The 53,317-nt window shown below is 56.2% G+C and carries 61 protein-coding genes, 1 tRNA gene, 1 other RNA gene and 2 pseudogenes (2 of these 65 running past the window's edge); 29 read left to right on the forward strand and 36 right to left on the reverse strand.

Going from position 1 to position 53,317, the window contains the following annotated elements; translation table 11 throughout:
• A protein-coding gene (locus SynMVIR181_RS01095; protein ID WP_186589695.1) for an NAD(P)H dehydrogenase subunit NdhS crosses the window boundary here: on the forward strand, positions 1 to 174 show its 3' portion. It extends 9 nt beyond the left edge of the window; 174 of the gene's 183 nt are visible here — the last part of the coding sequence; its start codon lies beyond the left edge, outside the window; it ends in the stop codon at positions 172 to 174.
• A gap of 4 nt (positions 175 to 178) precedes the next feature.
• The gene (locus tag SynMVIR181_RS01100; RefSeq protein ID WP_186589696.1) at positions 179 to 988 is read left to right on the forward strand and encodes an ion transporter; all 810 of its coding nucleotides are present in this window, start codon (positions 179 to 181) and stop codon (positions 986 to 988) included.
• A gap of 132 nt (positions 989 to 1,120) precedes the next feature.
• On the opposite strand, the gene SynMVIR181_RS01105 is transcribed toward SynMVIR181_RS01100, so the two are convergent.
• The 3 genes from SynMVIR181_RS01105 to rnpB form a co-directional block, all read right to left on the reverse strand.
• On the reverse strand, positions 1,121 to 1,294 hold the full coding sequence (locus SynMVIR181_RS01105) for a hypothetical protein (protein WP_186589697.1): 174 nt from the start codon (positions 1,292 to 1,294) through the stop codon (positions 1,121 to 1,123).
• Between the two features lie 9 nt (positions 1,295 to 1,303).
• Complete coding sequence (rnc, locus tag SynMVIR181_RS01110) at positions 1,304 to 2,068, reverse strand: ribonuclease III (RefSeq protein WP_186589698.1); 765 nt, start codon at positions 2,066 to 2,068, stop codon at positions 1,304 to 1,306.
• 79 nt (positions 2,069 to 2,147) lie between these two features.
• An RNA gene (gene rnpB / locus SynMVIR181_RS01115) (RNase P RNA component class A) lies at positions 2,148 to 2,540 on the reverse strand.
• Positions 2,541 to 2,561: 21 nt separating this feature from the next.
• On the opposite strand from rnpB, the gene SynMVIR181_RS01120 reads away from it, so the two are divergent.
• A tRNA-Arg gene (locus tag SynMVIR181_RS01120) sits at positions 2,562 to 2,635 on the forward strand.
• Positions 2,636 to 2,743: 108 nt separating this feature from the next.
• On the opposite strand, the gene SynMVIR181_RS01125 is transcribed toward SynMVIR181_RS01120, so the two are convergent.
• From SynMVIR181_RS01125 to SynMVIR181_RS01160, 8 genes are all read right to left on the reverse strand, one after another.
• Complete coding sequence (locus SynMVIR181_RS01125) at positions 2,744 to 3,217, reverse strand: GNAT family N-acetyltransferase (protein ID WP_186590425.1); 474 nt, start codon at positions 3,215 to 3,217, stop codon at positions 2,744 to 2,746.
• On the reverse strand, positions 3,214 to 3,372 hold the full coding sequence (locus SynMVIR181_RS01130) for a hypothetical protein (protein WP_255444351.1): 159 nt from the start codon (positions 3,370 to 3,372) through the stop codon (positions 3,214 to 3,216). Before SynMVIR181_RS01130 ends, SynMVIR181_RS01125 begins: the two co-directional genes overlap by 4 nt.
• On the reverse strand, positions 3,362 to 3,673 hold the full coding sequence (locus tag SynMVIR181_RS01135; protein ID WP_186589699.1) for a hypothetical protein: 312 nt from the start codon (positions 3,671 to 3,673) through the stop codon (positions 3,362 to 3,364). Before SynMVIR181_RS01135 ends, SynMVIR181_RS01130 begins: the two co-directional genes overlap by 11 nt.
• An 83-nt stretch (positions 3,674 to 3,756) precedes the next feature.
• Complete coding sequence (locus tag SynMVIR181_RS01140; protein ID WP_186589700.1) at positions 3,757 to 4,077, reverse strand: hypothetical protein; 321 nt, start codon at positions 4,075 to 4,077, stop codon at positions 3,757 to 3,759.
• On the reverse strand, positions 4,064 to 4,345 hold the full coding sequence (locus SynMVIR181_RS01145) for a hypothetical protein (RefSeq protein ID WP_186589701.1): 282 nt from the start codon (positions 4,343 to 4,345) through the stop codon (positions 4,064 to 4,066). Before SynMVIR181_RS01145 ends, SynMVIR181_RS01140 begins: the two co-directional genes overlap by 14 nt.
• 28 nt (positions 4,346 to 4,373) lie before the next feature.
• Complete coding sequence (locus SynMVIR181_RS01150; protein ID WP_186589702.1) at positions 4,374 to 4,535, reverse strand: hypothetical protein; 162 nt, start codon at positions 4,533 to 4,535, stop codon at positions 4,374 to 4,376.
• A gap of 1 nt (position 4,536) precedes the next feature.
• Positions 4,537 to 4,944 (reverse strand): type II toxin-antitoxin system VapC family toxin, encoded by a 408-nt coding sequence (locus SynMVIR181_RS01155; RefSeq protein ID WP_186589703.1) that lies wholly within the window; start codon positions 4,942 to 4,944, stop codon positions 4,537 to 4,539.
• Positions 4,941 to 5,195: an antitoxin gene (locus tag SynMVIR181_RS01160; RefSeq protein WP_186589704.1), complete on the reverse strand. Its 255-nt coding sequence runs from the start codon at positions 5,193 to 5,195 to the stop codon at positions 4,941 to 4,943. Before SynMVIR181_RS01160 ends, SynMVIR181_RS01155 begins: the two co-directional genes overlap by 4 nt.
• Before the next feature lie 366 nt (positions 5,196 to 5,561).
• On the opposite strand from SynMVIR181_RS01160, the gene SynMVIR181_RS01165 reads away from it, so the two are divergent.
• A complete protein-coding gene (locus tag SynMVIR181_RS01165) occupies positions 5,562 to 5,720 on the forward strand; it encodes a DUF4172 domain-containing protein (RefSeq protein ID WP_255444353.1) in 159 nt (52 codons plus the stop codon).
• An 80-nt stretch (positions 5,721 to 5,800) separates the two neighbouring features.
• On the opposite strand, the gene mscL is transcribed toward SynMVIR181_RS01165, so the two are convergent.
• Complete coding sequence (gene mscL, locus SynMVIR181_RS01170; protein WP_186589705.1) at positions 5,801 to 6,184, reverse strand: large conductance mechanosensitive channel protein MscL; 384 nt, start codon at positions 6,182 to 6,184, stop codon at positions 5,801 to 5,803.
• Between the two features lie 147 nt (positions 6,185 to 6,331).
• Between mscL and SynMVIR181_RS01175 the strand changes: the two genes are divergently transcribed.
• Both SynMVIR181_RS01175 and SynMVIR181_RS01180 read left to right on the forward strand, forming a co-directional pair.
• Positions 6,332 to 6,685, forward strand: a complete 354-nt coding sequence (locus tag SynMVIR181_RS01175) for a hypothetical protein (protein ID WP_186589706.1) — start codon at positions 6,332 to 6,334, stop codon at positions 6,683 to 6,685.
• A 36-nt stretch (positions 6,686 to 6,721) separates the two neighbouring features.
• Positions 6,722 to 7,177, forward strand: coding sequence for a hypothetical protein (locus SynMVIR181_RS01180; RefSeq protein WP_006853778.1), 456 nt, complete (start codon positions 6,722 to 6,724; stop codon positions 7,175 to 7,177).
• 86 nt (positions 7,178 to 7,263) lie between these two features.
• Here the strand turns inward: SynMVIR181_RS01180 and SynMVIR181_RS01185 are convergent, their stop codons facing one another.
• Positions 7,264 to 9,786, reverse strand: coding sequence for a glycogen/starch/alpha-glucan phosphorylase (locus tag SynMVIR181_RS01185; RefSeq protein WP_186589707.1), 2,523 nt, complete (start codon positions 9,784 to 9,786; stop codon positions 7,264 to 7,266).
• Between the two features lie 192 nt (positions 9,787 to 9,978).
• On the opposite strand from SynMVIR181_RS01185, the gene SynMVIR181_RS01190 reads away from it, so the two are divergent.
• Positions 9,979 to 11,373 (forward strand): cation:proton antiporter, encoded by a 1,395-nt coding sequence (locus SynMVIR181_RS01190; protein WP_186590427.1) that lies wholly within the window; start codon positions 9,979 to 9,981, stop codon positions 11,371 to 11,373.
• Here the strand turns inward: SynMVIR181_RS01190 and SynMVIR181_RS01195 are convergent.
• On the reverse strand, positions 11,370 to 11,684 hold the full coding sequence (locus tag SynMVIR181_RS01195) for a hypothetical protein (protein ID WP_186589708.1): 315 nt from the start codon (positions 11,682 to 11,684) through the stop codon (positions 11,370 to 11,372). The two genes, SynMVIR181_RS01190 and SynMVIR181_RS01195, sit on opposite strands and share 4 nt — an antisense overlap.
• A 126-nt stretch (positions 11,685 to 11,810) precedes the next feature.
• Between SynMVIR181_RS01195 and SynMVIR181_RS01200 the strand changes: the two genes are divergently transcribed.
• Together SynMVIR181_RS01200 and SynMVIR181_RS01205 are read left to right on the forward strand one after the other, a co-directional pair.
• Positions 11,811 to 12,677 (forward strand): alpha/beta fold hydrolase, encoded by an 867-nt coding sequence (locus SynMVIR181_RS01200; RefSeq protein ID WP_255444483.1) that lies wholly within the window; start codon positions 11,811 to 11,813, stop codon positions 12,675 to 12,677.
• A gap of 56 nt (positions 12,678 to 12,733) precedes the next feature.
• Positions 12,734 to 13,594: a galactose mutarotase gene (locus tag SynMVIR181_RS01205; RefSeq protein ID WP_186589710.1), complete on the forward strand. Its 861-nt coding sequence runs from the start codon at positions 12,734 to 12,736 to the stop codon at positions 13,592 to 13,594.
• Here SynMVIR181_RS01205 and SynMVIR181_RS01210 read toward each other — a convergent pair.
• Entirely contained in the window at positions 13,569 to 14,786 is a 1,218-nt protein-coding gene (locus SynMVIR181_RS01210; protein WP_186589711.1) for an FAD-binding oxidoreductase, read from the reverse strand. The two genes, SynMVIR181_RS01205 and SynMVIR181_RS01210, sit on opposite strands and share 26 nt — an antisense overlap.
• A gap of 56 nt (positions 14,787 to 14,842) precedes the next feature.
• Between SynMVIR181_RS01210 and SynMVIR181_RS01215 the strand changes: the two genes are divergently transcribed.
• Positions 14,843 to 16,228 (forward strand): four-carbon acid sugar kinase family protein, encoded by a 1,386-nt coding sequence (locus SynMVIR181_RS01215; RefSeq protein ID WP_186589712.1) that lies wholly within the window; start codon positions 14,843 to 14,845, stop codon positions 16,226 to 16,228.
• On the opposite strand, the gene SynMVIR181_RS01220 is transcribed toward SynMVIR181_RS01215, so the two are convergent.
• Positions 16,225 to 17,499: a (Fe-S)-binding protein gene (locus SynMVIR181_RS01220; protein ID WP_186589713.1), complete on the reverse strand. Its 1,275-nt coding sequence runs from the start codon at positions 17,497 to 17,499 to the stop codon at positions 16,225 to 16,227. The two genes, SynMVIR181_RS01215 and SynMVIR181_RS01220, sit on opposite strands and share 4 nt — an antisense overlap.
• Positions 17,500 to 17,533: 34 nt before the next feature.
• Entirely contained in the window at positions 17,534 to 18,958 is a 1,425-nt protein-coding gene (locus SynMVIR181_RS01225) for an NADP-dependent isocitrate dehydrogenase (protein ID WP_186589714.1), read from the reverse strand.
• A gap of 97 nt (positions 18,959 to 19,055) precedes the next feature.
• On the opposite strand from SynMVIR181_RS01225, the gene SynMVIR181_RS13430 reads away from it, so the two are divergent.
• Positions 19,056 to 19,214 carry a glycosyltransferase gene (locus SynMVIR181_RS13430; RefSeq protein WP_370593859.1) on the forward strand — a complete coding sequence of 53 codons (159 nt, stop codon included), beginning with the start codon at positions 19,056 to 19,058 and terminating at the stop codon, positions 19,212 to 19,214.
• Between the two features lie 52 nt (positions 19,215 to 19,266).
• On the opposite strand, the gene SynMVIR181_RS13435 is transcribed toward SynMVIR181_RS13430, so the two are convergent.
• Positions 19,267 to 19,494, reverse strand: a complete 228-nt coding sequence (locus SynMVIR181_RS13435) for a hypothetical protein (RefSeq protein WP_370593860.1) — start codon at positions 19,492 to 19,494, stop codon at positions 19,267 to 19,269.
• A 16-nt stretch (positions 19,495 to 19,510) separates the two neighbouring features.
• Here SynMVIR181_RS13435 and SynMVIR181_RS01235 point away from each other — a divergent pair, with 16 nt between their 5' ends.
• The 4 genes from SynMVIR181_RS01235 (at position 19,511) to SynMVIR181_RS01250 (ending at position 23,734) form a co-directional block, all read left to right on the forward strand.
• Positions 19,511 to 19,972: a hypothetical protein gene (locus SynMVIR181_RS01235; protein WP_186589715.1), complete on the forward strand. Its 462-nt coding sequence runs from the start codon at positions 19,511 to 19,513 to the stop codon at positions 19,970 to 19,972.
• 73 nt (positions 19,973 to 20,045) lie between these two features.
• Positions 20,046 to 20,759 (forward strand): heme oxygenase (biliverdin-producing), encoded by a 714-nt coding sequence (locus tag SynMVIR181_RS01240; RefSeq protein ID WP_186589716.1) that lies wholly within the window; start codon positions 20,046 to 20,048, stop codon positions 20,757 to 20,759.
• 142 nt (positions 20,760 to 20,901) lie between these two features.
• Entirely contained in the window at positions 20,902 to 21,843 is a 942-nt protein-coding gene (locus SynMVIR181_RS01245) for a glycosyltransferase (RefSeq protein ID WP_255444357.1), read from the forward strand.
• Between the two features lie 67 nt (positions 21,844 to 21,910).
• A complete protein-coding gene (locus tag SynMVIR181_RS01250; RefSeq protein ID WP_255444484.1) occupies positions 21,911 to 23,734 on the forward strand; it encodes an ABC transporter ATP-binding protein in 1,824 nt (607 codons plus the stop codon).
• Positions 23,735 to 23,739: 5 nt separating this feature from the next.
• Here SynMVIR181_RS01250 and SynMVIR181_RS01255 read toward each other — a convergent pair whose 3' ends face one another.
• Both SynMVIR181_RS01255 and SynMVIR181_RS01260 read right to left on the reverse strand, forming a co-directional pair.
• Positions 23,740 to 24,639, reverse strand: a complete 900-nt coding sequence (locus SynMVIR181_RS01255; protein ID WP_186589717.1) for a glycosyltransferase — start codon at positions 24,637 to 24,639, stop codon at positions 23,740 to 23,742.
• Positions 24,636 to 25,520 carry a glycosyltransferase family 2 protein gene (locus SynMVIR181_RS01260; protein ID WP_222929423.1) on the reverse strand — a complete coding sequence of 295 codons (885 nt, stop codon included), beginning with the start codon at positions 25,518 to 25,520 and terminating at the stop codon, positions 24,636 to 24,638. The genes SynMVIR181_RS01255 and SynMVIR181_RS01260 overlap by 4 nt, the downstream gene beginning before the upstream one ends.
• A 208-nt stretch (positions 25,521 to 25,728) precedes the next feature.
• Between SynMVIR181_RS01260 and SynMVIR181_RS01265 the strand changes: the two genes are divergently transcribed.
• Entirely contained in the window at positions 25,729 to 27,060 is a 1,332-nt protein-coding gene (locus SynMVIR181_RS01265; protein WP_186589719.1) for an O-antigen ligase, read from the forward strand.
• A gap of 197 nt (positions 27,061 to 27,257) precedes the next feature.
• Here SynMVIR181_RS01265 and SynMVIR181_RS13155 read toward each other — a convergent pair whose 3' ends face one another.
• The 4 genes and pseudogenes from SynMVIR181_RS13155 to SynMVIR181_RS13440 form a co-directional block, all read right to left on the reverse strand.
• Positions 27,258 to 27,407: a DUF5989 family protein gene (locus tag SynMVIR181_RS13155; protein WP_222929431.1), complete on the reverse strand. Its 150-nt coding sequence runs from the start codon at positions 27,405 to 27,407 to the stop codon at positions 27,258 to 27,260.
• Between the two features lie 3 nt (positions 27,408 to 27,410).
• On the reverse strand, positions 27,411 to 27,803 hold the full coding sequence (locus SynMVIR181_RS01270) for an SxtJ family membrane protein (RefSeq protein WP_186589720.1): 393 nt from the start codon (positions 27,801 to 27,803) through the stop codon (positions 27,411 to 27,413).
• Between the two features lie 2 nt (positions 27,804 to 27,805).
• Positions 27,806 to 28,446 (reverse strand): annotated as a pseudogene (locus tag SynMVIR181_RS13190) (carbamoyltransferase C-terminal domain-containing protein); the annotation flags it as partial.
• 36 nt (positions 28,447 to 28,482) lie between these two features.
• Positions 28,483 to 29,229: pseudogene (locus SynMVIR181_RS13440) on the reverse strand (DUF3880 domain-containing protein); the annotation flags it as partial.
• A 187-nt stretch (positions 29,230 to 29,416) separates the two neighbouring features.
• Between SynMVIR181_RS13440 and SynMVIR181_RS01280 the strand changes: the two are divergent.
• Together SynMVIR181_RS01280 and SynMVIR181_RS01285 are read left to right on the forward strand one after the other, a co-directional pair.
• Positions 29,417 to 31,828 carry a UvrD-helicase domain-containing protein gene (locus tag SynMVIR181_RS01280; protein WP_186589721.1) on the forward strand — a complete coding sequence of 804 codons (2,412 nt, stop codon included), beginning with the start codon at positions 29,417 to 29,419 and terminating at the stop codon, positions 31,826 to 31,828.
• The gene (locus SynMVIR181_RS01285; protein WP_255444358.1) at positions 31,788 to 33,068 is read left to right on the forward strand and encodes a CCA tRNA nucleotidyltransferase; all 1,281 of its coding nucleotides are present in this window, start codon (positions 31,788 to 31,790) and stop codon (positions 33,066 to 33,068) included. The genes SynMVIR181_RS01280 and SynMVIR181_RS01285 overlap by 41 nt, the downstream gene beginning before the upstream one ends.
• On the opposite strand, the gene selD is transcribed toward SynMVIR181_RS01285, so the two are convergent.
• Together selD and galE are read right to left on the reverse strand one after the other, a co-directional pair.
• Positions 32,974 to 35,169: a selenide, water dikinase SelD gene (gene selD, locus SynMVIR181_RS01290; protein ID WP_186589722.1), complete on the reverse strand. Its 2,196-nt coding sequence runs from the start codon at positions 35,167 to 35,169 to the stop codon at positions 32,974 to 32,976. The genes SynMVIR181_RS01285 and selD overlap by 95 nt on opposite strands.
• Positions 35,160 to 36,275, reverse strand: a complete 1,116-nt coding sequence (gene galE / locus SynMVIR181_RS01295; protein WP_186589723.1) for a UDP-glucose 4-epimerase GalE — start codon at positions 36,273 to 36,275, stop codon at positions 35,160 to 35,162. Before galE ends, selD begins: the two co-directional genes overlap by 10 nt.
• A gap of 90 nt (positions 36,276 to 36,365) precedes the next feature.
• On the opposite strand from galE, the gene hisS reads away from it, so the two are divergent.
• The 3 genes from hisS to SynMVIR181_RS01310 are packed head-to-tail and all read left to right on the forward strand — an operon-like array spanning position 36,366 to position 40,177.
• On the forward strand, positions 36,366 to 37,652 hold the full coding sequence (hisS, locus tag SynMVIR181_RS01300; protein WP_186590431.1) for a histidine--tRNA ligase: 1,287 nt from the start codon (positions 36,366 to 36,368) through the stop codon (positions 37,650 to 37,652).
• Between the two features lie 36 nt (positions 37,653 to 37,688).
• Complete coding sequence (locus SynMVIR181_RS01305) at positions 37,689 to 39,128, forward strand: nucleotide sugar dehydrogenase (protein ID WP_186589724.1); 1,440 nt, start codon at positions 37,689 to 37,691, stop codon at positions 39,126 to 39,128.
• Positions 39,125 to 40,177: an NAD-dependent epimerase gene (locus SynMVIR181_RS01310; RefSeq protein WP_255444359.1), complete on the forward strand. Its 1,053-nt coding sequence runs from the start codon at positions 39,125 to 39,127 to the stop codon at positions 40,175 to 40,177. Before SynMVIR181_RS01305 ends, SynMVIR181_RS01310 begins: the two co-directional genes overlap by 4 nt.
• Here the strand turns inward: SynMVIR181_RS01310 and SynMVIR181_RS01315 are convergent.
• The 7 genes from SynMVIR181_RS01315 to SynMVIR181_RS01345 form a co-directional block, all read right to left on the reverse strand.
• Positions 40,168 to 40,620, reverse strand: a complete 453-nt coding sequence (locus SynMVIR181_RS01315) for a hypothetical protein (RefSeq protein ID WP_186589726.1) — start codon at positions 40,618 to 40,620, stop codon at positions 40,168 to 40,170. The two genes, SynMVIR181_RS01310 and SynMVIR181_RS01315, sit on opposite strands and share 10 nt — an antisense overlap.
• 210 nt (positions 40,621 to 40,830) lie before the next feature.
• Positions 40,831 to 41,031, reverse strand: a complete 201-nt coding sequence (locus tag SynMVIR181_RS01320) for a photosystem II reaction center protein J (RefSeq protein ID WP_011618220.1) — start codon at positions 41,029 to 41,031, stop codon at positions 40,831 to 40,833.
• An 11-nt stretch (positions 41,032 to 41,042) separates the two neighbouring features.
• Positions 41,043 to 41,162: a photosystem II reaction center protein L gene (locus SynMVIR181_RS01325; RefSeq protein ID WP_186517718.1), complete on the reverse strand. Its 120-nt coding sequence runs from the start codon at positions 41,160 to 41,162 to the stop codon at positions 41,043 to 41,045.
• A gap of 18 nt (positions 41,163 to 41,180) precedes the next feature.
• A complete protein-coding gene (gene psbF / locus SynMVIR181_RS01330; protein WP_006853745.1) occupies positions 41,181 to 41,318 on the reverse strand; it encodes a cytochrome b559 subunit beta in 138 nt (45 codons plus the stop codon).
• Between the two features lie 3 nt (positions 41,319 to 41,321).
• Positions 41,322 to 41,570, reverse strand: a complete 249-nt coding sequence (gene psbE / locus SynMVIR181_RS01335) for a cytochrome b559 subunit alpha (RefSeq protein ID WP_186524437.1) — start codon at positions 41,568 to 41,570, stop codon at positions 41,322 to 41,324.
• A gap of 109 nt (positions 41,571 to 41,679) precedes the next feature.
• Positions 41,680 to 42,690, reverse strand: coding sequence for a photosynthesis system II assembly factor Ycf48 (locus tag SynMVIR181_RS01340; RefSeq protein ID WP_186524438.1), 1,011 nt, complete (start codon positions 42,688 to 42,690; stop codon positions 41,680 to 41,682).
• 17 nt (positions 42,691 to 42,707) lie between these two features.
• Positions 42,708 to 43,211, reverse strand: coding sequence for a rubredoxin (locus SynMVIR181_RS01345; RefSeq protein WP_186589727.1), 504 nt, complete (start codon positions 43,209 to 43,211; stop codon positions 42,708 to 42,710).
• Positions 43,212 to 43,311: 100 nt separating this feature from the next.
• Here SynMVIR181_RS01345 and SynMVIR181_RS01350 point away from each other — a divergent pair, with 100 nt between their 5' ends.
• The 3 genes from SynMVIR181_RS01350 to SynMVIR181_RS01360 are packed head-to-tail and all read left to right on the forward strand — an operon-like array spanning position 43,312 to position 45,005.
• Positions 43,312 to 43,674, forward strand: a complete 363-nt coding sequence (locus SynMVIR181_RS01350) for an NAD(P)H-quinone oxidoreductase subunit 3 (protein WP_186589728.1) — start codon at positions 43,312 to 43,314, stop codon at positions 43,672 to 43,674.
• 3 nt (positions 43,675 to 43,677) lie between these two features.
• Positions 43,678 to 44,457: an NADH-quinone oxidoreductase subunit NuoB gene (nuoB, locus tag SynMVIR181_RS01355; protein ID WP_255444360.1), complete on the forward strand. Its 780-nt coding sequence runs from the start codon at positions 43,678 to 43,680 to the stop codon at positions 44,455 to 44,457.
• Positions 44,454 to 45,005, forward strand: coding sequence for an NAD(P)H-quinone oxidoreductase subunit J (locus tag SynMVIR181_RS01360; protein WP_186589729.1), 552 nt, complete (start codon positions 44,454 to 44,456; stop codon positions 45,003 to 45,005). The genes nuoB and SynMVIR181_RS01360 overlap by 4 nt, the downstream gene beginning before the upstream one ends.
• 1 nt (position 45,006) lies before the next feature.
• Here the strand turns inward: SynMVIR181_RS01360 and yvcK are convergent, their stop codons facing one another.
• Complete coding sequence (yvcK, locus tag SynMVIR181_RS01365; protein WP_186590433.1) at positions 45,007 to 46,362, reverse strand: gluconeogenesis factor YvcK family protein; 1,356 nt, start codon at positions 46,360 to 46,362, stop codon at positions 45,007 to 45,009.
• Positions 46,363 to 46,502: 140 nt separating this feature from the next.
• On the opposite strand from yvcK, the gene SynMVIR181_RS01370 reads away from it, so the two are divergent.
• Together SynMVIR181_RS01370 and SynMVIR181_RS01375 are read left to right on the forward strand one after the other, a co-directional pair.
• Complete coding sequence (locus SynMVIR181_RS01370) at positions 46,503 to 47,330, forward strand: ABC transporter ATP-binding protein (RefSeq protein ID WP_186589730.1); 828 nt, start codon at positions 46,503 to 46,505, stop codon at positions 47,328 to 47,330.
• A 3-nt stretch (positions 47,331 to 47,333) separates the two neighbouring features.
• Positions 47,334 to 48,227 carry an MlaD family protein gene (locus tag SynMVIR181_RS01375; RefSeq protein WP_186589731.1) on the forward strand — a complete coding sequence of 298 codons (894 nt, stop codon included), beginning with the start codon at positions 47,334 to 47,336 and terminating at the stop codon, positions 48,225 to 48,227.
• On the opposite strand, the gene SynMVIR181_RS01380 is transcribed toward SynMVIR181_RS01375, so the two are convergent.
• Positions 48,224 to 50,326, reverse strand: coding sequence for a putative cobaltochelatase (locus SynMVIR181_RS01380; RefSeq protein ID WP_186589732.1), 2,103 nt, complete (start codon positions 50,324 to 50,326; stop codon positions 48,224 to 48,226). The genes SynMVIR181_RS01375 and SynMVIR181_RS01380 overlap by 4 nt on opposite strands.
• A gap of 9 nt (positions 50,327 to 50,335) precedes the next feature.
• On the opposite strand from SynMVIR181_RS01380, the gene folK reads away from it, so the two are divergent.
• The 3 genes from folK to SynMVIR181_RS01395 all read left to right on the forward strand — a co-directional run bounded on the left by folK (position 50,336) and on the right by SynMVIR181_RS01395 (position 53,003).
• Positions 50,336 to 50,896, forward strand: coding sequence for a 2-amino-4-hydroxy-6-hydroxymethyldihydropteridine diphosphokinase (gene folK, locus SynMVIR181_RS01385; RefSeq protein ID WP_255444361.1), 561 nt, complete (start codon positions 50,336 to 50,338; stop codon positions 50,894 to 50,896).
• 62 nt (positions 50,897 to 50,958) lie between these two features.
• Complete coding sequence (locus tag SynMVIR181_RS01390; protein WP_186589733.1) at positions 50,959 to 51,519, forward strand: NUDIX hydrolase; 561 nt, start codon at positions 50,959 to 50,961, stop codon at positions 51,517 to 51,519.
• Positions 51,519 to 53,003: an FAD-binding domain-containing protein gene (locus SynMVIR181_RS01395; RefSeq protein ID WP_186589734.1), complete on the forward strand. Its 1,485-nt coding sequence runs from the start codon at positions 51,519 to 51,521 to the stop codon at positions 53,001 to 53,003. Before SynMVIR181_RS01390 ends, SynMVIR181_RS01395 begins: the two co-directional genes overlap by 1 nt.
• Here SynMVIR181_RS01395 and SynMVIR181_RS01400 read toward each other — a convergent pair.
• A protein-coding gene (locus SynMVIR181_RS01400; protein ID WP_186589735.1) for a DegT/DnrJ/EryC1/StrS aminotransferase family protein crosses the window boundary here: on the reverse strand, positions 52,982 to 53,317 show its 3' end. It continues 879 nt past the right edge of the window; 336 of the gene's 1,215 nt are visible here — the last part of the coding sequence; its start codon lies off the right edge, out of view; it ends in the stop codon at positions 52,982 to 52,984. The genes SynMVIR181_RS01395 and SynMVIR181_RS01400 overlap by 22 nt on opposite strands.

Here is a 53,317-nt window from a genome sequence, read left to right on the forward strand (position 1 = left end):
GCTGCACCGATCCTGCCTGGCGCCACGGTCACCGTGGTGGATGCCCGTTCGATCTATGCCGGCTACACCGGCTTTGTGCAGCGCATCAGTGGCGATTGCGCCGCCGTGCTGTTTGAAGGCGGCAACTGGGACAAGCTGGTGACAATGCGTCTGAGCGATCTCAGCGCCGCCTGATCTGGTGTCGTTGCGCCTGCGCTTTCGGAAGATTGTTCTTGATGCAGACACCCGGGCCGGCCGTGTCTACAACCTGATCATCTTCGGCACGATCTTGCTCAGTGTGGCTGGATTGTTGGTCCAACCCCATCCCTTGAGGCTGGCCGCGCCTGGGGAAGTGCCCAGCTGGGTCGGGCAACTCGAACATGGTTGTTTGTTGGTGTTCATCGCCGACTTTTTGCTGCATTTGTGGGTCTCGCCCTGGCCGCGCAAATACTTGTTCAGCTTTTACGGCCTGATTGATGTCTCAGCCGTTCTGTTCTTTTTCGTTCCCCAAATCAGCAGCGGCCTGATCCTTTGGATCTTCAAATTTGGGCGGGTGCTGCGCGTGTTCAAGCTGCTGCGCTTCCTCGATGAAGCTCAGTTGCTTGGCAATGCCCTAAAAGCCAGCGCCCGCCGCATCGGCGTGTTTTTGTTTTTTGTGGTGATGGCCCAAGTGGTGCTGGGCTACCTGATGGTGCTCGTGGAAAGCAGCCATCCAGAAACGCAGTTCCAGACCGTTGGCCAAGGGGTGTATTGGGCGATCGTCACGATGACCACCGTGGGTTACGGAGACATCGTTCCCCAAACCGTGCTCGGGCAATTGCTGGCTGCGGTTGTGATGCTGCTGGGCTTTGGAATCATTGCCATTCCCACAGGGATCATCACCGTGGAAACGATGCAACAGGTGCGCCGCGGTGGCCGCAGCTGCCTGAGTTGTGGAGCCTCAAGCCATCACAACAAAGCGCTGCACTGTGATCAATGCGGGGCGGTCTTGCCTCCCCTATCGGCGTGAAGCGTGATTCTCTGATCGCGAAAGGTGGGGGGTGAAACCTCCAACGTGCCAACAACTGTCGCGACTCAGCTCCCAATCTGGGATCGTCGAGAAGCCACCAGAGCATGATCTGGGTATCAAGCAGACAGCGCATCAAAGATTGAAAAGTTGGGCAACCTGCTGATCCATGGCCTCTCCAAACGCTTCATCCACGTGGGAGGCCTGAAGGGAAAGAGCAGAAAGACTTCCAGGCTCCTTCAATCCGCGAGTTTCAGCGCAGGGATCCCATTTCAGATCAGCCTTGCCTTCAGCGGAGTCGTTGTTCAAATCTCTGCCTCAGCTGCTTTGAGTTTGAGAGCTTGATAGAACACTTGCAAGTGTTGTTTGTTGCATCGCCGCTTTGGCCGCCTGCTGCTCCGCCTGACGCCTTGATCCGCCCCAGGCTTCTGCCGTTGGGCTGTTTTGGTCTTGAATGAACACCTGGCAATGAAAGCGCCGCGGATCGCCATGGCGCCTGCTGATTTCCTGGCAGGTGTAGGTCGGCAGCCCTAGCCCCTGGGCTTGGGTCCATTCCTGCAGCGCCGACTTGCTGTTTCCGCGGTGGGGATCGGCGAGCACCTCATGGCTCGTTTCGCGCCAATAGGGAGTGAGCCACGTCTGCACTGGAGACACCATGCCGCTGATCCGGTAGATCGCACCGATTAGGGCTTCGCAGTGCTCGGCGCGGAGGGTGGCCCGTGCGGCCAAGTCACCGCTGGCCTTGGCTCCAAGATTCAGCAGTGATTCAATCCCGATTCTTCCCCCCAAGTTCGCCAGCCAGCGGTCGCTCACAAGCTGTGCCCGTAAGGCAGAGCGTTCCCCCACAGGCATCTGAGGATGTTCGGATTCGATGAAATCCGAGGCCGCCAGCCGCAGCACGGCATCACCAAGAAATTCCAGCTGTTCGTGGTGGCGGGCGAGCCCTGTGGAGGTGTGGGTGAGCGCTTCGTCGAGATGCTCCAACTGCTCCTGGCCCAGTTCGCTCTCTTTGGTACCGCTTGAACCGGCAACCAGTTGGCGCCAGAGCTCTTTTAGTTGCTGTTCACGCTGGGGAGTGATCACAGCAACTCCTTCGGATGCGAATGCCTTGGTTTTAGCTGCACGTTTCTGTTGATGCAGCCAGAGGGACCATCAAAAAAAGGGGTGAAAGCAGGACATAAGCCGGGTTCTGTTCACCCTTCCAAGGAAGGGGGGTGATCATCTATCTGGGATCGCCGTTACCGACGACCTCGAGCGGCGCACTCTGGCGGAACGAGGAAGATGGCCACCCGTCGTTCCTTGGCCTTGCTCCCAGCCGGGGTTTACCGAGCCAGCACCTCTCGATGCTGCTGGTGCGCTCTTACCGCACCTTTGCACCCTTGCCTGTGCCGGCAGAACCGGCCATCGGCGGTGTGTTTCTGTGGCACTCTCCTCACGGTCACCCGCACTGGGCATTACCCAGCAAGCCTGGCCATCGGGGAGCCCGGACTTTCCTCAACCGATGACTGCAGCCCGAGGGCAACACCCATCCATTGCGATCACCTCGCCTACTTTCAACCCCCATAATGGCCTGCGAGGGGCTGTAGCTCAGCCGGATAGAGCGACGGTTTCCTAAACCGTAGGTCGTGGGTTCGAGTCCCGCCAGCCCCGTTTTGTGAAACCCCGTTGACTCCATAACTTTGATGGATTTCAAGGGTCGAAAAGAGGCTCCTGCCAGCCGTTGCTGTTGGGGGCGATCCCACCGGCGTGAAGCCTGCTTCAGCGCCCCATTGTGCGGCGGATGTCCTTGAGCAGCAGCAACAAGTGCAGGGGATCAGTGGGTGATCGCTCGAACTCAGGGATCAGATGTTCATAGAAGCCTCGGGCTTGCCGGGATTCGGCATGCACCAGCAAGCCGCGGCAGCCGATGGCGTCGCTGAGGCTCGCGACCCTTGAGATCACATCCAGCAGCAGAGCCGCACCGAGGCCTTGGCCTTTATGACGTTCGTCGACCCCCAAGCGGGCCAGCAGGGCAACGGGCTGCGTGATTCCCACGCTCGCTATGCACCAGGCGTAGTAGGCAACGACGGCTGATTGATCGATCTGTGTGACCCCAAACACGCGGGTGGTGCCAGTTCCATGGGCCTGCTTGGCGAACTCCACCAGCCAGGTGGTCTGCTCCTTGGAGCGGCAGAGAAAGCCTGCGAGTTGGTGACGGGCCGCCAGCAGCTCCGGAGGGCTGTAGCGGCTCACGTCTGGGGCTGATCCGCCGCGGGCTTGGCAAAGGGCGAGGGACGCTCCAGCAGGCGCGTCAGGCCGGGCAGGCTGCGGGCCGGGCGGCTGTTGATCCGCTCCCATTCCTGCGGGGCGTCTGCATCGAGCAGGACGTGCTGCCGATCAGCCAGCACCCTCTGTGCGGCTAGCCGCCCCTGGGAGAGCAGGAAGGAACTGCGGTCGTCCTCTGTGGCCCGCAGCTCGATTCGGCTCGTCTTGGCCGGCCGGTTGCCGGGCGGCGTTGGCCTTCACACGACGGTTGCTGGGTGCGTGTGCCGGTCCCAGCTCTTCACTTGGTGAGGGCTGCTGAGGAACAGTTCGTTGATCGCCTTGGCCACCAACTGGATTTCCTTGCGCAGCCTGCCCAAGAGATCCGACACCAACGACACCTTGGCTCCCTGCTCCAGCTCGCGCAGGTCGCGGTGGGATGTTCATGCATCTCCATGTCGCACTGCGACCAATGGCTTTCTTCGAGCAAAGCGTTTGTTAACGGTCCATCGGAAGGTGCACAAGAGTCTTCACAGTTTTCCGTAAGTTGAATCATGGTCTGGGGCGATGCTGAGCAGCCGCATAAAGTCGCCGTCTCTGTGGGCCGTGGCCCGGCGTGATCGACTGATCCGCAATGAGTAGACCGCGTCAATCTCCGAAGGAGGCTTGATGCTGGTGATCTTCTCCCACTTGAGGCCCCGGTCGCCATAGAGCTGGTTCCAGGTGAGCTGGCGGATCTTGTTCAGCGTGTCAAGCGCTGCATGGCGCTCAGCCTTCTGCAGGCTCAGCAGTTGCCCCTGGAACACCGGGTTGTTCAGATCCAGACGGATTGTTGGCTCAGGCTTCGCCATGGGCGAAGGCCTTCAGGGTGTCCTCCAGATCAGCATCCGCTGGCGGATGGCTGGCAGACCATGCCATTGCAGCTTGTAGGTGTTCCGCGGCGGCGGGTTCATGCAACCAGCGCTCGTTATCAGGAATCACCGTGGCGGTGCGAACGACCCAGACACCAGGCTCTCTTTCCTCGACGAGGACATGACGACCGGAGTATTGCTTGCCCAAGGAGATCTGACCGTTACTGCCGACAAGCTTGAGAACAGAAGGGCAAGAATTGGTAGCCATAATTTGACGGATTCTTGCAAGCACTAAATCATAGCCTTCGTGCGGCACCAACAGCGTCTTCGGGAGCGGGCGCAGGAGTCGCCGGCTGTGGAGCGTTGATTGCCAGAGGCGTAGGCGGCAAGCGCTTGGCCCTGGCGCAGGCGGGGTGCTGAGGCGGCTGGGCTGTAATCGTGCTGGTCTGTGGGGTCAATTCAAGCTGCCCAGTCCACCAGCTGCAGCCCCTCGATCCGGCTGAACTCGCCGACGTTGTGGCTGACCAAGGTGGCGCCGATGCTCAAGGCATGGCAGGCGATCCAGAGGTCGTTGGCACCAATCGGTGTGGCGCGGCGCTTCAAGGCGGTGGCCTGAACGGCGTAGTGCTCACAGATGCCCTGCCCCTGCGGATAAAGCACATGCACCAGGCGGGTCAGCGCTTCCAGCTGCTGCAAGGTGGCCTCTCGGCGCTGACTGCCTTCCGCCCCGCGCAACAGCTCGGCCCAAGTCACAAATGACATAGCCAGGCTGTCTTCGTCGCTGATGCCATCGATGCGATCAGCCACCTGGGGCGGACGGTTCTTGGTCAGATAAATCAGGATGTTCGTGTCGAGCAGGTAGATCACAGCTCGTCTCGTTCCTGCACGGGCAGCTTTTCGGCCTGTTGCTGCTCCAGTGCGTCCACAAAATCCGCATCAAAACCGTTGAGCGCCTGCATCAGGGCCTGACCGCGCTGGCTGGGGCAGGGGTGAACGAGCAGATCACCCTCTGGGGTGCGGCTGATCTGCACCCGGTCGCTGCTGAGGCGAAACTCGGCTGGGATGCGCACGGCCTGGCTGTTGCCATTCATGAACACGCGGCTGGGGAGGACCTCCAAAGGAAACCTCTCTTTGTGTGTGTACGCGTAAGTATATACGGTATGAATCAGGGGCCTCTGCGCTGTCCTTAAATCCCGCAGGGGCGTTGAGCATGCCGTTTGCCTTCATGAGGCGGAGAAGGATTTGCCTGCTCTGTTTGGTGAGTGCCTGGGCAGGCTTGCTGGCTTCCGGAAAGTAGATGCAGGGTTTTACTGTCGCTCGGAGTGTTCCCGAGCGACGGTCATCGGTTCGAGTCCCGCCAGTCCGTTTTTTGAATCCCTACGGGCCGCAGAGCTTTTCATGGAGTCTCAAGTCCAGACACTGGCTCAATGAAGCGATTCCTTGCTATGAATTGCTTCGCCAGATGAAGCGATTAAGCTGGATTAATGGCTTCATCCTGGATATGGCAGCAGCCAGACTGGCCCCGGTTCCGTTGGAAGAGCTCTGCTCTGGAGCCTCTGCTTGAACAGGCCCGTACGGCACGCCATGAGCTGCTGAGCAGGCTGGAAACGCTGGAGCCCCCGCTTGATGGCGAGGCGATCTGAGCGAACTCGTGGAACAGCAGGCGATCGAGCCGATCGGGGAGGGTCGCAGCCGCGCCTATCGGATCCATTGGCCAAGCGCTTCAGAAACCCTTGCGCTCTAGAGCTTCGGTAAGCCGAGTGATGGCGGAAGCCAGTTGAGCTTGGGGGTCAGGCTTTGTTTCGGCAATGACCTCTTGCTTCCGCTTTGAGGCCCCAATTGATTTCACAATCAAAAAGCACACAAAGGCGATCACCAGAAAGTTGATGATCGCCACAATCACGCTGCCTGCTGGCCAGGAATTGATTGAGTCCACGTTGGCGGCCTTCAAGGCAGGCTCGAGCGCATTGGTCATCAATAAGGTGACAACCGAGCTAACTACCTTGCCGAAAGCTCCCGCAATCACAACGGCAATGGCGAGATCAACCACATTGCCTTTGTTGATGAAAGCCTTGAAGTCTGAAAACAAACCAAGCTTGCGAGCCATTTAGAGCGTGAACTGAATCCCATTGGATAGTCAGTCAGGCTGAACTTCTCCCTCTCATTGATACAAATTGATTGGTTGCCTTGGATTGATTGGATGGGCTAGCCAGATGCTTAAGTCCCGCTATTTTTGAGGGTGTGAACCGGTTCCATGACCCAGCTTCACGAGCTTCGGATGCGGCTTTTGGTTCAGCAGGAAAGCGAGCGTATCGCTGCCAGCCAGCCAACAGACCTTGATTTGTCTGTGGTGCAAGCGCGCTGCCTCTGCTGGCTCGCCCTCTTGGCGGAAGCCCATGAAGATCAGGCCAGTGATGCTGAGAGTCGTGGAGACACTGAACAAGCGATGGGTTGGTTTGCCGACTCCATGCGTTTGCGCGATGCGCTCAATGTGGTGAGCTCGATCGAGATTCCGCTTCCAGGAGTTGTGGACAGGGATGGAGATCCGTTAGGTGATCAGCTAGGTGATCGGTCTGGGTTCGATCAGGATCCACCGCTAGCGGCCTGATCAGGTGCGATGATGGCTAATAACTGAGGGTCTGCTTTGCCTGAAGAGCCCTGTCAATGTCCTGACTGTCAACGCTTTTATCGAGAGCACGACCGTCTGATCAGAGAGTCACCAACGTTGCGTCAGCAGCAGGAGCTGAGTTGGGCGGCGCTTCAAGCCTTTAGAACCCTGTCTGGTCGCGTGCTGGAGGATCTCCAAAAGCAACACGGCACTCCGGGCGCTGACGCCCAAACCCATGCCACCCCGATGGGTGGTGGAGAAGAGCCTGCTGATGCCATCCATCAAGCGATGGCTGATCTTGAAAATATCAATGCTCATTTGTTTTCCATCGAAGCGTTGATGGAGCGCATTTTTGATGTGCGTGTGCCCGACGATATTGAACAGAAATTCAGGGAGCTGGCCGGTGAGCTCGCCCCCGACCCTCTTAATGCTGATCGCTTGCGTTTGAATCGCCTGCTGCACCAAACCCCTGATCTTCCTGATCGCAGCTGAACCAGCTGAGATCAATGCCGCTCAAAAAAAAGCCCTCGCGTTGTGCGAGGGCTTTTTTAACGCAAGTTCAATGGCTGTGCCCTTAATCAGCGCACGTCACAGGTGATCTCAACCGGCATGGGCCCCACTTTCCAGATGTCACGGCAGTAGTCACGGATCGAACGATCCGATGAGAAGAAGCCGCTTCTGGCGCTGTTCAACACCGACATCCGGTTCCAGTGATGGCGATCGGTCCAGGCCAGGCTCACCGCATCTTGAGCGCGCAAGTAATCGGCGAAATCAGCCATCACGAAGAAGGGATCATTCCCCGTGAGGTTGTCGATCAGAGGACGGAACAGCTCACCATCGCCATTGCTGAAGTGACCCATCTCCACCAAGCGGATGGCCTCAGCGAGCTCAGGAACAGACTCCACCACTTCCCAAGGCCTGTAACCGCTTTGCTTGAGGGCAGCAATTTCTTCGACGGTCTTGCCAAAGAGGAAGAAGTTTTCTGCACCCACGTGCTCACGGATTTCCACGTTGGCGCCATCGAGGGTGCCAATCGTGAGCGCTCCATTCATCGCGAACTTCATGTTGCCGGTGCCGGAGGCTTCCTTGCCAGCCGTGGAGATCTGTTCGGAAAGATCCGATGCGGGATACACCTGTTCGCCCAGCTTCACGTTGTAATCAGCCAGGAACACCACTCGCAGTCGTCCGTCCATATCCGGATCTGCATTGATCGTTTCGGCGATGCCGTTGATGAAGCGGATGATCAACTTGGCCATGTAATAGCCAGGTGCTGCCTTACCTCCAAAGATCACCGTGCGTGGTGCCATGCCATCGGCCTGGCCATTTTTGATCCTGAGGTACTGGGTGATCACCTGCAGAGCGTTGAGGTGCTGGCGTTTGTACTCATGGATCCGCTTCACCTGCACGTCAAACAGGCTGGATGGGTCCACCAACACGCCCGTGTTGCGGTGGATGTAGGTCGACAGCTTGCGCTTCACGGAGAGCTTGGTGTCTTCCCAATGCTTTAGGAAGCCAGAGTCGTTCTGGCGATCCTCAAGCTTGCGCAGAAGCTCCATGTTGGTGACCCAGTCGGGGCCCACATGCTCATCAAGCAGGCTGGAAAGTCCGGGATTGGAGAGAGCAACCCAGCGCCTAGGGGTCACGCCATTGGTCACGTTGGTGAATTTTTCAGGCCAGAGCTCAGCAAATTCAGGCATCAGCTGCTCACGCACCAAGTCGGAGTGGAGAGCCGCCACTCCATTCACGTGATGGGCGCCAATGGTGGCGAGATGGGCCATGCGGATCGACTTCCCGCCGTCCTCATCAATGATCGATAGTTTGCGCTGAATCGCCTCATTGCCCGGGTAGCGCAAGCGCACCTGCTGCAGGAAGCGGCGGTTGATTTCGTAAATCAGCTCGAGGTGCCTAGGTAGCAGGCTCCCGAACAGGTTGAGATCCCATTTCTCGAGTGCCTCGGGAAGCAGGGTGTGGTTGGTGTAAGCCACGGAACGCCGGGTGATGTCCCACGCCTTATCCCATTCCATGTGGCGATCATCGATCAGCAGACGCATCAGTTCTGCGACCGCAATGGCGGGATGGGTGTCGTTGAGCTGAACGGTCCAGTACTCAGGGAAGTCGTCAACGGACAGCCCACGGTTATCAAGGCTGCGCAACATGTCCTGAAGGGAGCAGCTCACAAAGAAGTGCTGCTGTTTCAGGCGCAGGCGCCGGCCTTCATCGGTGCCGTCGTTCGGATACAGCACTTTGGAAAGGGTTTCGCTGCCCACCTTCTCTTCCACAGCGCCGTAGTAATCGCCAATGTTGAACGCGTAGAAGTCAAAGCTTTCTGTGGCATCGGCGCGCCAGAGACGCAGACGATCGCAAGTGTTCACGCGGTAGCCGAGAACGGGCACATCATGGGGTACGCCAATGGCGTGATCCGATGGGATCCAGCGCGAGCGGTAGTTGCCTTTGTCGTCGAGGTAGCTCTCCGTGCGGCCGCCAAAACCCACAAAGCAGGCCTGATCGGGTTGGGGCAGTTCCCAGGGCCAACCCCCCTTCAACCACTTGTCAGTGACCTCCACCTGCCAGCCATCACGGATCAGCTGATCAAAAATTCCAAATTCGTAGCGGATGCCATAGCCCGTGGCTGGAATTTGCAGGCTTGCGAGCGACTCCATGTAGCAAGCGGCTAGGCGCCCCAGGCCGCCATTGCCCAAGCCTGGCTCTTCTTCCACCTCGATAATTTGCTGCAGGGATTCAATCCCGAAGCGTTTTACGGCTTCTTCTGCTTCGTTTTGGATGCCCAAATTGAGCAGGTTGTTGGCCAGTTGCGGTCCAATCAGGAACTCCGCAGACAAATAGGCCACCGTTTTTTGCGGTCGAGCCCGAATCGCTTCAATGCTGGCCAGGTAACGGGTCATCAGCCGATCGCGCACGGCATAGCTAAGAGCCATGTACAGGTCATGACGGCTAGCAGATGGCGCAAGCTTGCCCAGAGTGAAAAACAGATGCTCTGTCATGCCGTCGAAGACGGCATCAGCGTCCAAACCGGCCCGTTCTGGGTCGGCGTAGCAACCAGGAGTTGGAAGGCGAAGATCGAGGGGTTCGGAGCTGCTCATGGAGGGAGAAATATGGCGTTTGCTTTTTGTGTTGGGTCAAGTGTGGTGGACTTGAGCGAAGAAAGCTTGAAACGGTGCAGGAACTGTGACCGAGGCGTCCTTTTTGTTGCCATCAGCAAGCACAGGTTCCTAATGCGCGGCCGCTGACCGTGTTTGCCCTTAAGGTCCCGCTGAGAAAACATGCCGATTCCGATGCTCGCTGCTGCGATGCCGCCCGTTCTCATGCCGCTGTTGGCTGAACTGTCTGCCCACGATCTCGAGATGGCGGGAACCTTGATTGGGGTTGGCCGCTTCATGCTGATTTTCGTGGCGGCGCGAGCGCTGGCTGAGGTTCTGGTTCGCCTCCAGCTCCCCACCATCCTCGGAGAGCTGCTGGCTGGTGTGCTGATCGGCGCCTCTGGTTTGCATCTCTTGGTGCCACCTGAAACGCAAGTGGAGCTAAGCAATGGCCTGGTCACCCTGCTGAGCTCCCTTGGCAATGTGCCCCCCGAATCGGTGACGGAGCTCTACAACGAGAGCTTCCCAGCGCTGGAATCCGTGGCGCAACTGGGTCTGTTTGCCCTGCTGTTCCTCACCGGTCTAGAGAGTGAGCTCGATGAGCTGATCGCCGTTGGCACGCAGGCTTTCACCGTTGCTGTAGCGGGTGTGGTGTTGCCATTTGCCCTGGGCACGTGGGGGCTGATGGCGATTTTCCATGTAGGAGCGATCCCGGCGATTTTTGCAGGTGCGTCGATGACCGCCACCAGCATTGGCATTACCGCCAGCGTGTTTGGAGAACTCGGATATTTGAAAACCCGTGAGGGGCAGATCGTGATCGGTGCGGCCGTTCTCGATGACATCCTCGGCATCGTGATCTTGGCTGTGGTGATCGCCTTGGCCTCCGGCGGAAGCCTGGAAATTGGACCAATCGTCAAGCTCGTGGCGGCCGCCGCTGTGTTCGTTGTGGCGGCGATTGGCTTGAGCCGCACGGCTGCCCCCGCGTTTGACTGGCTGATCGACAAACTCAAGGCACCGGGTGAGGTGCTGGTGGCCTCATTCGTGATTCTCGCGCTGAGCTGCTTCACCGCCACCGCGATTGGTTTGGAAGCCGCCCTTGGCGCCTTCGCGGCTGGCCTGATCCTCAGCAGCTCAAAGCACAATCACGCCATTCAGCAGGCGGTGCTGCCGATTGTGACCTTGTTCGCCACGATCTTCTTTGTGCTGGTGGGTGCCGGCATGGATCTCTCGGTGATCAACCCTTCTGATCCCGCTAGCCGCGCCGCCCTGATCATTGCCGCCTTCCTGTTTGTGGTTGCCGTGATCGGCAAGATTGCTGCGGGATGGGCCTTTGTGAGCAAGCAACCCACCCGCCGCCTTGTGGTGGGGCTTGGAATGATGCCTCGCGGAGAGGTGGGTTTGATTTTCTTGGGACTAGGCACTAGCGCCAAGCTTCTGTCTCCGTCGCTTGAGGCGGCGATTCTGTTGATGGTGATCGGCACCACTTTTCTGGCACCGGTGCTGCTTCGGTTGGTGATTGGTGGTGATAAGCCTGACGACGACGACAAGGTGGATGGCGAGGTGGCGGCTGATCCCGTTGGTTTGATTTAGTCCCCTTGCCCGCGGGCGACCACGAGAAACAAACTCCAGCCAATGGTGATTAAGGCCAGGCTGGAGGCCCAGCCTGGACCGAGCGCCCAGGCCAAGATGAGTTGGGTGATCACACCCACAGCAAGGGCGAGCAAAAGACTGCTGATCACCAACGCGGCCTGACGCCAGGCCCCAGTGAGGGGGCTGTCCTCCAGGCTTGCCTCCAGTCTTTGCAGGGGGCCACTAAGCGGCAGGTAGAGGGCAAGCGCCCAAAACAGGCCTCCGCTGAGCGTGCTGCTTTGCAGCAGGGGCCCCATCTCGTAAGTGTCCATCGTTGGCAAGTGCTCGGCGCTGCGGAGGAATGAACAGGATGCCTAGCATCGCCGCCCGACGAACAGAGAGTGGTGGGAGAGACCTGGTGGCAGTTTGAAAACCATGCAGTGCATGGTCTTTGCCAAATGCCTGATCAGCCTGAGGCCGCGGCCCAGGCCAAAACGCGACCAGCGCTGTTGCTTGTGCATGGTTTTGGCGCTTCTACCGACCATTGGCGCCACAACATCCCCGTGCTGGCAAGCGAATACGAAGTGCATGCGCTCGATCTCCTTGGCTTCGGCCGCAGCGCCAAACCAGCAGGGCTCACCTACGGCGGTGCGCTCTGGCGCGACCAGTTGGTGGCTTATGTCCAGGAGCGGATCGGCCGCCCCACCGTGATTGCTGGAAATTCGCTCGGGGGGTTTGCTGCCTTAGCGGCTGGGGCCGCTTTAAAAGATCAGTCGGCAGGTGTGGTGCTTCTCAATGCCGCTGGCCCCTTCAGCGATGAACAGCGCGCGAAGCCCAGTGGCTGGGGCTCCATCGCTCGCCGAACGATTGGTTCAGCCCTGCTCAAAAGCCCAGTGCTGCAACGGGTGTTGTTTGAGAATTTGCGCCGGCGCTCCACGATTCGGCGCACCCTCAATCAGGTGTACGTCGATCGCACCAATGTCGACGACGCCCTGGTGGAGGCGATTCGTCTTCCGTCGCTGGATCCTGGTGCTTTTGGGGTGTTTCGCACTGTCTTTGATATTCCCAGCGGTCAACCTCTCGATGAGTTGTTTGCCCAGCTTCAATCCCCACTGTTCTTGCTCTGGGGGATCCGTGATCCCTGGATCAATGCCGCCGGACGCCGGGCAAGCTTTCAGCGCCATGCTCCGGAGAACACCCATGAAGTGGTGTTAGAAGCCGGCCATTGTCCTCATGATGAGGTCCCGGATCAGGTGAACAAGGCCCTGCTCGATTGGCTGGGTTCCCTGCAAAGCCAACCCATGAAAAGTCTCCAAGAGGATTGAAACCATGGCTGCGCGGATCACTGCCCTGTGGTCACACTGAGGAAGCTCCGGGTTTCATGGCCATGACCCTTCGTCAACTGTCAACGCCGTATACCCACTGGGAATACGTCCATCCTCAAAGTGGTGATCGCCTGCGGGTGGTGCCTGAACGCGGCGGCATTGTCACGGAATGGCTCTGCAACGGGCGAGAGATTCTTTATTTTGACCAGACGCGTTACGCCGATCCAAAGCAGAGCATCCGAGGTGGGATTCCCGTGCTCTTCCCCATCTGCGGAAACCTTCCCGGCGACCGGCTGCCTTTGAAGAGCGGTGACGCCACCCTCAAGCAGCATGGCTTTGCGCGCGGCTTGCCCTGGCAGCTGGAGCTGCTCGATGACCAAAGCGGCGTGCTTTTGTGCTTAACCGATACGGAAGAGACTCGTGCGGACTATCCGTTCCGCTTCCGTGTGGAGATGGCGGTGCGGCCGGTGAATGGTGCCCTGGAGATCACCACCACGATTGCGAATGCCAATGAAGACGGCGAGTCGATGCCGTTCAGTTTTGGTCTCCATCCCTATTTCAACGTGACCGATCTCAGTCGCACCAGCCTCGAAGGTTTGGCACCCCAGTGCCTCAACCACCTCGTGATGGCAGAGGCTGAAACCGCAGGCCAATTGAGCAGATTGCCAGAGGGGGTGGACTTTCTCACCCGCCCTGCTGGACCGGTCACCCTGGTGGATGAGGCTGCGGGAACGCGTTTGCAGCTGCAGCATCAAGCGCCCATGGATCTCACGGTGGTCTGGACCGAGCCCCCTCGCTCGATGGTCTGCCTCGAGCCCTGGACCGGCCCGCGTCAGTCCCTGATCACAGGGGACGGCAAGCTCGAGCTCGCACCTGGAGACAGTCTCCAGCTCAGCTGCCGCTATGCGCTGAGTTGAGAGGCGCTGCCACCCCGGGCAGCCGTCCTCTGCAGAGCTGTTGTTTCGGGTCAAACTGATGCTTCACGGCTTCAATCAAGGGGCGGGATGGGGCATCCAGCCAGGCGGGTAGAGCCCCTGGCTGGGTTCCAGGTTGGATCAGCGCGCTGAGCTGACCCCCTAACTCCATCACCCGCCGTCTCAGTGCTTCGATCAGGTATTCCGGTGTGGGAGAACCGCTGGGTTGCCAGGCCTCGCCGCTGCCGGCTCCAGCGGCGAGCTGCCAAGACCAGCCCTTGAGAGCCGTGCATTCGCGCGAGCTGAACAAATGCTGGAGCTGGGCGGGCGGTAGGCAGAGGCGCAGCAGCCAGGCCGGATCTTCGTGGGTGAAAGATCCTTCCGGGATGGGGGTCTCCCAGGGCATGCGCTCTGTGCTTAGCCCCTGCTGGTCAGCGAGTGTCTCGAGCCGGTTGAGTTGGTCGACGACCGCACCATCACTGATGCTGGCCACGCCCAGCAGGATCTTTGCGCCCTGGTCCGGGCGCAGCTCCCAATCCATCCATTCGGGTGTGAAGCTGCTGCCCACCACTGCGGCTCGGAAGGCTTCGAGTTGGCTGACATCACCGTCCAGGACCAGCTGACCGCGTGGTTCACGAATCGGTTGCACGCGCAAGGTGAGCGCGCTGATCAAGGCGAGGCTGCCCCAGCTGCCGCAGAGCAGTCGCATTAGGTCATAGCCCGCCACGTTTTTCACGACCCGCCCGCCCGCACGGGCGCTCACCCCATCGCTGCGGATCAAGCTGATGCCAATGATCTGGTCGCGCACGCCTAAGTGACGTTGGCGCAGACCTCCAGACAACCCCCTGGCCACAAGTCCGCCGATCGTTCCCGCCGATGAAGGCGAGGCCATGCTGCTGCCCCAGGGCCAGTTGAGCGGCAGCCATTGCTGATGCTCGGCCAGGGCTGCCTGGAGGTCGGCCAAGGGCATGCCGGCATCCACGGTGATCGTGAGGTCATCAACCGCGTGGTCAATGATTCCGGACAGCTCGCGCATGCTCAGCACCGGCCCCGAATCTGCGGCGAGGGGAGGGCCCCAGTGCAGACGGCTGCCCAGGCCGGAGGGGACCCAGGGCCGTCCTTCGGCATGCAGGTCGGCGATGAGTTGGCCAAGCTCCTCAAGAGACTTGGGTGCTAGTACCGCTGTGGAGGACATCCCTTGTTCAGGCACGTGAGCGACCAGGCCAGATCAATACAACAACCGATCGTGCCATGAAGATTGTCGTAATCGACGACGATCCCACCGGTTCTCAGACGGTGCACAGTTGCCCGCTGCTGTTGCGTTGGGATCAAGCGGCATTGCGTAAGGGATTAGGCCATCCCTCGCCGTTGCTGTTTGTGTTGGCGAACACGCGGGCGCTCACGCCTGAGGCCGCGGCATCCCGCATCCGCGAGATTGTGGACGCTCTGGTGCTGGCCATGGCCGCTGAAGGCCTTCAGGAGCATGAGCTGCTGCTCGTGAGCCGCGGTGATTCCACCCTGCGTGGTCACGGCGTGCTCGAACCCCAGGTGCTGGCGCAGGCCTGGGAGGAGCACTTCGCTGCGGTGGATGCCACCTTGCATGTGCCTGCATTTTTAGAAGGAGGGCGCACCACCGTGAACGGGGTGCATCTGCTCCATGGAGAGCCTGTGCACACCACGGCGTTTGCCCGAGATCGCCTGTTTGGTTACGGCACGAGTGATCTGGCGGAGTGGCTCGAAGAAAAGAGTGCTGGCCAGATCGCTGCAGACGCAGTGGTGCGAATCCCGCTTGCGTTGCTGGAAGCAGAGCGAGCGGAGGATCTCTTGGCTTGTCTTGAGGCGTTAGACGCCAACAGATCTGTTGTCGTCGATGCGACCCACCCTGAGCATCTCCGGGCGCTCGGAGTCGCAATCCGCCGGCTGCAGGGGCGCAAGCGTTTCTTGTTCCGTTCAGCGGCAAGCCTGCTTAATGGCCTGGTGGATTCCGGTCCATCGCCCTTGGGACCCCAGCCCCTGGATGCCAGCGGCCTGGTGGGCTTGCGTCGCCGGGATCCCTTGGGTCAGACGCTCCCTGGCTTGGTGGTGGTGGGCTCCCACGTGGCCTTGGCAGATCAGCAGTTGAAAGATCTGCTGGCCAATGCGCGTTGCCGCGGCATTGCGTTGCCGGTGGCTCGCATCGCCAGGGTGCTGGAGGGAGGATCTTCTGATTGGCTCCTGCCGGATATGGAGGCTGAATGGCGCAGTCAGCTGGAGCTGGCGCTGGAGGAGGGGCTCACGCCAGTGCTGTTTTCTAGTCGTGGTGAATTGGAGTTTGGAGCAGGTGCGGCGGCGCGGCGGTTGCGCTTTGGAATGGAGCTCGCATCCTTGATGGCCCGTTTGCTGGCCGGGGTGGCACCGCGGCTTGGCTATCTGATCAGCAAAGGAGGCATCACCACCGGCACCCTGCTTGTGGAGGGGCTTGGCCTCGAGGCTGTGCAGCTGGAGGGGCAGCTCTTGCCAGGCTTGTCGCTCGTGCGCCCCATCGCTGGTCCCAGCGATCCACTGCCGGTGATCACCTTTCCAGGCAATCTCGGTGAGCCAGACACTCTCACCGAGGCTTGGCGTTGGCTCGAAGGCTTGAAGGGTGAAGGGCTTTAGGACTTGCTTGGCGTAGCGCTGAACGGCCCCACACCAGCGGAGCGTGCGAGCAGTTCCATCGGGTGCTCCACCTTGGGGCCGTCTTGGCTGAGGTAACGCCTCAGTTGCAGGCTGCAACCGATGTTGGCGCTAGCCACAATCTCGGCTCCGGTGCTGCTGAGGTCGTCGGCTTTGAGTTGGCCGAGTTCTGCGGCCTCGTCGGGTTGTACCAGGTTGTAGATGCCGGCACTCCCGCAACACACTCCGGCTTCTGTGGCTTCTTTGAGCCTGAGTTGGGGAATGGCACGCAGCAAGTCCCTGGGCTGGGCGGCAATCCCCTGGCCATGGATCATGTGGCAGGCGTCGTGATACGCCACCGTGCAGGGCAGCGGCCTGAGCGCTTGTTGAAACGACTCTGAAAGCCCGCGATTCGCCAGGAATTCATGCACGTCCATCACCGGTGCTGTGAAGTTGTCTTCTCCATCGAGAAGCTCCCCATAGGCCTTCATGGTGTGCCCGCAGCCGGAGGCGGCCACGAGCACGGCATCCAGGGCCTCCTCTGAAAAGCTCTGCACCAAGGCGCTGGCCAGTTCCTGGGTTTGTTGGAGTTGGCCTTGGTGATGGCTCACCGCCCCGCAGCAGCCTTGATCGGCTGGAATCACCACCTCGAAGCCATTGGCCTGCAAAACGGCAACAGTGGCCTCATTCACCCCTGGATCAAAGCAACGTTGCACGCAACCAAGCACCAAGCCCACCCGTCCCCGTTGCTTGCCGTGTGCTGGATTCACCCGCGGGAAACGATCGGTAAACCCTTCAGGCGGCAAAGGAGGCAAGAGCGCTTCCATCGCTGCCAGTTGTGGACCCAGCAGCCGTAACAGCCCCGTTCTCCGCGTGAACCGCTGTAGCTCTGTGCCGGCATAGGCGCGCAAGGGCTGCAGAACAGCGCGCAGGCGGTTGGGGTAGGGCAGCACCATCAGCAGCAGCTGCCGGAAACTGGTTTGCCAGCTGCTGCGGAACTCCGGTTGGTTGAGCTTTGGGCGGGTCGCTTCAATCAGCTGGTCGTAACGCACGCCTGATGGACAGGCGGTCACGCAGGCGAAGCAGCCCAAGCAGCTGTCGAAATGGCTGGCCACCGTGGCATCCATCTCCAGCTCTCCAGCCTCGATTGCTTTGAGGGTGTGGATGCGCCCGCGCGGGGAATCCATCTCCGTGCCAAGCACCCGGTAGCTGGCGCAGGTGGGCAAACAAAATCCGCAGTGAACGCAGGGGTCGCTTGGGTCGACAAAAGCCATAGGCCGATTCTGACCTGAATCGGCCTGTAGGTGATCAAAAGCGCTCGATGATCGCGTCTGCAAAGCCACTGCAGCTCACTGGATCCACTTTGGGTTCCATCAGTCGGGCGAGGTCATAGGTGACCTGCTTGTCCTTGATGGCTGCGCTGAGCCCCTTGGTGATCAGGTCGGCCGCCTCTTGCCAGCCGAGGAATTCCAGCATCATCACGCCGCTCAGGATTACGGACCCGGGGTTGATGCGATCCAGTCCTGCGTGCTTGGGGGCGGTGCCATGGGTGGCCTCAAAGATGGCGGCTGTTTCGCCGATGTTGGCTCCAGGGGCCATGCCAAGACCTCCCACCATCGCGGCGGCGGCATCGGAGATGTAATCGCCATTGAGGTTGAGGGTGGCCAGGATCGAATACTCCTGGGGGCGGGTTTGGATTTGCTGGAAAATGCTGTCGGCGATGCGGTCGTCCACCAGCACCATGCTTTTCCATTTGCCATAGCCGTGGCTTTCGCCAATCGTTGCGAGCACCTCCCGCACTTCCGAATCGATCGTCTCTTTTTTCTCGGGCGTGAGGCTGTCGTAGCCGGGCTCAATCATGCGCGCATTGTCCTGGGCGCTGAGCGAGTGATCGCGGTCGAGATTGTCGAGAATCCAGCTCTCACGTTCGGTGATACAAACATCGCGGAATTCAGTGGTGGCTAGCTCATAGCCCCAGTCGCGGAAAGCACCTTCCGTGAATTTCATGATGTTGCCTTTGTGCACAAGCGTCACGTGACGCTTGTTCCCTTCCAGGCGCAGCGCGTGTTGGATCGCTTTGCGGATGTGGCGCTGGCTGCCGTGCTTGCTCACGGGCTTGATCCCGATGCCCGATCCTTCTGGGATTTGCCGCTTGCCGAGCTTGCCGTTGGCAGGAATAACCACCTCATTGAGGTGCTTGCGCAGTTCTTGGCCGATCGGATCGTCGGCTTCCCACTCAATTCCCATATAGATGTCTTCCGTGTTTTCTCGGTAGACGATCACGTCAAGGTCTTGGGGGCGCTTGTGGGGACTGGGGGTGCCTTCGTAGTAGCTGCAGGGCCGGACACAGCAGTAGAGATCGAAAATTTGTCGCAGGGCGACATTCAGCGAGCGGATTCCGCCACCCACTGGCGTGGTGAGGGGGCCTTTGATGGCCACGCCGAAGCTGCGGATCGCTTCCAGGGTGTCTTCTGGAAGATATTGATAGGTGCCATAAAGATCACAGGCCTCATCACCGGCATAGACCTTGAACCATTCGATCGTTTTTTGGCCTTTGTAGGCCTGAGCCACAGCCGCATCGAGCACCTTTTGGGTGGCGGGCCAGATGTCCACTCCGGTGCCGTCTCCGCGAATGAAAGGGATGATCGGATCGTTCCCCACCACGGGTTGGCCGTTTTCGAAGCGGATTGCTGTGCCCTTGATCGGGGCGGTGAGCTTCTCAAACTGAGCCATGGAGGGGTCGCTGCCTGGCGGCATTTTGGATTGGGCGAGCTTATGACTCGGCGGGTGCTCTCTTAAGTTCCTCTTGATTCCCTCTCCACGATCCAGGGTGAAACCTGAAGGTGTCTGGATCGTGGCCGCTTGTTTCAACGAGCAGGCTGTGATCACCGCGATTATTGAGCGCGTGCTCGCCGTACCAGGTGTGGAGCGATTGGTGTTGATCGACGATGGCTCAAGCGATGACACCGTGTCGCAGATTCGGGTCTAGCAAGAGCGACAGGTCCAACTCGCTTCAGACGCTCCTGTCTCCGTGTTCGAGCTCACTCGTGATATTGGGAAAGAGGAGCGATTTTGGCCGGTCTCGATAACATTCGCGGTGACTGTGCGGCTGCGGTGCTGATCGATTCCGATCTGAAGGTGTAGCGGGCCTGACCGGGATATCCGATGCGTCCTTCAAGACTGAACCGAGTGAGGGGAGCTGCCAGGGGTTTGTTGTCGCTGTGGATGAACCGTAACGGCAGCTGGCGCAAGCCCTGCTGAAGCTTCACCCTTGGTTCAGAGGCGATGAACCCTGTGAATGCAGCGGCAGCGGTCCATAGCGTGGCTTTGGCTCAGACTTTGGCTTCCAGCGTCACGCTGGTGAGACGGCAGTTCCCTGCGGCGCAGCCGAATTTGAGCCCTTGGCGTGATGACCCTTGCACCCGCCATTGGGACGAGGCCGCAACCTTGGATTTGGCCTTCGATTTCCCAGGCTGGAGTCCGCGGCTGCAGTGCCGCAGTTTGTTGCTGCAGTTACGGCTCAAGCCGGAGGGGGAAGGGATGGACTCGTCTTGCCCATCCCTTCTTGGCGTGGTGATGCGTGGCATGACCTTTGATGGCGAACGTTGGCGTTTGGCAACGGTGGGCGATTGGTTGCCGGCTGGCCCCCATCTACCCCATAGGGATCAGGTGGAGCAGCTGCAATTGATCTGTCGAGAGTTGTTTGAAGTGTTCGAACAGGGTGTGCTCAATCGCACTAGTTCTTAACCCTTCGCAACTGATCAGGGCCATCTCAAGAAACTGAATTTAAGGTCGTTCAATCGCTTCGTTTTTCACTCGTATGTCCGTCGCTCTGGCTACCCAGCTCCGGGAAGGAACGAAAAAGTCACACACCATGGCCGAGAACACCGGCTTCGTGAGCTGCTTCCTGAAGGGTGTGGTGGACAAGCTGAGCTATCGCAAGTTGGTGGCAGATCTCTTCTTTGTCTATGAAGCCATGGAAGAGGAGATGCATCGACTCAAGGATCACCCCGTGTTGGCCCCGATTGCCTTTGAACAGCTCGATCGCGTCACAGCCCTTGAGGAAGACCTCGCTTTCTATTTCGGGCCTGAGTGGCGTCAACAGATCGAAGCCTCTCCTGCGGCAACGGAGTATGTCGCTCGGATTCGTGAAGTCGCTCAGACCGCGCCTGAGTTGCTTGTGGGTCATCACTACACCCGCTACCTGGGCGATCTCTCCGGCGGACAGATCCTTAAGAACATTGCTCAGAAGGCGATGAATAACCCCACCGATGATGGACTGCACTTTTACGTGTTTCCTGAAATCGCGGACGAAAAAGCCTTCAAGACCACCTACCGCTCGGCGATGGATGCCTTGCCGATTGACCAGGCCATGGCGGATCGCATCGTAGAGGAGGCCAATCAGGCATTTCACTTGAACATGAAAATGTTCCAGGAGCTTGAAGGTAATCTTGTGGCTGCCATCGGAAAGGTTCTGTTTGGTTTCCTTACCCGCCGACAGCGTGCAGGAAGCACGGAGGCAGCGACTGCTTAAGTCATTAAGAACTTCTGATCAGTCAATCTCATTTCAGCGCATTCGGGTTCTAGTACCTGGTACTGGCGCCCGATTTAGATGTGGTGGGTTAAGTGTTGCTCTTCAAACTGCACGGATTTTTGGGAGCTTGTTAACTACTGAGGTGGTTACATATCGTGAGAGGCAAGAAAATCATCCTTACTTAGATGATCTTTTGGAAATCATGCCAAAAGATGATGATTCCCTTTGGTTGGTGAGTTGGGGGTTTGATGTTCCTCAATTGCTCAGAAAGCTTCATCGTCGCAGTGTTCTGTATCAAGCTCATAGCAGTGGATATCGATTTGATTTGCCTCCTGGTATTCCTATAGTTGCTGTAAGTCGCAATACTTTGGGTTATTGGGCTGATAAGACCCCTCGTAACCCAGTCTTTTTGGTTCCAAACGCCCTGGAGCCACAGTGGTTGGAAAGAGGTGATCGCTCGAATTTACGAGAACGTCCGATTGATGTTCTCGTACAGCTTAGAAAAAGTAGTCCGTATGTTTTAAATAAACTTGTTCCTGCACTTCAAGCGAATGGCTTCAGAGTTGAGGTTCAACATGGCTGGGTTGATGACTTAGTTGGTCTCTTCAATTCTTCAAAAGTGTATATCTATGACTCTGCAGAGTACTGGAAAGGAGTGGGAGTTTCTGAAGGATTTGGATTACCACCGATTGAGGCTTTAGCTAGTGGATGCGTTGTTTTTACAAGCTTTAATCATGCGTTAGCCGACTTATTGACACCAGATCAAACTGCATATCAAATTGGTTGTGGTAGTTTTGCTTATGATTTGCATAGAATAAAATTAGCCATTAGATCACCTCAAGACTGGCGTGCCCCTGAGGCTCAAGTTGATGAGATTATTACGCTTGTTTCGGAAGAAAGTTTGAGGAGTCGTTGGGCTTCTTTATTGCACAATTTGGAGATAGGTTTTCCATTTTGGGAAAATAGTAATGAACTTCTCATCAGCTCATCAGGTATAATATTGAAAATCAGTAGAAGATTGAATAAGCTTAAGTCCAAAATGAGACTTTTGGTAAATTCTCTCGGGTTTAGACGATCAGTTTAGTGTCTGGCGTACTCAGGCTGTTTTTACTTAGCAAACCAATACATTGAGTGAGAGTTGTGTTTTGCTGGTGCTTGGCTTAGCGGGCAGTCGATCGATTAAGGAATCACTGAGGCTATTAAGCTTCCTTCCTCGCCATCGCTTAAAAAGTATGCGATGGCTGGTTTTGCTTTCATTAGTTCCAGGATTTTTGGATTTTGCCTCGATAGCGGTTGTTGGTCGTTTGACAGGGGCATTGATTGGTGGAAGCTTAAGTAATATTCTTCCTGGTATACGAGTTTTTGGTGGTGGTCAATTACAGCAATCATTATGGCTTGTAGCGCTTTTTATATTTTTAACTTGGTTGCAGTCTGCAATTAGGATTGTCTTACGCATTGTCCAAGAGAGAACAGCAAGCGGCATCTGGTTAGATCTATCTGATCAAATTTTTGCGGGAATTATTCGTCAACCATACGAATACCACCTCTCTACAAATCTTTCAAAAGTTTCATCTGATTTATTGGGAAATCTGGAATGCCTTTTGAAGGAAATTGTTACTCCAATATTGCGAGGAGTAAGCAATCTTGTTTCAATCGTCATTCTTACTATCGGAATTGTTTATATAGGGAAATCGATTGCTCTTGGGTTGCTTACTACTATGATTGCGAGCTATATAATTATGTCTGTAGTTATGACACCGGCGCTTCGAATCGCGTCGGCTCAAAAGGTACGTACAAGAGAACTTTATACTCAAACTTTTTTCGAAGTGTTCAAGTCAATTAAGGATGTAAAATTGGTTGGAGTTGAGGATTATTTTTCTAGGAGATTTAGGGAATCGACTCTTGAGTTCAAGCAGGCAGACACTTTATCCCTTGTTTTGCCTGAGCTTCCGAGAATGCTCATAGAACCTTTAGGTATTACTGCCATCTTTGCCTTAGGAGTATTGCCAAGAATCCTTTCAGGAGATCGTCAGCAAATCTTAGAAATTTTGCCATTCTTAGCTGCTCTGTCTATAGGAGCTTTACGTCTAGCCAAGCCCTTACAAGATTTTTTCACGGCTGTTTCAAAACTAAGAGGTGGATTGCCAGAGCTATCTATTATTAATGAATTACTTATTCTAAATAACGCTAAAGATGTTAATAAGTTTAATATTTCCTCTCCAGATGGGATTTTCCCCTTACGTACGATATCGTTAAATTCAGCATCATATCATTATCCAAATTCTAAAAAATTGGTTTTAGATAATATCAATATCTCAGTTCCTGTTGGCTCACGAGTTGCATTTGTTGGGCCAACTGGAGGTGGTAAAAGTACAGCTGCTTACTTATTATTAGCTCTTTTAAACCCTCAGAAAGGTTCACTAAAGCTTGACGGGATAGATGTTGACTTGACTGATGTCAAGTCATGGCATAATTGCTGCTCTCAAGTCCCTCAGAACATTCAGCTCTTAGATAAGTCTGTTATGCAAAATATTGCTTTTGGGATCGAGGAAGAAGTTATAAATGTTGAACGTGTGTGGGACTCTTTAGAGTCAGCGCAACTTGCGGAATTTGTGAGTGAATTGCCTTTTGGGCTACATTCTCTACTGGGTGAAAATGGGATTAACCTCTCTGGTGGACAAAGGCAAAGAATTGCACTAGCTCGAGCTTTCTATAGGGATTCGAAATTTTTAGTTCTTGATGAAGCAACCAGTGCTCTTGACAACAAGACTGAATCTGATGTCATTCAATCACTTGAAATTGTCGGGAGACGTTGTACAACCGTTGTAATTGCTCATCGTCTTTCCACTATACAAAGATGTGATCGTATATACGAATTTGATAATGGCAAAATCGTTTGCTCAGGCAATTACCAAGAGCTTCAACAACGATCAGAAAGCTTTAGGAACTTAGTGAGGCTGCAAGACTCATATTAGTATAATTACTCCCGAGATGATTTCTTTAATCGTAAAAATAATCTTGTCCACTCCGGAATGACTGAGATTCTCAACATAAGTAGAAATAGTATTAATCTTATCTTCTGCCTTAAAGGAACTGATATTCTAATCACTTTAAAAAATTCTTTGATAAATGGTCGTAAATGTAGTAAAAGTGCAATCAGTTCTCTTATAATGTTCCCCTTTGCTCGATCAAACTGGCCACCGAGTAATCGTTTGCACTTTATCATATGCGCCTTTTTGTCTCGAGCTGGATGCATGGCAATACAGCTTTTCTCATAGAGAACAACTGTTCCTATCTTTTGATTAGCTTTTAGACAAAAATCACGATCTCCTCCAGATTTTAAAGTTGAATTGAAGCCATTTAATTCTAGGATATCTTCACTTCTTACCCATAAGTTTGCAGTGATTCCATATTTACCCCCCTGAACAAACTTTTTTTGTGTCATTCCAAAATATATATCTGTCAGATCGGCTAAGTTTGGGGGTGAACAAGATGGGATGATTTCTACTTCTCCGGCGATAATGATTGATCTTTCCATTTGATTTGACTTTGACAAAAAACTAGTTACCCCTTGTTCTATCCAGTCTTCTTTTAGGACACAGTCGGCATCAGTGAAGGCCACAAGATTCGATTTAATAAGTGATAAGGCTTTATTCCTAGCAGCATATGATCCAGGTGTTACACATTGAATTAGATGGCATGGAAATGATGTGTCTGGCAGCCGGATAGGTATTTCTGAATGATTATCTACTACGATGACTTGGATCAGCTCCAGGTTGATCGTTTGTTTGCTTAATGAAAGTAATAGTTGATCAAGACCAGTCTGATCATTGTAAACTGGAATGATAATATCAAGATTTGTGGTTAATGATTCAATCATTTTTGTCGGGATTTCTGATGATCAGTCATAATTGGGGGGATTACTCTTGTGATTCCTGATCGCCCAATCATTGTTGCAATACAGTATATAAGGCCTTGCAGAGAAGGTTTTCTTGCTAGCCTAAAAAGTGGTTGAAGTAAATTCAGTAGATAGTAAAAGATTCCCAATTGCTGTCTTCTAATTAGCTCAAAGCGACCTTCTCCATACTTTAATGATCTCAGATAGGACACTTGCGAGGAGTGATGATCAATCAGTATTCCTGGATAGGTTATTAATATTGCATTCGTTCTAAACATTCTTATTAAAAAGTCTGTTTCTTCATTTGATATTATAGTGTGGTCGCCAGGCCCAATCGTTTCATCGAAAATCATAGATATTCTTGATAGCGAACTTCGTTTGCAGAAAATGTTTGATGTCTCGGCTTTGGAATTAAATACGTCTAGAATATTTTTAATAGTCTTTACATGGGCCTTGTTATCCCCGCCATGACGGCTTGAGGGTAATCGTCTTTTCTGGCCAATAATAATGTCGGCAAGTGGATTGATGTGAAATGCGTCTTTTATCTTGCCTACTGTATCATTCACGAAAATACAATCGTCATCTGGGAAGGCAATAATATCTGTCTGCAGCAACTTGGCTCCAAGATTTCGGGCTTTAGATGCTGATTTGAACGTGACTCGACGATGCTCAATTAGCAGTTTATTTGACCAACGAATGATTACTTGATCTAAGAAGCCATATTTATTCTGATCTATGACTACGATTTTCTCAGGGATATTGGGTTGATTCCAAATTGATTCTAATAACTGATTGAGTTCACTTGTTCTTCCATAGGTTGGAATGACTAGGCCAAGGGTTTCGGGACGGTTATTGATTTCCATTGATTTGGAATTCTTAGATTCATCGTAATTGAGCATAGGGTTGCAGTTTGTTTTTTATTGTAATTTGAAAGATTGTTTATTGATTGATGATATCTATAGCATTGCCTGGCTTATTTTTATGTAGCTTTTGAATTGGTTCTCTTCGTCTTGTGCTCAACATGAGGTTGTTGACATTATCGCAGTACACATCCCTGGCTCGTGAATTCTAGTGGCTAGTACCCCTATCCTGATGAGTGGCTTGATAGGATTAAGTAATAATGTATTGTTTGCCGTGAAGCTTGCCATTCGTCGATATATGTTGACATTCGGATTTGCGTTTTGGTTATGGGCCTTTCTTTTTGCTCGTATTCCCTTGGCTGTCATTCAGGACCTTGTAGGCTTGGATTCGCGTCCATTCGTATTGATCAATTTGATCAGCGTAGGGATTGCTGCGTTCATTATTTTTGACAAGGGCTTGGCTACTCATAGAGTTTTGTTGAGTCGATGGATGTTGATTGGTGTTGGAGCTTTTGTTGGTTTTTGGCTTATATATCTCTTAAGGTTGCTTTTTGATAGTTATATAATTCCAATAGAATTCTTTCAAAGCTCTTTTGCTTTAGTTAAGAGCTTTGTGAATACTACCTTAGTCCCGATAGTGTGCCTTCCATTGATTTTAAGTGTAAGCCCCAACAGGTATTCTTTAGATTTGTGTGTTGGATTGGGAAGCCTTTCGGTGCTCTCAGGTGAGATTGCTTATGTCACTCGTCCGGTTGTTGATCGTCTTTTTGATACTCGTTTTAGCTTTGAGGATCTTAATCCTATACCTGCTGGTTACTCATCTGCTTCGCTTGTTATCTTGGGCATCTTGATTCTTTTTCTGGGTAGGCACTATTTGCAGAGATCTGATGCTTTTTGGTGTCGGACGAATGCAATCTTTGCGATATTGGTAGGACTTTGGGGTATCCAGCTGTCTCAAACGAGAAGTGCTTTCCTGTCGATTATTCCTATGTTTATATTTTGCCTCTATGCACTTTGGCTGGCTCGCCGCGAGTTGGGATGGTTGTTCTCTGGAGGATTAGCTCTTTTCATAGCATTGTGTGCTCCTTTGGTTGTTGGTCTGCTGGGACGTGGTATCTCGAGTGACCCAAGCGTTGTTGGTCGTCTTATTTTAATTAAGGAGTCTTTCCACTTGATCATCCAACATCCTTTTTTAGGGACTGGTTTTCAATCGCAAGGCTTGCTCAAATCGGTAGCAGAACCTCTTCCTTTGTGGTACCCTCATAATCTGTTCTTGGAAACCTATTTGATCGGCGGATTATTTTTATTATTACTGTTGTTGATGTTCATATCTATTGTATTGAAACAGGGTTCGATTTGCCTTCGAAGCCATGATTTTCAGGATCACGATAGTCTTATGCTCTCTGCTGTTTTCTTCCTCTGGGTCCAGGCATTTATTCATTCTTTGTTCTCTGGACATCTAGCTCTGATTCCTGGCTTTTGGGTAGGAGGAATGATCGTTATCATTCTTGGATCGCAAAAACTCTCCGTTCAATATGACTAGTTTGCTGGCCTCGTCAATGTTCTTGGTCAAACAGTTGAAGTTCTAATCATTGTTGGCTTGCATGATCTATTCCCTAAGGCTATATATTCGGCTTTGGTGTTTCCTTGCTTGCTGCTCTGCGCTTTTGAAGTGTAAAATTCTATAGTGAGTCGCAGGTATGCTGCAAGATAAGTATATGATTTGAATCAATAAATTGACTAAATAAAGGGTGCAACGACTGACCCCTGGGTGAAGAGAAGTAGCGCTCCTATGAAAACAATCGTGATAATCAAAGGTGCTAACCAGTACTTCTTGCGGACTTTCGTAAAGTCCGAGATGTCCCTGGTGAGATCAAGAAATGCTTCAATTATTCAAAAGATGCGTGTGGTGTCGATGTGTTTGTTTGATATAATCTCTCTGTAGGTCTTTAAACTTTTTCGTTGTTCCCTTAGGGGATCATATCTGTAGAGGCGCATGATGTAGGCATTTGGTTGGAGCACTACTACGAAAACCAGGCCGAGGATGATATAGCTGTTTATCCAGCCAAGGGCATCTCCAAGTGCCATCCAGCCTTTGTATGGGTAATGAAGAAGTTGGGGTGCGGTAAGTCCGAGGATTAGTCCAGGTATGCCTACCCTAAGTGTCCATGCTCTAAATCCATGGCCAGTAAAGGTAGGCAATATCCAACCGATCAATATGGGGAATGCTAATCCAATTAGTAAGCAGAACTCACGAAGTTGTTTTTTGGAAATTGTTTCTTTCATAATCAATCGAGTTCAAATTCGTCCATCCAGGTCTCATCTTCCTCGGCCTTGGGTTGTTCAGTCTTGAAATGAGTCTAATTTTGCGGCACTAATATTCATCTCAGTTCTCATATAGCATCGATAGGCACTTGAGGTGTGCATACAATTGGCCCCCTCTAACGTTGTAAGAAGTATTGACGAGTGTTGGACAGCTTGTTCTTTGTTTGAAGGCGTTAATTAGATCGTAGTAGCGAGGGTTTGTTCTTCTGCTGACTGTTTGTACCCTTGCTGAGTAATCAACGTGTGTGACTGCAGGAAGTGATGACCTCGGGATATTGAGTTTTTCGATGCTAAAAAGTTTATTTTCTTCCTCGGCATTTGCTTGCAAAGTTCTTTCTTTACTGGCGCGACAAGGAGCATGTAGGGACTATTTGAATTCATTTCAAATTGATTGCTGACGTCTTCTTCCAGTACTGAAGGGGCAAAGGGTCGAAAGCTTTCTCTATATTTGATTTTTCTGTTCATTGCGCTCTGCATCTTCTGGTTGCGCGGATCGCCCAGGCTTGATCTTGCTACCCAGTCATCTTGGCCCAAATTCCATCGGACCATTGAACCAGCCGATTACACGCCCATTTTCAAGTTGTTTTGCGAGTCTTTCAAATAACCCTGGATTCTCGAGCAAATGATTCACGCGCTCCCGCAATTGGGCAGGCGTACTAAAGAAGCCTTCGTCCGGGTAATGGGGTAAGAGAGCACGGTGCTCGCTGGAGTCTTGATAAACCCCGCAACCACCGATGGCTCCGATTTCGTAAGAGCGATCAGTCGATAGGACCCCATTGGCTTGACGAAGGAGCCCTAGAACAATGCCTGCATTGTGAATTTCCTGGCAGTAGGCCTCACCGGTGACAGCTGGCTGGACGTCCCAGCCGGGAGTGTTCAGGCCTCTCCAGTTATTTCCATGGATACGCCTCCGTACTTCTGGCAGATCTTGGAGAGCCTCCAGCCAGGGCAGGCGCTCTGCTGCACCAGTGCCCACGAAGAGCACGTCTGCAGTTTGGTTTTTTGATTTCTCTATGGGTGGATGATGCAGGGCTGGGTCATAAGCGAAAGGCAACCAGCTGATGGAAGGAGCCCCGGCTTTCTCTAACCGTTTGCAGCGAGCCTGCTTTGTGCTGAAAATATGGTCGTAGTGGCGAAGGTTTCGCAGAAAGCTGCGGCGGCGATGAATCGGATTCCAGGGGTCGTCTGTGAGGTAGTTAGCGATTCGCCCACCTCCCTCCTTGATCGCATTGAAGATTGAGGTTTGGAAAGGAAGGATGCCGGTCACCAAAACCAGCCTTGGTTGCATCGTTCGGATTGTCTCTTTCAACTTCCGCTGAAAGTCCCACCATTCCCAACTGCGTCGATCGGCTAGGCGGTAAAACAATTTTCCCCTCAGCCTCTGCATAGAAGGCGAAAACTTTGGAGCTGGAGAGCTGTATGTCACACACAAATCTCTTCCGACCTTCAACCCGAGAGTTTCGCTGCTTCGAAAGAGCTTTGTGCCAAGAGCTTCCGGCAGACTGGTATCAGCAATTAAGAGCAGGGGCAGCTGAGGCAAAGCGAGTGATGTTGTTTGTAGATAGTCTCGCTTGATGAGTTTTCTCTCAGGCCTCAATGACGCCCAAAAGCGGGCAGTTGATCACCATGAAGGGCCTCTTCTGGTGGTTGCGGGAGCTGGGAGCGGAAAAACGCGGGCACTCACCCACAGGATTGCCCACCTCATTGGGGAACATGGGGCCGATCCGGCCCAGATCCTGGCGGTGACGTTCACCAATAAGGCTGCCCGCGAGATGAAAGAGCGGTTGGAGATGCTTCTGGCGCAACGCTTAGCCCAAAGTCAATTTGGTCAGCCCTGGAGCACGCTTCCTCCGGTGGAGCAGCGCCAGTTGCGCACGCGGATTTATCGCGAGGTCACGAAAGAATTATGGATCGGCACCTTCCATGCCTTGTTTGCACGGATGTTGCGTTTCGATATTGATAAATTTAAGGATCCAGAAGGCCTCACCTGGACGAAGCAATTCTCTATTTATGACGAGGCGGATGCTCAGAGTTTGGTCAAGGAGATTGTGACCCAAGAGTTGCAGCTTGACCCAAAACGCTTTGAGCCTAAAAAAGTGCGCTGGGCGATTAGTAACGCCAAAAATCAAGGTTGGTCACCCGATGATTTAGAAGCCAACGCCGAAGGACAGCGGGGCAAGCTCAGTGCCGATGTGTACAGGCGCTATCGCAAGGCTCTGGCTGCAAACAATGCCCTCGATTTTGATGACCTTCTGCTCTTGCCCGTGCAGTTGCTTCAGCAAAATGAGCAAGTGCGTGGGTATTGGTATCGCCGGTTTCGGCATGTGCTTGTGGATGAATATCAAGATACGAATCGCACCCAGTATGAGTTGATCAAACTGTTGGTGACGGATGGAAAAGAGCCGCAACAAGTGGACGATTGGTCCGGCCGCTCGGTGTTTGTGGTGGGTGATGCGGACCAAAGTATTTACAGCTTTCGTGCCGCCGATTTCACGATTTTGATGGGTTTTCAGGACGACTTTGGTGACAAAGCTCCTGATGATGTCACACAGACGATGGTGAAACTGGAGGAAAATTATCGCTCTACCGCCACGATTTTAGAAGCAGCTAATGCGCTGATATCCAATAACAGCGAGCGGATCGATAAGGTGCTGCGCCCCACGCGTGGTGAGGGTGAGTTGATCTCACTTACCCGCTGCGATGACGAAATTGCTGAAGCGGAAGCGGTGGTGCATCGGATGCGAATGATGGAGGCCGCCAATCCAGATCTCAGCTGGAAAGACATGGCCGTGCTGTATCGAACCAATGCCCAGTCTCGAGCGATTGAAGAATCCCTGGTGCGCTGGCGCATCCCCTACGTGGTGGTGGGGGGTCTGCGTTTTTATGACCGCCGCGAAATTAAAGACTTGCTGGGCTATTTACGCCTCCTGATCAACCCCGCCGACACCGTCAGCTTGCTGCGGGTGATCAACGTGCCCAAGCGCGGGATCGGTAAAACCACCATTCAGCGCTTAACCGACGCTTCCAATCAGCTGGGGATCCCGCTGTGGGATGTGGTCAGCGATCCCGAGGCGGTGCGCTCCCTGGGCGGTCGTTCCGCCAGGGGGTTGCTGCAGTTCTGTGAATTGATCAACGGCATGAAGGAGCGCATTCATGTTGCGACCCCATCCGAACTCATCCAAGAGGTGATGGAAAAGAGCGGATATGTGAGCGAGTTGATCGCTGATGGTTCCGATGAGGCCGAAGAACGCCGCCGCAATCTGCAGGAGTTGGTGAATGCGGGTCTCCAATATCAGGAAGAAAATGATGAGGGAGACCTCGAGGGATTTTTGGCCTCCGCCGCGCTCGCCAGTGATGCGGATAGCAAGGACACGGCAGCAGACAGGGTCACCTTGATGACGTTGCACAGCAGTAAGGGACTCGAATTTCCCGTGGTGTGCCTGGTTGGGCTGGAGCAGGGGTTGTTCCCTAGCTATCGCTCCCTGGATGATCCAGCGTCGCTGGAGGAGGAGCGCCGTCTTTGCTATGTGGGCATCACCCGGGCCAAAGAGCGTTTATTCATCTCCCACGCCAGTGAGAGGAGGTTGTGGGGAGGGATGCGTGAGCCGGCGATGCCCAGCGTGTTTCTGTCCGAATTGCCGGAAGGTCTTGTTCAGGGCGATGTCCCTCGAAGCGGAGGAGCGGCGCTGCGGCGTGAGCAGCGCCTCGAGCGACTTACCCGCGTGGACCGCAATGACTCACAACGGGTGGCCTCGGGTGGAGCATCTGGAGCGCCAGCCAATGCCGTGCGTCGCCGCCAGGCCGGGCCAGCCCCAGGGAAAAGCTGGAGTGTGGGCGATCAGGTGGTCCATGCCAGCTTCGGGGTCGGGGAGATCACCCACACCTTTGGTAGTGGCGAAAAGGTGTCGATTGCTGTGAAATTTGCGGGCATGGGGCCCAAAATTCTTGACCCGCGCTTGGCACCCATCGAGCCTGCTGGAGGCTGAGCGGGTGGAGCGTCCAGGCCTTCCTTCTCAGCTTTTGCCGGCGCTTCAGGCCATCGCATCTGCAGCTGGAGTGTCCCGCTTAGCCCTTGTGGGTGGTGCTGTCCGTGATGCCTTGCTGCATGATCAGCACTGCGATCCATGGAGAGACCTGCCGGATCTGGATTTGGTCCTGGAGGGCTCGGCCTCCGAGTTGGCGGCAGCACTGGAGCGGCACTACGGACACCAGCTGGTCAAGGACGTTCGCATCCACGATGCCTATGGCACCGCTGAGCTGTCGTTCGATGGCGTGTTGCTCGATCTCGCTGGGGCGCGGCGAGAGCATTACCCAGCTCCGGGCGAAAACCCTGTGGTGGAAAGCGGCTCCTTGGAACGAGATCTCGAGCGCCGGGATTTCACGGTGAACGCGATGGCCTTGGAGCTGTCGCTCTCTGGTGATGGTGAGCCATGGCTCTTGGATCCGCACGGCGGCCAGGCCCATCTGGCGCGCCGTGAACTTGCCTTCTTGCACGCCTGCAGCGTGGCCGATGACCCCACAAGGGTGGTTCGGGCCTGCCGTTATGCCGCGCGCTTGGCTTTCGTTTTGGCACCAGAAGCGCAGCAGCAGATCACCCAAACGCTTGAGGCCTGGCCTTGGTCATGGACCCACGGCGATGCGCCGGGTGACGCTCCCCCTGCTCTCGCCACGCGGCTGCGCATGGAATTAGAGCTGCTTTTTGCACGAGAGCCATGGCCTGAGGCTCTGATCGCTCTGCAGTCCTGGGGAGCTTTGAGTCTGCTGGACCCTGCCCTGCAGGCTGATCCCCGCCTGATTCGGCGTTTGCTCCAGGCCCAGCGGCTGCAGCTGCCGTTGTTGCCTGCGCTTGTGGCTGGAGCGGCTGACCCGCTGGAACTTGCGGCTCGGCTGCAGCTGCCGCAGCAACAGCAGCGCTGGTTGCAGCAGATGCAGGCGCTCAGCGCTTGGCTGCCAGCCAATGCGTGCGAGGACGCCTCGGCTGGCTGGACGGCGGAGGAATGGTGTGATGCCTTGGAGCAGCAGGCCTGGGGTGCGGAAGCGGTGGCGTTGCTGGTGAGTCAGAACCCGGCGCAGAAAAGACCGTTGTTGCGCTGGTGGGGGCGCTGGCGCCATTGCACCTCCCCCCTCACCGCTAAGGATCTGTTGGCCCAGGGTTGGCAGCAGGGCCCAGCGCTTGGAGCGGAATTGCAGCGCTTGCGCAGGCAGGGTTTGCGCGCGATGCGCTGACCACACCAATGCGATGCCACGCCCTGTCGTGGCCTTGCAGCAACGCATCCGCCATCGCTTCGGAACAGCTCAGCAGCAGCGGTCCGCAGGTTTGGGGATCCACAAGCAGTTCCAGCAATGCTTGGTGATCCTCGGGATCAACGCCGCGACCTGCGCCAGCAAGGCTCACCTTCGCGGGTTGGTCTTGGCTGGGATCGAGCAACGACCAGGCCCTGCGGTTGGCTGGCGCCAAGCTGCTCGCGTACTTCTTTTTCAAGAGCTTTAAGGCTCCAGGTAAGGCGGGAATCGCCGAGCCATCGAGCACCACGTGCAGGCTTTGGCTGCTGGCCTGGAGCATTTCACCGAGATGGCCAAGCAGGCCAAACCCAGTCACATCGGTGCAGCTGGGTTGCGCCTTGGCCTTGGTCTTGGCTTCAAGGTTGATTAGCTCCTGCAGCTGCTCAACGATGGGGTGTTGGCTCGTCCCCATCTGCGCCAAGGCATGGTCGAGATCCTCAGGTTGGGCGGCACCGGCCATGGCCGCGGCAAACAGCACGCCTGTACCGAGTGGCCGGGAGAGCAGGAGCTGATCTCCCGGCTGCAAACCTCCTTTGTTCCAGGGGTGAGCGGGGCGTTTGCCATTCACAGTCAGGCTCACTTGTAGCCCGAGCGACAGAGGGGTGGGAGCCTCTGCTCGAGCCTCCAAGGTGTGTCCGCCAATCAGCCTGGCCCCTTGTGGCTCGAAGGCAGAACGCAGTCCCGACAGGGTTTGGCTCAGCAACTCCTGCTGCAGTGCGGAGGCTGTTTTGGGCAAGGTGATCACGGCCATGGCTGAATCCACGCTGGTGCCACAGGCCCAGAGGTCAGAGCTGGCGTGCAAGGCGGTGAGCCGGCCATTGAGCCATGGATCACTGATCAAGGCAGGAAAGCCGTCCACGCTTTGCAGCCAGTCGTTGCCAAGGCTGGCGGCGTCTTCCGGTGAGCTTCCGAGCGCTTTCAGGCCAGCCGCTTCAAGGGCTGCTTCCAGTGGGGCGGCAGGGAGCTTGGCCGCGCAGCCGCGGCAGTCCATGGGTCCTGAGCTCATGGCTGGAGCCTGATCAAACCTTGCGATGAACTGGCGGTCGATGCGTTGTTTCCAGCGCCAAATCCAGGGGTGGGGACCGATCTGCATTCCTCCCCACAGCGCCCAAGCGTGGGGGTAGCCCTCTGGATGCACCCCACCAAGCAGTTGCAAGACCCGGCGTTGAGGACGCCAGTGGCGTAACGGATCACCTTGGCTCCAAGCCCGGAGATTGTGCGCCAAGGTGGTGGCAGCGCGAACGGCCCACACGCCAGACGGGGGACGGGGTTTGTCGGCTACGACCGCGCAGTCGCCGGCCGCAAAAATCGCTGGATGCCCCAGCACCTGAAGGCTGGAATGGGTCCGCACCCGCCCGCTCTCTGGGCAACAGGGCAGGCCGCTGGAGTGGAGCCACTCAGGGGCTTGGCTGCCCGTACAGCGCAGCCCTGGCCCGGATGGGTTGAGGGCAGTATTTGGTAGCGCTTCAATCGTCACCTGGTTGAGACTGGAGAGCAGCTGGCTCGGAGCCGTTTCAGGCCGATGTAGGAGTTGCAGCCTGCGTTTAGGCCAGCGCTGCCGCAAGGCCAAGGCCACCTCCATAGCCGCGAGGCCGCTTCCTAGTAGTTGAAAGGGAGTGGAGCTCGGGTCATGGCCGTTGTTCAACGTGTCCAATGCTGGTTCCAGGGGCTTGATCGCCAGTAGAGGACCTGGCCGTGTGTCTGCGCCCACGTTGATGCTCAGTTGGCTGAAGCTCAAGGCGGGCCGGTTCCGCAATTGCAGCTGCTCTTGCCTCACATCCACACCGGTGATCTCGGCGATCACCAGCGCAACGCCGGCTCGATCGCACAGGCGGCGGAGGTCAATGGCGACGTCAGAGCGTTTGTAGTGGCCGGCGATCAGGCCGGGAATCATCCCGGAATAGAGCATTGAGCTTTGCCGGTTCACCAAGGTGATCAATCCAGCCGGTCGCCGTTGCGGATGCATGCACCAATCGAGAAGCACCAGGGCGTGGCTGTGCCCACCTCCCGCCAGTACGAGATGGTGAAAGCTCGTCAGAGGCATGCCTCTCCATAGCCGTTGGGATTGGCCTGTTGCCAAGCCCAGCCATCACGGCAGATGTCCGTGAGCGAGCGTTGCGTCTGCCAATCGAGCTGTTGGGCTGCCAGGTTTGGGTTGGCCACGGTGATCGCCGCATCGCCAGGTCGCCTGGGAGCAATGCGATAGGGAATCGCCCGTTGGCTCGCCGCTTCCATGGCCTTCACCACATCCAGCACGCTCGCTCCTTGCCCGCTGCCCAGGTTGAGAGTGAGCAATTGGGGGTCAGAGCTGAGCAGGGAATGGAGCGCTTCTCGATGCCCTTCGGCGAGGTCCATCACGTGGATGTAGTCGCGCACTCCGGTTCCATCTGGCGTCGGCCAGTCATCACCAAACACGGTGAGTTCGGGCCTGCGGCCAACGGCCACCTGCGTGATGAACGGGAACAGATTGTTGGGGATGCCATTGGGGTCTTCCCCAATCCGGCCGCTGGGGTGGGCGCCGACGGGATTGAAGTAGCGCAACCGAGCAATGCGCCAGTCACCCTCGTTGGCTTGGATCTGTTCAGCTTTGCCGCTGCAGCCCGCTACATCGGCAAAAAGGGCCTCTGCGGCTTGTTTGCTGGCGCCATAGGGATTGATCGGCTGGATCGGAGCTGTTTCCGGAATCGGCACTTGATCCGGGTAGCCGTAAAGGGTGGCGCTACTGCTGAAAACCACCGTGCGGCAGTGGTGCTTGTCCATTGCGCTGAGCAGGCGCTGCGTTCCAACAACGTTCACATCCCAGTAGCGCAGGGGCTGTTGCACCGATTCACCCACAGCCTTGAGTCCCGCGAAATGAATCACCGCGTCAATCGGTTGGCCGAATGCCTTGGCGCTTGCAAAGAGTGCATCCAGGCATGGGGCGTCCCTGATATCTCCCTCGACCAGGGTGAATACCTCAGGTGCCGATACCAGTGTTGGCTCAGCGCGCTGCAAGCGAGTGCCTGCCAGTTCGGCGACCCGTTCCAGGGCGATCGCTGAGCTGTTGCTGAAATCATCAAGCACCAGCAGTTGATGACCCGCTTCCAGCAGCACGAGGCAGGTATGGCTGCCAATGAAGCCGGCTCCGCCCGTAATCAGCAGCTGGGCCATCGATCGATCCCTATCCCCAAGCATTCTGAGGGAGATAGGGCCGATTCAGGTTGTGAAACGGCAGACTGTCCTTGGAATGGTGATGGCGCTTTGAGTCAGCTGCAGACGTTGCGCGGCATGGTGGATCTGCTGCCGGAGCAGACAAGACGTTGGCAGGCTGTGGAGTCGCTGGCGCGCGAACACTTTCGTTGCGCAGGCTTAGACGAAATTCGTACGCCGTTGCTCGAATTCACGGACCTGTTTGCGCGGGGCATCGGTGAGGCCACGGATGTGGTGGGCAAGGAGATGTACACCTTTTTGGATCGGGGCGACCGCTCTTGCACCCTGCGACCAGAAGGCACCGCCTCTGTGGTGAGAGCAGCCCTCCAGCATGGTTTGCTCACCCAAGGAACCCAGCGCCTGTGGTACGGCGGCCCGATGTTCCGTTATGAACGTCCTCAGGCCGGCCGTCAGCGCCAGTTTCACCAGATCGGCGTGGAATTCCTCGGGGCCAGCAGCCCGCGTAGTGATGCTGAAGTGATTGCTCTGGCCTGGGACCTGCTCTCTGCTTTAGGGATTCAAGGCCTCAAGCTAGAGATCAACAGCCTCGGTACCCCTGAGGATCGTCAGCGCTTTCGCACTGAGCTGGTGGGCTGGCTTGAGCAGCGCTTTGAACAGTTAGATCCAGACTCCCAGGAGCGCCTCAGCACCAACCCCCTGCGCATTCTTGACAGCAAAGATAAGGGCACCAAGCTGCTATTGAACGAGGCTCCCACGTTGTTAGGAGCCCTCAGCGAGGAGAGCATCCATCGCTTTGATGAGGTGCGCGCCCTGCTGACCGCGCTGCAGATTCCCTATCAACTCAATCCCCGCTTGGTGCGCGGTCTCGATTACTACGGCCATACCGCCTTTGAAATCACCAGCGATCAACTCGGTGCCCAGGCCACGGTCTGTGGCGGTGGTCGTTATGACGGCCTGATTCAGCAGTTGGGTGGCCCCGCCACACCCGCGATCGGCTGGGCCTTAGGGATGGAGCGGCTGCTGCTGGTGATCGCCGCTGCTGCGCAATCCGATCCAGGTGGACTTGCCGCTCGGCTCACAGCAACCTCAGCGCCGCTGGTGTATCTCATCAATCGCGGCGAGCAGGCGGAGCCTCAAGCTTTGACCTTGGCCCGGAAATTACGGGCGGCAGGCCTCGTTGTTGAGCTGGATGGCTCGAGCGCGGCGTTCGGTAAGCAGTTCAAGCGTGCTGATCGCTCAGGGGCGCCATGGGCTGTGGTGCTTGGCGATGAAGAGGCGCTGGCAGGCCAGTTGCGGCTGAAGTCCTTGCGGGGTGAGGGTGAGGAACAGCAACTCAGCTGGGAGGACGCCCTGTCTTACCTGACAAAACAGCGATAACCTGCCGTGACCAAAGACGGCACCATAGTTCCTCCGATGAGCAGCAATCCCTCCATTCGATCGATTTGCTGTATCGGCGCTGGCTATGTGGGTGGTCCCACCATGGCCGTAATCGCCGATCGCTGTCCGGAGGTGAAGGTCACGGTTGTGGACATCAATCAGGATCGGATTGCTGCCTGGAACAACAACGATCTCTCCAAGTTGCCTGTGTATGAACCAGGTCTGGATGCGGTGGTTGAGCGGGCGCGAGGGCGCAATTTATTTTTCTCCACGGCGGTGGAGGAAATGATTGCGGCTGCAGACATGGTGTTCATCTCCGTGAACACACCCACCAAGACAAGGGGCCTGGGTGCCGGCCAGGCCAGTGATCTTCGCTGGGTGGAAGCCTGCGCGCGCACGGTGGCGAAGGCTGCTACTGGCCACACGATTGTGGTGGAGAAAAGTACCCTTCCGGTTCGAACGGCGGAAGCCGTCAAGGCGATTTTGGGCTCTGTTGATGCATCAGCGGATCTGAAAACCTTTTCGGTGCTCTCCAATCCTGAATTTTTGGCAGAGGGGACGGCGATTCGCGATCTGGCCAGCCCTGATCGCGTCTTGATCGGTGGGGACAATGCCGAATCGATCGATGCTTTGGCAGAGATCTACAAACAGTGGGTGCCTGAAGAGAAGATTCTGCGCACCAATTTGTGGAGCAGCGAGCTGTCCAAGCTCACCGCTAATGCCTTTCTTGCGCAGAGAATTAGCTCGATCAACTCTGTTGCAGCCTTGTGTGAGGCCACCGGTGCGGATGTGCGCGAGGTGGCGAAGGCGATCGGCACCGATAGCCGCATTGGACCCAAATTTCTGAGTGCAGGCCCTGGTTTTGGGGGCAGCTGTTTCCAGAAAGACATCCTCAATTTGGTCTACCTCTGTCGCCATTTCGGGTTGCCGGATGTGGCCGACTATTGGGAGAGCGTGGTTCTGCTCAATACTTGGCAACAGCACCGCATCGCCCGCTTGGTGGTGCAGAAATTGTTTGGCACGGTTACTGGCAAGCGTTTGGCTGTTTTGGGCTTTGCCTTCAAGGCAGACACCAACGACACGCGCGAGGCCCCAGCAATTCGAATTTGCAGCGATCTTCTGGAAGAGGGGGCCCAGCTGGCCATTCATGACCCGAAGGTGGATCCGGAACAGATCAGCCGCGATTTAAAGCTGATTGCAAGCAGCGAACCGCAGGCGGATGCTGGGCCAACGCGTGGGGCCTTAAGTGGGGAGGCCACCTGGTGGCCCAGCACTGATGTGGCCTCAGCGCTGCAGGGTGCTGATGCCGTGCTGATCCTCACGGAGTGGCAGCAATACCGGGAGCTGGATTGGGTGGAATTGGCGCCTTTGATGCGCAAACCAGCGTGGGTGTTTGATGCTCGCGGGGTTGTTGACCCGAAACAAGTTGAATCTGCAGGCCTAAATGTTTGGCGTGTTGGCGAGGGTGAGGCGTGAGCCCGTTGTCGTCTCAGTTATCAACACGACCGATTCTGGTCACAGGTGCGGCTGGCTTCATCGGAGCCGCGTTGTGCGAGCGACTGCTCCAACGCGGTGACTGTGTAATCGGCATTGACAATCTCAATGATTACTACGACCCAGCCTTGAAGCAGGCACGCCTTGCTCGCATCGAGGCGCTGGCCGCGCCAACCGCTGGAGCTTGGCGTTTCCAACGCCTGGCCTTAGAAGACGGCGAGGCCTTGCTCAAGCTGTTCGCGGATGAGAAACCGCGTGTGGTGGTGAATCTTGCCGCCCAGGCGGGTGTTCGCTACTCGCTGGAAAATCCAGCTGCCTACATCCAGAGCAATTTGGTGGGTTTTGGCCACATCCTTGAAGGTTGTCGTCATCACGGCGTTGAGAATTTGGTCTACGCCTCGAGCAGCTCGGTGTATGGCGGCAACCGCAACTTGCCGTTCCACGAACAGCAAGCGGTGAATCACCCCGTGAGTCTCTATGCGGCCAGCAAGAAAGCCAATGAATTAATGGCGCACACCTACAGCCATCTGTATGGGTTGCCAGCAACTGGCCTGCGCTTTTTTACGGTCTACGGCCCATGGGGTCGACCGGATATGGCTCCAATGTTGTTTGCGAAAGCGATCTTGGCGGGTGAAGCGATCAAGGTGTTCAATCACGGCAAAATGCAGCGTGATTTCACCTACATCGACGACATCGTGGAGGGTGTGTTGCGCTGCTGTGACAAGCCAGCCGCGCAGAATCTCGACTTTGATCCGATGCAGCCTGACCCGGCGACGGCCGCGGCACCCCACCGCGTGTTCAATATCGGCAACAGTCAGCCCACCGAACTGCTGCGTTTTATTGAGGTGATGGAGCAGGCGTTGGGCAGGGAAGCAATCAAGGATTTTCAGCCGATGCAACCTGGTGATGTGGTGGCGACTGCCGCCAACACGCAGGCCTTAGAAGCTTGGGTGGGCTTTAAGCCTTCCACTCCGATTGAACAGGGCATCCAACAGTTTGCTGATTGGTATCGGGAGTTTTATCAACCGTAGAAGCGTTTCCCGTCCACCCGCTTCTGTTGGTGCCTGCGGGCTTGCTTGCGGGTGTATTCACTCACGGTTGGATTGGCCACGCTGGGATCAACATGAGCCACCTGATCCCAGAGATGCTGGGGCGCCCAGCGCACTCTGTATTGATCAGGGGAATGTTTGATGATGTGGCACCAATGGTTGCTGCCGCATTGTTCGCAGAACAACTCCTCAAGCCACTCGTTGCTTAAGACAAACACGGGATAGGCATTAATCACCAGTCGAGCGGTTTTGGCAGCCATGCCCCGTTGCTGCAGGGCTTCTGCGCTCAATAAATGCAAAAAATATTTTTTACCGTTCCCGCGCAGGACTTGGTCTTGGTGCACCGGGCACACCAGCTGCCGGCCTTTGGGACGTCTGTTGCGAGATCTCTGCGTTGTCTGATGCTGATTGACGGAAGAGGTCAATGAGAATCATTTGAATCTGTCTTTAAAGCTATGCCCGCTTCCGTCGTTTGATCAGCCCAAAAGAACATTTATTCGCTTGAGAGGGCGCTTTGTGCACGATTGGAATCACCCGGCAAGCGTCTCCACTGGTTAATTCTTTTATTTGGGCATGAAAAATCCCGTTTATAGCAAAGCAATAAACGGGAATACGCTTAAAAATTTGGATCGTGGTTAGGCAGAACCTACACCCACATAGGAGCCGTAGAAAAATAGGCCCACAACAAAGATCACTGCCATGCCGCCTGCTGTGGCAACAAGCCAAAGAGGAAGAGTGCCTTCAGTCCAGCGAGACTTCCAGGCAACTGCAGGCCGGCCGTCGGGAAGACGATCCGGAATGCGACCGTCTGGCAGATTGGATTTCTTACCGCTCATGATTCAGGCCTTCAGTTGAAGAAGTAGCTGGAGAAAAGGATTCCAGTCGTAAAAACAATCAACAGTCCTAAATAAAGACTGGTACGGTTCAGCTCAACCGGAAGATTGTTGGGGTTTTGATTGCGCTCCATGGAGATTTCGTTGGGTAATTAGCGGCGAATAAACTGCATCGCAGCTAGGGCACCCAAGAAAAAAACTGTGGGAACACCCAAGGTGTGCAAAGCGAGCCAACGCACCGTAAAAATTGGGTAATTGCGAGGCGTTGAGGTGGCGGGAGTCTGTGTCATGGCTTATTTCAAGCGCAGGTCGAGTTCAGATTTGCCCTCAAAACGCTGGCTCACAACCGGAGCCTTGCTTTCAGAGGCTTGAAAATAAGCATCTGGACGAGGTGTGCCGAAGGCGTCGTAAGCGAGGCCTGTAGACACAAAAAGGAACCCAGCCAAGAAAATGGATGGCAAGGTAATCGCATGAATCACCCAGTAGCGAATACTGGTGATGATTTCAAAAAACGGGCGTTCCCCGGTGGAGCCGGCAGCCATAGCGTCGGGCGTATCAGCTAATTGATCTTAGGGCAGCTGCCCCGAACTCGCGCTGCTTACACGGCACTGGTTACAGAGCGTTGTCAGAGCAGCGAGAGTTCATATGGAATCAGCTTGTCGCAGACCAACGCAACAGGTTGCCGCGCTCGCCGAGAAGGAAGGCGTGCAATTGATTGCCGCTGTGATCAAACACGAAACGGTTGAAATTCGTGGGGGTCTGATTCGCTTCGGGATCCCGTTCCCAGCTGTCGCCGTTGTCACGACTCACCAGCAAGGTCCCATTGCCACCACCGGCCCAAATGGCACCGTCATCGGACCAGGCCATGTCCATATAGCCGTAGCCATTGGTGATAGGGATGATCGCCTTGCCCCAGTTCTCGTTATCAACGTCGTCTTCGTTAAAGCGAATCTGAGCGCCTCGAGCCACCATCCACAACTTTCCGTCAGGTTGGTAGCCGATGCTTTGCAGGCGCTGACTGCTCACGCGTTGGTGTACTTGCCAAATGTCTTGACCTGGAGCCCATCCGGCGTAGAAGTTGCCAAGGCTGCTCACACTGACGTATCCGCCTTCAGGTCCGCGGCGCAAATCGCGAATCGCCCCTGCTGCGTCACTCACCTCCGCTTCCCAGCTTCCGCCTCCGTCGCTGGTGCGATAGACGGCGCCAACATTGGTAGCCAGTTCGGCTGTGTTCGGTCCAAGGGCGGTAATTAGGTAGGGCTCTCCTGGAAGCTTGGTGTCAAGGAAAAGCCGAGTCCAGTTGTTGCCACCATCGGTGGTGTGCATCAGCAAGCCAGGCTGACCGGCAATCCAGCCATCGTCACCGTCGAAGGCGATGCTGATGAGGCGAAAATTCTCTTCTTCGGGAAGATCAAGACTGCGCTCATTCCAATTGGCGCCGCCATCATTCGTTTCAAGAATGAGTCTGTTACTTCCCACTAGGAAGCCATGGTCGGCACTCGTGAAGGCCACATCCAGGGGATTGCCCTTGGTGTTGAGGTCAATCGCTTGCCAAGGGCTGGATTGAGCCATTGGCAGACGCGTGGTGACACATCCGCCAAGTCCGAGGCCAATGCAGGCCACTAAAAAAAGGTTGAAGAGAGGGGTAAGCAGTTGCTTCATTGGGATCAGAGGTGGTCTCAACGCAGTGAATAAAGGGAGAGGAAGAAAGCAAAGCCGAGGGCGAGGCCGCCAAAAATCAGCACATTTTTTTGCCCAGGAGTGAGGCGGTTAACACCGAGACCGAAATTAAGGTTTTCCTCAAATCCACTCGCTTTGGAGCGAGGTCCAATGTCGGTGAAGGCTCCGACCCTGCTGCGGCAGACCGGACAACGGAATCCGATCGGGTCGAGATCTTCAAAAGCGGTGCCCACCACGATGCCCAGCTTCTTGACACCTTCATTGGGGTCGTAAACGTATCCACAGCTTCGGCATTCGAACCGGTGCGTGCGCGGATCGGATGTCTCATTGTCTGCGCTGGCGCTTGCCTCTTCTTCGCTGGCTTCAGCTTCGCCGGCTGCTTCGGCGTCGATGGCTGCTTCGGCCTCGCTGGCTTCGGCCGGGATTAACTCCTCTGCGGGGGGGTCCACTTCGGCGGGAACTTCAGCGGGAACTTCCGCTGCTGGGCTGATCTCGTCGCTCACCGCTCCTCCTCAAGGTGACAAGACTCTATCGGCGTTGGACCTTTCCACGACAGAGGTGGTCTGCGAATGCCAGACTGACCTTCATATAAGGGCTGCCCTGATGTTTGTGCTGCCGGGCTATGACGCATTTCTGGGATTTCTGCTGATTGCAGCAGCAGTGCCGGTCTTGGCGTTGGTGACCAACAAGCTTTTGGCTCCTCGCAGTCAGGCCGGAGAACGGGAGCTCACCTACGAATCCGGGATGGAGCCGATCGGCGGAGCTTGGATTCAATTCAATATTCGCTACTACATGTTTGCCCTTGTCTTCGTCATCTTTGATGTCGAGACGGTCTTCCTTTATCCCTGGGCTGTGGCCTTCCATCGTTTGGGCCTATTGGCATTCATCGAAGCCCTCGTTTTCATTACCATCCTTCTTGTGGCTTTGGCCTATGCATGGCGCAAAGGCGCCCTTGAGTGGAGCTGATTGATGACCGACCCCATCACCATGACCTCAACCGGCGAAAGTCCTTCGATCCAATCTCTTCGCGACCTTCGTGAGGCGAGTTGTGGGCCGGTTGGTGGTGCTGCAGAGGGCTCGCCCACTGTCACGAACGACCTGAGTGAAAACGTCATCCTGACGAGCTTGGATGACCTACACAATTGGGCACGTCTCAGCAGTCTTTGGCCATTGCTGTACGGGACGGCCTGTTGCTTTATTGAGTTTGCCGCTCTCCTCGGCTCGCGCTTCGACTTTGATCGCTTCGGGCTTGTGCCTCGCAGTTCGCCAAGGCAAGCCGATCTCTTAATCGTGGCTGGCACGGTCACGATGAAAATGGGTCCGGCCTTGGTGCGTCTCTATGAGCAGATGCCAGAGCCGAAATACGTCATCGCGATGGGAGCTTGCACCATCACCGGTGGCATGTTCAGCGCTGACTCCACGACCGCTGTTCGTGGTGTCGATAAGTTGATTCCTGTGGATCTTTACCTTCCGGGATGTCCACCACGGCCTGAAGCGATTTTTGATGCGGTGATCAAGCTGCGTAAAAAGGTTGGCAATGAGTCGATCAGTGATCGCCGCCAGCTCAAGCAAACCCATCGGTATTGCACTGTCGATCACGCCATGGTTCCAGTTGAGCCGATCGTGACCGGTGCCTACTTGCGCGCTGAAACGCAGGTCGCAGCCCTTGCACCTGGAGCTGGGGTCCCGATGCCTGCACCAGAGCAAACTGAGTCCGCTGAGCCCGTCTCCTCAGGTACGTCGTCATGAGTCCCAATTCTTCCGAGAAGCAGTCGTCTGCTGATGTCCCGGTTGCAGCGTCTCCTCAGCCAGGGCCTGTGAGCCAGTGGCTGAACCAGCAAGGCTTTGACCACGATGCTTTGGATGCTGACCATCTCGGTGTCGAGCAAATCGGGGTTGAAGCTCTCTTCCTGCAAGTGATTGCTGCTGCTTTGAAAAGCAATGGTTTCGACTATTTGCAATGTCAGGGCGGATATGACGAGGGTCCAGGCGAGCGGCTCGTCTGCTTTTATCAGTTTGTGGCGATGGCTGAGTTCATCGATGGCAAGAGAGACACGCTGCGTGAAGTGCGCCTCAAGGTGTTCTTGTCTAGGGGGGGTGAGCCCAGTCTTCCCAGCCTTTATGGCCTCTTCCGTGGCGCGGATTGGCAGGAGCGTGAAACCTTCGACATGTTTGGTATTCACTTCGAAGGTCATCCCCATCCCAAGCGTTTACTGATGCCTGAGGACTGGACGGGTTGGCCGCTGCGCAAGGACTACGTACAACCCGACTTTTATGAAATGCAAGACGCGTACTAACTCAGGCGTTTTGGTTGTCACGCTTATGCCGCCGGTAAAAGCGCATTACGGCTAAGGCAAGACTGCGGGGGTCATGGCGGAGCGTTGCGGTGGGTCGATTCCCTTGCAGTGGGGCTTGCATCACGTCAAAACCCTCTTTTTGTAGTTGCCTGCTGTCGCAGATCACCGGTTCAGCGCCCAACTTTCGATAGTGAGAGAGGAGGGTCGACTCCCTGATCGGTTCTTGGGCCAGCACGCAGTCGAATAAACGTTTGCTCACCCCGAGAGACGCCAATTGCGCTTCGATCGCGCGAAGGTGACCACTCACATCCAACCCATCCGTTTCGCCTGGTTGGGTCATTAGGTTGCAGATGTAGAGCCTGGGTGCGCGGCTGCGTTGAATGGCCGTAACCAATTCAGGCACCAGCAAGTTCGGGAGGAGGGAGGTGTACAGGCTTCCTGGCCCCAGCAAAATCAAATCGGCGTGGGCAATCGCTTCCAGTGCTCTGGGTAGCGCCGGTGGCTTCTCCGGCAGGCATCCCATCCGCACAATCGGGCTGCGTGCTTTGCCGATCGCCGATTCCCCTTCAATCCTGGTGCCGTCTTCGAGTTCAGCCCAGAGACGGACGTCGGCATTGGTGGCAGGAACGACTTGGCCTTGAACGGCGAGGACTCGACTGGAGGCTGTGATCGCTGTTTCCAGGCTTCCCGTAATCGCGCTGAGGGCGGACAGAAAGAGATTGCCAAAGCTGTGGCCTTCAAGACCGCTGCCTGCTGAGAAGCGGTATTGGAACAGACGGGTGAGTAGGGGCTCTTCCGTGGAGAGCGCAGCAAGACAGTTGCGGATGTCGCCTGGAGGCAACACGCCAAGTTCGCGACGCAACACGCCGCTACTGCCTCCGTCATCGGCAACGGTCACGATCGCAGTGATATGGCTGCTGTAGCGCTTCAGTCCACTTAGCAACGTGGATAGGCCTGTCCCACCCCCAATCGCCACAATGTTGGGCCCTCGATTGAGGCGACTTTTGGCACGCAGTGCATCCACTAACACCGTGTCTTTTTCCGGCGCTAGAGCCTGTTGGATCGAGCCAAAACTCTGGCTTTGCCCCCAGAGCAGCAGTCCGATCCCCAGCAACAGAACGAGCGGACCCGTGATCGCCCCAGGCAACACTCTGGTGATCCAGCCGAGAGCCTCTTGAATAACCCAGAGCATCCAATAGATCGGTTGCAGATCGGCCCAGACGGCAGCTCCTAACAGGGCTAAGACCAATCCGATCCCTGAGGTCAATAGCCATCGCTTAACCACCAGTCCGGGTCGTAACCAGCTCATCGCCCTGCGGGAGCGCAGCATCAGTTCGCGCTGCCGTTCCGCCTGCATGGCTCGGAGTCGTTGACGATTTCCGCGGCGTGGAGGGGTGGTCAAAAGGGCTCGGGTGCGATGGCGTCAAATCCATCGATGTAGCTGAACTGTACGGAAGGTGAACCTGATCACCAACCTTTTGCGGCAATCCAGGCAGGATGAGTCAACTTTCAGCCATCAGCCCTTTGGTTAACGCGCGGGATTCCTCGTTCAAGCCCGTTGTTGAGATGAGAGGTCTCACGATGCAGTGGGGGGCCCATCCGGTGCTGGACGGGGTGAATCTATTGATGAAACCCGGAGAGCGCATTGCCGTTGTGGGGCCTTCTGGAGCGGGAAAATCCACGGTTTTGCGTTTGTTGGCTGGTTTGCAGCTGCCCACCGCTGGTGAATTGAGGTTGTTTGATGAGCCTCAGCCTTACCTCCGCCTCGATCAGCGCCGCCCGCCGGATGTTCGGCTTGTGTTCCAGAACCCAGCACTGCTGGCATCCTTAACGGTGGAGGAAAACGTTGGCTTCCTCTTGAATCGTCTTGGACGGATGCCTGCAGCTCAGGTTCGTGACCGTGTGATGGCTTGCTTGGATGCCGTAGGTCTCTATGAAGTCGCTGCTCAATATCCCGGCCAGCTCAGCGGAGGGATGCAGAAGCGCGTGAGCTTTGCTCGTGCCTTGATTGACGATCCAGATCGCGATGAAGCGGCGATGCCCCTTTTGTTGTACGACGAGCCCACAGCAGGTCTCGACCCAGTGGCATCCACGAGAATTGAAGATTTGATTGTGAAAACCACCACCGTGGCTCAGGGGTGTTCGGTGGTGGTAAGCCATGTGCACAGCACCATTGAACGCACGGCGGAGCGCATCGTGATGCTGTACGGCGGCCGCTTCCAATGGGACGGAACAGTGGACGATTACCGAACAACAGATAATCCCTACGTGGTTCAGTTCAGGACGGGTAACCTGCGCGGACCGATGCAGCCTGCTGAGCACTGAATTATGCGTAGGAGCGTCCGTGAGGGGATTGTTGGTTTTTCCGTGATTGCCGCAGTAGTTGCCTTTGCAGGCACGATGTTTTGGCTCCGAGGTGAGCGTGTCGGGTCGAAGACATGGCGTGTGACGGCCGATTTCCAGGATGCAGGGGGATTGGCGGTGCGTTCACCGGTGACCTACCGGGGAATCATGGTGGGTAACGTTTCGGACATCAAGGTGACGCCCGAGGCGGTGAAGGTGTCGATTGAGATCAATCAAGATGACCTTCAATTAACGCTGCCTGTGCAAGCCACTGTGGCTTCGGCATCGCTGTTGGGTGGTGATTCCCAGGTGGCCCTGAGCAGTGTTGGCCCGCCGCTCAAGAAGGATGCGCCGATGCCCAAATCTCAACGCTGTAAGGGCCAAGGTGTGCTCTGCGAAGGAGCAACGATTCAGGGCAGCGAAGCTCCCAGCATCGCAACCATCACCGACTCTCTCCAACAGATCTTGGAACAGGTGAAGAATGAAGACCTGGTTCCCAAGTTGGTGGGATCGACCCAACAATTTGATGCCACGTTGACTGATATTCAAAAGCTTTCGAATCAACTAAGCGTTGATTTAGCAAGGGCTGCGCCTACGATTTCGAACCTCAATGAAGCCACGGCTCAGGCCGCGAGTGCCAGTCGTCATATCAATGAAGTGGTGAGCGCTTTTAATACGCCAACAACGATTACCGACCTCAAGCAAACGGTGAGCAATGCCCGCTCGTTGACGGCAACATTTGATGAGGTGGGTGGTGATGTTGAGAAACTCACGGCCGACCCCCAATTCATGGCGGCTGTGCGCAGCGTCACGATCGGTTTAGGGCAGTTTTTCAACGAGCTTTATCCCGCCAGCACCTCGGATGTCACCAAGCCTTAAACCGTGTTTAGTGCATCCATAGCGACGGCGGCAATCGCCTGATCGCTCGCTTTTGGCAGCTGAACATATTTGCCCCCAGCGGCTTCGGCGAGATCTTTTCCCATGCCGCTACCGATGAATTTGCGCTCAGTGTCGATCACCAGCAGTTTGAGGCCAAGCATTCGATAACGGCTGGCTACATCCAGCACTTCTTGCTTTAAGTCGGGCTTGTCCTCTCCCTCCAGTACCGGTTGGCCAAGAGAGGTGCTGAGGGGAACATTGCCTCGCCCATCCGTGATCGCGACCACCACCACTTGGCCGAGATCTCCTGTTGCTAAGGCGTTGGCACCAACCCGTGCGGCTTGGGTGAGGCCGTGGGCCAGCGGTGAGCCTCCGCCGCAGGGCATCGATTCCAGGCGTCGACGTGCGGCTGTGATCGAGCGGGTGGGGGGCAGCAGCACTTCAGCTTGATCGCCTCGGAAGGGGATGAGTGCCACCTCGTCTCGGTTTTCGTAGGCCTCGGTGAGCAGTCGGATCACGGCACCTTTGGCGCTTTGCATCCGGTTCAAAGCCATCGAACCACTGGCGTCCACCAGAAAGATCACCAGGGCGCCGGCCTGGCGTTGGAGCAGCTTGGCGCGGAGGTCTGATTCTTCAACGATCACGACGCGATCAGGCTGCCGCGCTCGGCGCGCCTTTTGATAAGGAGCTGCAGCGCGCAAGGTGGCGTCAACGGCGATGCGGCGCACCGGGCCACGAGGCAGCATTGGTTTCACATAACGGCCGCGGCTGTCACTGAGCACGACGGAGCGGCTGCCGCTATTGCCGCTTTTGCTCTTGGCGGCGTTGAACAGCAGCAGATCGGGATCAATCGCTACGGCTTCTGGATCGAGCATGAACTCTTCCGGCACCGACGGTGGCGCCTGCTCCTCAGGGGAGTCATCTTCATCCTCATCACTGTTGTCTTCACTCTCCTGCTCCTCGCTCTTCTGCTCGTCCTCGTCTCCGGAGCCTTCAGGTGGTGGCGGTGGCTCTTGCTCTTGGGGTGGCTGTTGTTCCTGGGGTGGTGGCGGTTCCATCTGTTGTTCAGGTGGGGGCATCTGCGATGCGCGTGGGGCGATCACCAAGGCAACGGCCACTTGCAAGTCTTCGGCTTCCACCTGTTCGCGCCCGCTGAGGGCGGCATGGGCTTTGGCGGCACGTACGGCATAGAGCTCGGAGCGATGCCCTTCCACGCCACCGCGAATCGCCTCTGTCACCAGATATTCGATCTGTTCGCTGCTGACCTTCACATCCGGTAGCCACTGCCGCGCCAGGAGCAGTTGGGTGGCGAGCGCGTCTGTTTCTTCGCTCCACCGCTCTGAGAAGCTCCGGCTGCACTGACCGTGGGCCAGCACCGCGTTGGTGATCTCCACCCGTTGCTCAGTGCTAACGATTTGATTGGCGGACAAGACGATCGCAAAGCGATCCAGCAGGTGATCTCGGATGGCCCCTTCTTCGGGGTTGTACGTGGCAATCAGCAGGGGCCGGCAGGGGTGGCTCAGGCTGAGCCCCTCCCGTTCCACCTGGTTTTCGCCGCTGCCTACGGCGGCGAGAAGAAGATTGATGATCCCGTCGTCGAGCAGGTTCAGCTCATCCACGTAGAGCACGCCGCGGTGTGCTTCTGCCAGTAATCCCGGCTGGAAAACAGGAGAACCACTGGTCAAGGAGGCGGTGACATCAACGGAGCCCACCAGGCGATCTTCCGTAACGCCAAGGGGGATCTGGATGAACGGGGCTGGAATCACCGTTGTGGGTGGATCTTGAGGCCGTTCGCCCCAATCCTGGGCACTTTTGGGATCGAGGTTGCGTCCCGGCAGCTTGGTCTCTCCAGCCGCTTCAAGGTCAACGATGTCAATCGGAGGGAGCAGGGCATGCAAACCTCGAGCCAGTACCGACTTTCCTGTTCCACGCCCGCCAGCAATGATCACGCCGCCTAAGCCGGGATCCACCGCTGCTAAAAGCAGAGCCAGCTTGAGAGTGCCGTGGCCGGTGATCGCCGCCAGCGGAAACGATCGGCTGGCTTGATCCAGCGCCGCTGTGCTGATGACTCCGTTTGATGTCACCCCGCTTGCAACCATGGATGCGCCTTGACTCCACCTGTGAGAAACAGTCTCGCTGATCAGACCCACAGCCTTGCTGTAGCCCTCGGCGCCAATCAGGCAGGCCCTGCTGGTTCGCCCCTGCAGACCCTCACGGCCGTAAGGCCTTTGCTGGAGGGTGTGCTGGGCAGTTGGGTCCAGTCGATGCAAGGGCGCAACCCAGGGACAATGACCCCGAATGGCGCCTCTTCAGCACTGGCGTTGTCATGGTCTCCGTTGCAGCAGACCGATCCTGTAGGTGGACCGCGCGATCAGCCTTCCTATCTCAATGCCGTTCTGCTGGTGAAGGGGCTGGAGGCCAAACCTGAACTGGCAGCTGCATTGCATTTGCTGGATGCACTGCAACAGTTGGAGCAATCGTTTGGCCGCAACCGTTCTCAAGAAGAACGCTGGGGTCCGCGGCCACTCGACCTGGATCTGTTGTTTTGGGGCGAATTGCGTGTCGATCACCCGCGATTAACGCTGCCGCATCCCCGCTTGCATTTGCGCTGTTTTGTGATGGAGCCACTGCTGGCGGCCATGCAGGCTTCAACGCCCTGGCGGAGCTGAGGGCTGAGCGCACGGCTGTGGACCTGAACCCGTCATGCTGGTTTAACGATTGCTCCTCTTGCATGGCACCGCTGCCCGCGCCTGAGCCCTCCAAGGTGTTGGAGACCCTCGAGACCATGGATGCGCGCAAGATTCGTTTCGAGCGCAAGCGCATCCGCCTGCCGATGGGGGTGGAAGGAACGTTTGGAATCATTCGCCACCCCGGGGCTTCCTTGGCGGTTCCGATCACCGCTGACGGCCAGGTGGTGATTTTGCGCCAATACCGTTTTGCAGTGCAGGCACGTCTCCTTGAGTTTCCTGCAGGCACCCTTGAAGAGGGAGAAGATCCGTTGGAATCGATGCAGCGAGAGCTTGGAGAAGAAGCTGGATATAGCGCTGCCCGTTGGGATTCACTCGGACCGATGTTGCCTTGTCCTGGCTACTCCGACGAGGTAATTCATTGCTTTCTGGCGCGGGAGCTCACGCGTTTGGAGCATCCACCAGCTGGCGATGAGGATGAGGATCTAGAGGTGATCTTGATGCCTCCGTCCGAGCTGGATGCCCGTCTGGCGTCCGGTGATGAATGGCTGGATGGCAAGAGCGTCACCGCCTGGTTCCGTGCCAAGCAACTGCTGGGTCTCTGATGGGAGTGTCTCGCGTTTTGTTTTGGCATCGCCGCGACCTTCGCTTGGCCGACAATCTCGGCCTGCAGGCGGCTGTTGCAATCAGCCCAGCGGTAACGGGCGTGTATGTGTTGGACCCAGCGCTGATTCACCCCCCGGAGTCGCTGCCACCGATGGCTCCGGCCCGCCTTTGGTTCCTTGTGGAAACCCTGCGCGAACTCCAGCAGCGCTGGCTGGAAGCTGGGAGTCGTTTGCTGGTGGTGGCTGGCGACCCGGTGCAGTTGTTGCCGCGGCTGGCGTCGCTGCTTGAGGTGCCGGTGGTGGTGTGGAGCCGTGATGTGGAGCCCTATGCACGGGAACGCGACCGTCAGGTGGCCAAAGCCTTGCAAGCGGATGGGCGCCAGGTGTTGGTGGACTGGGATCAGCTGCTGCTGGCACCAGATCTGATCAAAACCGGTGGAGGTGATCCTTATCGGGTGTATGGACCTTTTTTGCGCAATTGGCGCGGACAGGTGGAGCGCAGTGCGCCAAGCACGGTGGACGCTCCTGAGCCAAAGGCCTTAAACGATCTGGAGGCCGAGACGCTGGAGGCCGTCAGTGGCGGTGAGGGCACTCTCGGCCGCTTGTGCGCTGAGGGTCAGCGGCAGCTGGAGCAGCTGCTGGTTGAACATGGTTTTCGTGGCATAGATCTCTGTCCCAGCCGCCCAGGGGAGGCCGCGGCTGCTGAGCAGCTGGCCACCTTTGCTGACGAAGCATTGCTGGCCTATGAACCCGATCGCAATTTCCCCGGGATACAAGGAACCTCGTATCTCAGTGCGGGCCTGAGTGTGGGCACGGTTAGCCCTCGCCAAGCCTGGTGTGCTGCCCAAGGCGCCAAGGAGATGGCTCGCAGCGATGAGCAACGGCAGGCGATCACGGTGTGGGAACAGGAACTCTGCTGGCGTGAGTTTTATCAGCAGGCCTTGTTCCATTTCCCTGAGCTAGCGGATGGGCCTTACCGCGAGCAATGGCGGCGTTTCCCTTGGGAGAACAACACCAACTGGTTTGAGGCTTGGAAGCAGGGGCAAACGGGAATGCCGATCATCGACGCAGCGATGCGACAGCTCAACCAAAGCGGCTGGATGCACAACCGTTGCCGCATGATCGTGGCCTCCTTTCTTGTGAAGGATTTGATCTGTGATTGGCGCTGGGGCGAGCGCGCCTTCATGGAGCTGGAGGTGGATGGAGATTTGGCTGCCAATAACGGCGGCTGGCAATGGAGCGCTAGCAGTGGCATGGATCCCAAGCCATTGCGGATCTTCAATCCGGCCACTCAGGCTTCAAAATTTGACGCCGAAGGCGAGTACATCCGTGAATGGGTGCCTGAATTGCGGCACATCAACACCAAGGATTTGATCAGTGGTGAGATCGCTGCTTTAGAGCGCAGGGGCTATCCGGAGTTGCTGATCAATCACAAGGTGCAGCAGGCCAAGTTCAAAGCCCTCTACGCCACCATCCGCTCTTGACTCTGAGCAACGAGTTGTTCGCGCAGTACCGCGATCACGCGTTCCTGTTGTTCAGGCGTTAATTCCGGGAAAATCGGCAGGCTCAGCACCTCGCTGCACAGTTGATCTGTGATGGGAAGGTTGTCTTCAGCGTGCTTTTGGTCGTCGTAAGCCGGCTGGCGATGGATGGGGATGGGGTAGTAGATGATCGTGTTCACGCCTTGCTCTTGAAGGCTTTGCTTGAGCCAGTCCCGGCAACGACTGGTAGGCAGGCCCAAGGGGCTGGCTACTTCCGAACAGGTTCCACCGCACGAGGGCTGATGGTCTGGGCATAG

The organism is Synechococcus sp. MVIR-18-1 (assembly GCF_014279835.1).
In the GTDB taxonomy this organism is placed as follows: Bacteria; Cyanobacteriota; Cyanobacteriia; order PCC-6307; family Cyanobiaceae; genus Synechococcus_C.

Excerpts from the sequence above, each read along its gene's own strand:
- SynMVIR181_RS01135 (WP_186589699.1), bottom strand. The coding sequence starts at position 3,673 with ATGAACATCCCACCGCGACCTGCGCGAGCTGGAGCAGGGAGCCAAGGT.
- SynMVIR181_RS01140 (WP_186589700.1), bottom strand. The coding sequence starts at position 4,077 with ATGGCGAAGCCTGAGCCAACAATCCGTCTGGATCTGAACAACCCGGTG.
- SynMVIR181_RS01145 (WP_186589701.1), bottom strand. The coding sequence starts at position 4,345 with ATGGCTACCAATTCTTGCCCTTCTGTTCTCAAGCTTGTCGGCAGTAAC.
- SynMVIR181_RS01165 (WP_255444353.1), top strand. The coding sequence starts at position 5,562 with ATGGCTTCATCCTGGATATGGCAGCAGCCAGACTGGCCCCGGTTCCGT.
- mscL (WP_186589705.1), bottom strand. The coding sequence starts at position 6,184 with ATGGCTCGCAAGCTTGGTTTGTTTTCAGACTTCAAGGCTTTCATCAAC.
- SynMVIR181_RS01175 (WP_186589706.1), top strand. The coding sequence starts at position 6,332 with ATGACCCAGCTTCACGAGCTTCGGATGCGGCTTTTGGTTCAGCAGGAA.
- SynMVIR181_RS01185 (WP_186589707.1), bottom strand. The coding sequence starts at position 9,786 with ATGAGCAGCTCCGAACCCCTCGATCTTCGCCTTCCAACTCCTGGTTGC.
- SynMVIR181_RS01190 (WP_186590427.1), top strand. The coding sequence starts at position 9,979 with ATGCTCGCTGCTGCGATGCCGCCCGTTCTCATGCCGCTGTTGGCTGAA.
- SynMVIR181_RS01195 (WP_186589708.1), bottom strand. The coding sequence starts at position 11,684 with ATGGACACTTACGAGATGGGGCCCCTGCTGCAAAGCAGCACGCTCAGC.
- SynMVIR181_RS01200 (WP_255444483.1), top strand. The coding sequence starts at position 11,811 with ATGCCTGATCAGCCTGAGGCCGCGGCCCAGGCCAAAACGCGACCAGCG.
- SynMVIR181_RS01205 (WP_186589710.1), top strand. The coding sequence starts at position 12,734 with ATGGCCATGACCCTTCGTCAACTGTCAACGCCGTATACCCACTGGGAA.
- SynMVIR181_RS01210 (WP_186589711.1), bottom strand. The coding sequence starts at position 14,786 with ATGTCCTCCACAGCGGTACTAGCACCCAAGTCTCTTGAGGAGCTTGGC.
- SynMVIR181_RS01215 (WP_186589712.1), top strand. The coding sequence starts at position 14,843 with ATGAAGATTGTCGTAATCGACGACGATCCCACCGGTTCTCAGACGGTG.
- SynMVIR181_RS01220 (WP_186589713.1), bottom strand. The coding sequence starts at position 17,499 with ATGGCTTTTGTCGACCCAAGCGACCCCTGCGTTCACTGCGGATTTTGT.
- SynMVIR181_RS01225 (WP_186589714.1), bottom strand. The coding sequence starts at position 18,958 with ATGGCTCAGTTTGAGAAGCTCACCGCCCCGATCAAGGGCACAGCAATC.
- SynMVIR181_RS01235 (WP_186589715.1), top strand. The coding sequence starts at position 19,511 with ATGAACCCTGTGAATGCAGCGGCAGCGGTCCATAGCGTGGCTTTGGCT.
- SynMVIR181_RS01240 (WP_186589716.1), top strand. The coding sequence starts at position 20,046 with ATGTCCGTCGCTCTGGCTACCCAGCTCCGGGAAGGAACGAAAAAGTCA.
- SynMVIR181_RS01255 (WP_186589717.1), bottom strand. The coding sequence starts at position 24,639 with ATGATTGAATCATTAACCACAAATCTTGATATTATCATTCCAGTTTAC.
- SynMVIR181_RS01260 (WP_222929423.1), bottom strand. The coding sequence starts at position 25,520 with ATGGAAATCAATAACCGTCCCGAAACCCTTGGCCTAGTCATTCCAACC.
- SynMVIR181_RS01270 (WP_186589720.1), bottom strand. The coding sequence starts at position 27,803 with ATGAAAGAAACAATTTCCAAAAAACAACTTCGTGAGTTCTGCTTACTA.
- SynMVIR181_RS01280 (WP_186589721.1), top strand. The coding sequence starts at position 29,417 with ATGAGTTTTCTCTCAGGCCTCAATGACGCCCAAAAGCGGGCAGTTGAT.
- selD (WP_186589722.1), bottom strand. The coding sequence starts at position 35,169 with ATGCCTCTGACGAGCTTTCACCATCTCGTACTGGCGGGAGGTGGGCAC.
- galE (WP_186589723.1), bottom strand. The coding sequence starts at position 36,275 with ATGGCCCAGCTGCTGATTACGGGCGGAGCCGGCTTCATTGGCAGCCAT.
- SynMVIR181_RS01305 (WP_186589724.1), top strand. The coding sequence starts at position 37,689 with ATGAGCAGCAATCCCTCCATTCGATCGATTTGCTGTATCGGCGCTGGC.
- SynMVIR181_RS01320 (WP_011618220.1), bottom strand. The coding sequence starts at position 41,031 with ATGAGCGGTAAGAAATCCAATCTGCCAGACGGTCGCATTCCGGATCGT.
- SynMVIR181_RS01325 (WP_186517718.1), bottom strand. The coding sequence starts at position 41,162 with ATGGAGCGCAATCAAAACCCCAACAATCTTCCGGTTGAGCTGAACCGT.
- psbF (WP_006853745.1), bottom strand. The coding sequence starts at position 41,318 with ATGACACAGACTCCCGCCACCTCAACGCCTCGCAATTACCCAATTTTT.
- psbE (WP_186524437.1), bottom strand. The coding sequence starts at position 41,570 with ATGGCTGCCGGCTCCACCGGGGAACGCCCGTTTTTTGAAATCATCACC.
- SynMVIR181_RS01340 (WP_186524438.1), bottom strand. The coding sequence starts at position 42,690 with ATGAAGCAACTGCTTACCCCTCTCTTCAACCTTTTTTTAGTGGCCTGC.
- SynMVIR181_RS01350 (WP_186589728.1), top strand. The coding sequence starts at position 43,312 with ATGTTTGTGCTGCCGGGCTATGACGCATTTCTGGGATTTCTGCTGATT.
- nuoB (WP_255444360.1), top strand. The coding sequence starts at position 43,678 with ATGACCGACCCCATCACCATGACCTCAACCGGCGAAAGTCCTTCGATC.
- SynMVIR181_RS01360 (WP_186589729.1), top strand. The coding sequence starts at position 44,454 with ATGAGTCCCAATTCTTCCGAGAAGCAGTCGTCTGCTGATGTCCCGGTT.
- yvcK (WP_186590433.1), bottom strand. The coding sequence starts at position 46,362 with ATGCAGGCGGAACGGCAGCGCGAACTGATGCTGCGCTCCCGCAGGGCG.
- SynMVIR181_RS01370 (WP_186589730.1), top strand. The coding sequence starts at position 46,503 with ATGAGTCAACTTTCAGCCATCAGCCCTTTGGTTAACGCGCGGGATTCC.
- SynMVIR181_RS01375 (WP_186589731.1), top strand. The coding sequence starts at position 47,334 with ATGCGTAGGAGCGTCCGTGAGGGGATTGTTGGTTTTTCCGTGATTGCC.
- SynMVIR181_RS01380 (WP_186589732.1), bottom strand. The coding sequence starts at position 50,326 with ATGGTTGCAAGCGGGGTGACATCAAACGGAGTCATCAGCACAGCGGCG.
- SynMVIR181_RS01390 (WP_186589733.1), top strand. The coding sequence starts at position 50,959 with ATGGCACCGCTGCCCGCGCCTGAGCCCTCCAAGGTGTTGGAGACCCTC.
- SynMVIR181_RS01395 (WP_186589734.1), top strand. The coding sequence starts at position 51,519 with ATGGGAGTGTCTCGCGTTTTGTTTTGGCATCGCCGCGACCTTCGCTTG.